The sequence below is a fragment of the Stutzerimonas sp. genome (assembly GCF_982611455.1).
The window spans coordinates 197,302-253,850 of record NZ_CEXBBO010000001.1; the positions used below are offsets into that span (position 1 = coordinate 197,302).

At 58.3% G+C, this 56,549-nt stretch carries 52 protein-coding genes and 1 tRNA gene (1 of these 53 running past the window's edge); 18 read left to right on the top strand and 35 right to left on the bottom strand.

The features are described 5' to 3' along the window. The 12 genes from AC2LD7_RS00945 to trxC form a co-directional block, all read right to left on the bottom strand. Positions 1–387 carry the 5' portion of an outer membrane lipoprotein carrier protein LolA gene (locus tag AC2LD7_RS00945; protein WP_484595981.1) on the bottom strand. The gene continues 228 nt to the left of window position 1, outside the view, so the window shows 387 of its 615 coding nt (coding positions 1–387); the start codon lies at positions 385–387; its stop codon lies beyond the left edge, outside the window. Next, positions 387–812, bottom strand: coding sequence for an acyl-CoA thioesterase (locus tag AC2LD7_RS00950; protein WP_484595982.1), 426 nt, complete (start codon positions 810–812; stop codon positions 387–389). The genes AC2LD7_RS00945 and AC2LD7_RS00950 overlap by 1 nt, the downstream gene beginning before the upstream one ends. Further along, entirely contained in the window at positions 805–2,349 is a 1,545-nt protein-coding gene (locus AC2LD7_RS00955; RefSeq protein ID WP_484595983.1) for an HAL/PAL/TAL family ammonia-lyase, read from the bottom strand. The genes AC2LD7_RS00950 and AC2LD7_RS00955 overlap by 8 nt, the downstream gene beginning before the upstream one ends. Continuing rightward, on the bottom strand, positions 2,342–3,277 hold the full coding sequence (locus AC2LD7_RS00960) for an LpxL/LpxP family acyltransferase (protein ID WP_484595984.1): 936 nt from the start codon (positions 3,275–3,277) through the stop codon (positions 2,342–2,344). Before AC2LD7_RS00960 ends, AC2LD7_RS00955 begins: the two co-directional genes overlap by 8 nt. Beyond that, positions 3,274–4,098 (bottom strand): glycosyltransferase family 2 protein, encoded by an 825-nt coding sequence (locus tag AC2LD7_RS00965; protein ID WP_484595985.1) that lies wholly within the window; start codon positions 4,096–4,098, stop codon positions 3,274–3,276. The genes AC2LD7_RS00960 and AC2LD7_RS00965 overlap by 4 nt, the downstream gene beginning before the upstream one ends. After that, positions 4,095–5,774 carry an ApeI family dehydratase gene (locus AC2LD7_RS00970; protein WP_484595986.1) on the bottom strand — a complete coding sequence of 560 codons (1,680 nt, stop codon included), beginning with the start codon at positions 5,772–5,774 and terminating at the stop codon, positions 4,095–4,097. Before AC2LD7_RS00970 ends, AC2LD7_RS00965 begins: the two co-directional genes overlap by 4 nt. Beyond that, complete coding sequence (locus AC2LD7_RS00975) at positions 5,771–6,349, bottom strand: COG4648 family protein (protein WP_484595987.1); 579 nt, start codon at positions 6,347–6,349, stop codon at positions 5,771–5,773. Before AC2LD7_RS00975 ends, AC2LD7_RS00970 begins: the two co-directional genes overlap by 4 nt. Before the next feature lie 99 nt (positions 6,350–6,448). Beyond that, positions 6,449–6,706, bottom strand: coding sequence for an acyl carrier protein (locus tag AC2LD7_RS00980; RefSeq protein ID WP_484595988.1), 258 nt, complete (start codon positions 6,704–6,706; stop codon positions 6,449–6,451). 13 nt (positions 6,707–6,719) lie between these two features. Then, positions 6,720–6,983, bottom strand: a complete 264-nt coding sequence (locus tag AC2LD7_RS00985) for a phosphopantetheine-binding protein (RefSeq protein WP_255980120.1) — start codon at positions 6,981–6,983, stop codon at positions 6,720–6,722. Next, complete coding sequence (locus tag AC2LD7_RS00990) at positions 6,964–7,773, bottom strand: lysophospholipid acyltransferase family protein (protein WP_484595989.1); 810 nt, start codon at positions 7,771–7,773, stop codon at positions 6,964–6,966. Before AC2LD7_RS00990 ends, AC2LD7_RS00985 begins: the two co-directional genes overlap by 20 nt. Then, positions 7,749–8,468, bottom strand: coding sequence for a beta-ketoacyl synthase chain length factor (locus AC2LD7_RS00995; protein ID WP_484595990.1), 720 nt, complete (start codon positions 8,466–8,468; stop codon positions 7,749–7,751). Before AC2LD7_RS00995 ends, AC2LD7_RS00990 begins: the two co-directional genes overlap by 25 nt. A 440-nt stretch (positions 8,469–8,908) precedes the next feature. Then, complete coding sequence (trxC, locus tag AC2LD7_RS01000; RefSeq protein WP_484595991.1) at positions 8,909–9,340, bottom strand: thioredoxin TrxC; 432 nt, start codon at positions 9,338–9,340, stop codon at positions 8,909–8,911. A 1,115-nt stretch (positions 9,341–10,455) separates the two neighbouring features. Here trxC and AC2LD7_RS01005 point away from each other — a divergent pair. The 3 genes from AC2LD7_RS01005 (at position 10,456) to AC2LD7_RS01015 (ending at position 17,160) form a co-directional block, all read left to right on the top strand. Then, positions 10,456–14,133: an ORC-CDC6 family AAA ATPase gene (locus AC2LD7_RS01005; protein ID WP_484595992.1), complete on the top strand. Its 3,678-nt coding sequence runs from the start codon at positions 10,456–10,458 to the stop codon at positions 14,131–14,133. Between the two features lie 164 nt (positions 14,134–14,297). Beyond that, positions 14,298–16,064 carry an AAA family ATPase gene (locus AC2LD7_RS01010; protein ID WP_484595993.1) on the top strand — a complete coding sequence of 589 codons (1,767 nt, stop codon included), beginning with the start codon at positions 14,298–14,300 and terminating at the stop codon, positions 16,062–16,064. Between the two features lie 49 nt (positions 16,065–16,113). Further along, positions 16,114–17,160, top strand: coding sequence for a DNA cytosine methyltransferase (locus AC2LD7_RS01015; protein ID WP_484595994.1), 1,047 nt, complete (start codon positions 16,114–16,116; stop codon positions 17,158–17,160). A 542-nt stretch (positions 17,161–17,702) separates the two neighbouring features. Here the strand turns inward: AC2LD7_RS01015 and AC2LD7_RS01020 are convergent. The 7 genes from AC2LD7_RS01020 to rpsU all read right to left on the bottom strand — a co-directional run bounded on the left by AC2LD7_RS01020 (position 17,703) and on the right by rpsU (position 24,855). Continuing rightward, positions 17,703–19,037, bottom strand: a complete 1,335-nt coding sequence (locus tag AC2LD7_RS01020; RefSeq protein WP_484595995.1) for a type II toxin-antitoxin system HipA family toxin — start codon at positions 19,035–19,037, stop codon at positions 17,703–17,705. Between the two features lie 2 nt (positions 19,038–19,039). Further along, a complete protein-coding gene (locus tag AC2LD7_RS01025; RefSeq protein ID WP_484595996.1) occupies positions 19,040–19,300 on the bottom strand; it encodes a helix-turn-helix transcriptional regulator in 261 nt (86 codons plus the stop codon). Positions 19,301–19,901: 601 nt separating this feature from the next. Then, positions 19,902–20,327: a site-specific integrase gene (locus AC2LD7_RS01030; RefSeq protein ID WP_484595997.1), complete on the bottom strand. Its 426-nt coding sequence runs from the start codon at positions 20,325–20,327 to the stop codon at positions 19,902–19,904. Between the two features lie 128 nt (positions 20,328–20,455). Further along, positions 20,456–20,532: transfer RNA gene (locus AC2LD7_RS01035), tRNA-Ile, on the bottom strand. A gap of 116 nt (positions 20,533–20,648) precedes the next feature. Continuing rightward, a complete protein-coding gene (gene rpoD / locus AC2LD7_RS01040; RefSeq protein ID WP_484595998.1) occupies positions 20,649–22,502 on the bottom strand; it encodes an RNA polymerase sigma factor RpoD in 1,854 nt (617 codons plus the stop codon). Positions 22,503–22,569: 67 nt separating this feature from the next. Beyond that, positions 22,570–24,501 (bottom strand): DNA primase, encoded by a 1,932-nt coding sequence (dnaG, locus tag AC2LD7_RS01045; protein ID WP_484595999.1) that lies wholly within the window; start codon positions 24,499–24,501, stop codon positions 22,570–22,572. 138 nt (positions 24,502–24,639) lie between these two features. Further along, a complete protein-coding gene (rpsU, locus tag AC2LD7_RS01050; protein ID WP_003283508.1) occupies positions 24,640–24,855 on the bottom strand; it encodes a 30S ribosomal protein S21 in 216 nt (71 codons plus the stop codon). 197 nt (positions 24,856–25,052) lie between these two features. Here rpsU and tsaD point away from each other — a divergent pair, with 197 nt between their 5' ends. Next, positions 25,053–26,078 carry a tRNA (adenosine(37)-N6)-threonylcarbamoyltransferase complex transferase subunit TsaD gene (tsaD, locus tag AC2LD7_RS01055; protein ID WP_484596043.1) on the top strand — a complete coding sequence of 342 codons (1,026 nt, stop codon included), beginning with the start codon at positions 25,053–25,055 and terminating at the stop codon, positions 26,076–26,078. Positions 26,079–26,156: 78 nt separating this feature from the next. Here tsaD and plsY read toward each other — a convergent pair whose 3' ends face one another. Then, on the bottom strand, positions 26,157–26,726 hold the full coding sequence (gene plsY / locus AC2LD7_RS01060; RefSeq protein WP_484596000.1) for a glycerol-3-phosphate 1-O-acyltransferase PlsY: 570 nt from the start codon (positions 26,724–26,726) through the stop codon (positions 26,157–26,159). A 75-nt stretch (positions 26,727–26,801) separates the two neighbouring features. Here plsY and folB point away from each other — a divergent pair, with 75 nt between their 5' ends. Together folB and folK are read left to right on the top strand one after the other, a co-directional pair. Next, positions 26,802–27,155: a dihydroneopterin aldolase gene (gene folB / locus AC2LD7_RS01065; RefSeq protein ID WP_484596001.1), complete on the top strand. Its 354-nt coding sequence runs from the start codon at positions 26,802–26,804 to the stop codon at positions 27,153–27,155. Continuing rightward, a complete protein-coding gene (gene folK, locus AC2LD7_RS01070) occupies positions 27,146–27,682 on the top strand; it encodes a 2-amino-4-hydroxy-6-hydroxymethyldihydropteridine diphosphokinase (RefSeq protein WP_484596002.1) in 537 nt (178 codons plus the stop codon). The genes folB and folK overlap by 10 nt, the downstream gene beginning before the upstream one ends. 144 nt (positions 27,683–27,826) lie before the next feature. On the opposite strand, the gene AC2LD7_RS01075 is transcribed toward folK, so the two are convergent. The 11 genes from AC2LD7_RS01075 to AC2LD7_RS01125 form a co-directional block, all read right to left on the bottom strand. Next, positions 27,827–29,068 carry a multifunctional CCA addition/repair protein gene (locus AC2LD7_RS01075; protein WP_484596003.1) on the bottom strand — a complete coding sequence of 414 codons (1,242 nt, stop codon included), beginning with the start codon at positions 29,066–29,068 and terminating at the stop codon, positions 27,827–27,829. Between the two features lie 89 nt (positions 29,069–29,157). Further along, positions 29,158–30,708, bottom strand: a complete 1,551-nt coding sequence (locus tag AC2LD7_RS01080; protein WP_484596004.1) for a SpoVR family protein — start codon at positions 30,706–30,708, stop codon at positions 29,158–29,160. Between the two features lie 10 nt (positions 30,709–30,718). Next, positions 30,719–31,990, bottom strand: a complete 1,272-nt coding sequence (locus tag AC2LD7_RS01085; RefSeq protein WP_484596005.1) for a YeaH/YhbH family protein — start codon at positions 31,988–31,990, stop codon at positions 30,719–30,721. 94 nt (positions 31,991–32,084) lie between these two features. After that, complete coding sequence (locus AC2LD7_RS01090; protein WP_484596006.1) at positions 32,085–34,007, bottom strand: PrkA family serine protein kinase; 1,923 nt, start codon at positions 34,005–34,007, stop codon at positions 32,085–32,087. Between the two features lie 269 nt (positions 34,008–34,276). Further along, complete coding sequence (glpE, locus tag AC2LD7_RS01095) at positions 34,277–34,606, bottom strand: thiosulfate sulfurtransferase GlpE (protein ID WP_484596007.1); 330 nt, start codon at positions 34,604–34,606, stop codon at positions 34,277–34,279. Continuing rightward, positions 34,599–35,423: a symmetrical bis(5'-nucleosyl)-tetraphosphatase gene (locus AC2LD7_RS01100; RefSeq protein ID WP_484596008.1), complete on the bottom strand. Its 825-nt coding sequence runs from the start codon at positions 35,421–35,423 to the stop codon at positions 34,599–34,601. Before AC2LD7_RS01100 ends, glpE begins: the two co-directional genes overlap by 8 nt. Beyond that, entirely contained in the window at positions 35,420–35,803 is a 384-nt protein-coding gene (apaG, locus tag AC2LD7_RS01105; RefSeq protein WP_484596009.1) for a Co2+/Mg2+ efflux protein ApaG, read from the bottom strand. Before apaG ends, AC2LD7_RS01100 begins: the two co-directional genes overlap by 4 nt. 27 nt (positions 35,804–35,830) lie before the next feature. After that, a complete protein-coding gene (gene rsmA, locus AC2LD7_RS01110; protein ID WP_484596010.1) occupies positions 35,831–36,637 on the bottom strand; it encodes a 16S rRNA (adenine(1518)-N(6)/adenine(1519)-N(6))-dimethyltransferase RsmA in 807 nt (268 codons plus the stop codon). Positions 36,638–36,928: 291 nt separating this feature from the next. Further along, the gene (gene pdxA, locus AC2LD7_RS01115; RefSeq protein WP_484596011.1) at positions 36,929–37,921 is read right to left on the bottom strand and encodes a 4-hydroxythreonine-4-phosphate dehydrogenase PdxA; all 993 of its coding nucleotides are present in this window, start codon (positions 37,919–37,921) and stop codon (positions 36,929–36,931) included. Between the two features lie 96 nt (positions 37,922–38,017). Then, a complete protein-coding gene (locus AC2LD7_RS01120; RefSeq protein ID WP_484596012.1) occupies positions 38,018–39,322 on the bottom strand; it encodes a peptidylprolyl isomerase in 1,305 nt (434 codons plus the stop codon). After that, positions 39,303–42,095, bottom strand: coding sequence for an LPS-assembly protein LptD (locus tag AC2LD7_RS01125; protein ID WP_484596013.1), 2,793 nt, complete (start codon positions 42,093–42,095; stop codon positions 39,303–39,305). Before AC2LD7_RS01125 ends, AC2LD7_RS01120 begins: the two co-directional genes overlap by 20 nt. A gap of 131 nt (positions 42,096–42,226) precedes the next feature. Here AC2LD7_RS01125 and AC2LD7_RS01130 point away from each other — a divergent pair, with 131 nt between their 5' ends. The 3 genes from AC2LD7_RS01130 to AC2LD7_RS01140 are packed head-to-tail and all read left to right on the top strand — an operon-like array spanning position 42,227 to position 44,688. Continuing rightward, the gene (locus tag AC2LD7_RS01130) at positions 42,227–43,249 is read left to right on the top strand and encodes an aminoglycoside phosphotransferase family protein (protein ID WP_484596014.1); all 1,023 of its coding nucleotides are present in this window, start codon (positions 42,227–42,229) and stop codon (positions 43,247–43,249) included. Continuing rightward, positions 43,246–43,917, top strand: coding sequence for an N-acetylmuramate alpha-1-phosphate uridylyltransferase MurU (gene murU / locus AC2LD7_RS01135; RefSeq protein ID WP_484596015.1), 672 nt, complete (start codon positions 43,246–43,248; stop codon positions 43,915–43,917). The genes AC2LD7_RS01130 and murU overlap by 4 nt, the downstream gene beginning before the upstream one ends. Then, on the top strand, positions 43,918–44,688 hold the full coding sequence (locus tag AC2LD7_RS01140) for a DnaJ domain-containing protein (protein ID WP_484596016.1): 771 nt from the start codon (positions 43,918–43,920) through the stop codon (positions 44,686–44,688). A gap of 26 nt (positions 44,689–44,714) precedes the next feature. Here the strand turns inward: AC2LD7_RS01140 and AC2LD7_RS01145 are convergent, their stop codons facing one another. Next, positions 44,715–45,734, bottom strand: coding sequence for an alpha/beta hydrolase family protein (locus AC2LD7_RS01145; RefSeq protein WP_484596017.1), 1,020 nt, complete (start codon positions 45,732–45,734; stop codon positions 44,715–44,717). A gap of 361 nt (positions 45,735–46,095) precedes the next feature. Between AC2LD7_RS01145 and gabT the strand changes: the two genes are divergently transcribed. From gabT to trpC, 7 genes are all read left to right on the top strand, one after another. Then, positions 46,096–47,376 (top strand): 4-aminobutyrate--2-oxoglutarate transaminase, encoded by a 1,281-nt coding sequence (gabT, locus tag AC2LD7_RS01150; protein ID WP_484596018.1) that lies wholly within the window; start codon positions 46,096–46,098, stop codon positions 47,374–47,376. Between the two features lie 60 nt (positions 47,377–47,436). Further along, on the top strand, positions 47,437–48,111 hold the full coding sequence (gene rpe / locus AC2LD7_RS01155) for a ribulose-phosphate 3-epimerase (protein ID WP_484596019.1): 675 nt from the start codon (positions 47,437–47,439) through the stop codon (positions 48,109–48,111). Continuing rightward, positions 48,108–48,809 (top strand): phosphoglycolate phosphatase, encoded by a 702-nt coding sequence (locus tag AC2LD7_RS01160; protein WP_484596020.1) that lies wholly within the window; start codon positions 48,108–48,110, stop codon positions 48,807–48,809. Before rpe ends, AC2LD7_RS01160 begins: the two co-directional genes overlap by 4 nt. A gap of 191 nt (positions 48,810–49,000) precedes the next feature. Then, entirely contained in the window at positions 49,001–50,485 is a 1,485-nt protein-coding gene (trpE, locus tag AC2LD7_RS01165; RefSeq protein ID WP_484596021.1) for an anthranilate synthase component I, read from the top strand. 2 nt (positions 50,486–50,487) lie between these two features. Then, positions 50,488–51,081, top strand: a complete 594-nt coding sequence (locus AC2LD7_RS01170; protein ID WP_484596022.1) for an aminodeoxychorismate/anthranilate synthase component II — start codon at positions 50,488–50,490, stop codon at positions 51,079–51,081. Next, positions 51,081–52,127: an anthranilate phosphoribosyltransferase gene (gene trpD / locus AC2LD7_RS01175; RefSeq protein WP_484596023.1), complete on the top strand. Its 1,047-nt coding sequence runs from the start codon at positions 51,081–51,083 to the stop codon at positions 52,125–52,127. Before AC2LD7_RS01170 ends, trpD begins: the two co-directional genes overlap by 1 nt. Then, entirely contained in the window at positions 52,124–52,957 is an 834-nt protein-coding gene (trpC, locus tag AC2LD7_RS01180; protein ID WP_484596024.1) for an indole-3-glycerol phosphate synthase TrpC, read from the top strand. The genes trpD and trpC overlap by 4 nt, the downstream gene beginning before the upstream one ends. Positions 52,958–53,022: 65 nt before the next feature. Here the strand turns inward: trpC and crp are convergent, their stop codons facing one another. Beyond that, the gene (crp, locus tag AC2LD7_RS01185) at positions 53,023–53,667 is read right to left on the bottom strand and encodes a cAMP-activated global transcriptional regulator CRP (RefSeq protein WP_255980181.1); all 645 of its coding nucleotides are present in this window, start codon (positions 53,665–53,667) and stop codon (positions 53,023–53,025) included. 217 nt (positions 53,668–53,884) lie between these two features. Here crp and AC2LD7_RS01190 point away from each other — a divergent pair, with 217 nt between their 5' ends. Next, positions 53,885–54,307, top strand: coding sequence for an OsmC family protein (locus tag AC2LD7_RS01190; protein WP_484596025.1), 423 nt, complete (start codon positions 53,885–53,887; stop codon positions 54,305–54,307). Positions 54,308–54,574: 267 nt separating this feature from the next. After that, a complete protein-coding gene (speD, locus tag AC2LD7_RS01195; RefSeq protein WP_484596044.1) occupies positions 54,575–55,369 on the top strand; it encodes an adenosylmethionine decarboxylase in 795 nt (264 codons plus the stop codon). A 56-nt stretch (positions 55,370–55,425) separates the two neighbouring features. Here speD and coq7 read toward each other — a convergent pair whose 3' ends face one another. Both coq7 and AC2LD7_RS01205 read right to left on the bottom strand, forming a co-directional pair. Further along, positions 55,426–56,073 (bottom strand): 2-polyprenyl-3-methyl-6-methoxy-1,4-benzoquinone monooxygenase, encoded by a 648-nt coding sequence (gene coq7, locus AC2LD7_RS01200; protein ID WP_484596026.1) that lies wholly within the window; start codon positions 56,071–56,073, stop codon positions 55,426–55,428. A gap of 60 nt (positions 56,074–56,133) precedes the next feature. Continuing rightward, entirely contained in the window at positions 56,134–56,475 is a 342-nt protein-coding gene (locus AC2LD7_RS01205) for a histidine triad nucleotide-binding protein (RefSeq protein ID WP_484596027.1), read from the bottom strand. Positions 56,476–56,549: the final 74 nt, after the last annotated feature.

Below are 56,549 nucleotides of genomic sequence, written 5' to 3' on the forward strand. Positions count from 1 at the left end.
GTGCTGCAAGGCCGTTGTGTCGCCTTGCAGCACAGCGAGGAAGAGGTCGTTCTGGCGCTGGGCGGGGCCCTGCTGGTCGGTCTGGTGCCACCCGCTGGGTCCGCGCCGGGCGATGCCCGAGTCGCTAATCCGATAATCCTGCTGTAACGGCTCTTGCAGGAGCCAAAGTAGACCGCGATCACGAGCAAGCACGAAGGTGCCGCGGCTGGTAAGCGGCAGGGGCAGTGCCCGGAGATATTTTTCTTGGGTAAAAGCGCCGCGGATCACGGCAGGTTCACTCAGCTGGCGGCTGAGTTGCGCCAGATCAAAAGCGTGGGCGCTTGCAGCCATCAGTAGGAGGTTGAGCGTCAGCAGGATGCGCCTGACGGGGTGCCTGGACAAACGCATCACAACAGCGCCCGCTCAACGGCTTGGACGAACACCTTGGGCGATGCCAGCAACATTTCACGGCTGGCGATATCCACCGCCACCTGCACGGTGCTGCCGCGGGTCATGCGCTCGCCCGTGTCGGCGGCGCTGATCAGGTAATTGATCTTCAGGCGGTTTTCCCACTCAAGCAGATCGGCGCGCACGACGATACGTTGATTGAAACGCGCACCCCGTATGTAGCGCAGCTGAACGTCGATGATTGGCCAGGCGTAACCGGCGTCGCGCATCTGTGTGTAGTTGTGGCCGATGCGGTCGAGCAGGGCGCAGCGGGCGACTTCGAAATACTTGACGTAATGCCCGTGCCAGACCACATCCATGGAGTCGACGTCGAAGAACGGCACCAGCACCTCGACTTCCGCCTGGAGAACGCCGCCCTTACGCATACAGCCCCCAGTGTTGCGCGCGAATACGCTCCAGACACAGGCGCAGCTCGCCTTCCAGCGCGCGGTCTTCGATCAGTGGTGGGAAATCCTCGCCCAGTTCAAGGTGCATCGTCTGAAGCGGCGTCGGTAGCGGACGCGCATCCTGGCTCCGCTGGCGCAGCCAGACGCCTTGATTGGCCGCAATCAGCGTAGCGGCGGCGACCTGTTCGGTCAGTTCCAGGCTGCGCAGTGCGTCGCGCGCAGCGATGGTGCCCATGCTCACCTTGTCCTGGTTGTGACATTCGGTGGAGCGGGAGAAAACGCTGGCCGGCATGCTGTTCTTCAGCGCCTCGGCGGTCCAGGCGCTGGTGCCGATCTGCACGGCCTTGAAGCCGTGGTTGATCATCGCCGTGGCAGCCGGCGCACCGGACAGGTTACTCGGCAAGCCATGGTTGTAACGGGTATCGACCAGTAGCGCGAGTTGGCGGTCGAGCAGGTCGGCGACGTTGGCGACAAGGTTCTTCAGGCTGTCCATGGCGAAGGCGATGTGGCCGCCGTAGAAATGCCCGCCGTGCAGCACGCGCTCGTTGTCCGCATCGATGATCGGGTTGTCGTTGGCGCTGTTGAGTTCGGTCTCGATGAACTGGCGCAGCAGGCCCAGGCTATCAGCCAGCACGCCGAGCACGTGCGGTGCGCAGCGTAACGAGTAACGGTCCTGCAGGCGATGCAGCGGCGCGGTGGGCGCCTCGATGGCGAGATCCTGGCGAATCCAGGCGGCGATCTGCATCTGTCCGGGATGTGGCTTGGCGGCGAACAGGCGCTCGTCGAAATGCTCGGGGTTGCCTTCCAGCGCAACCACGTTGAGTGCAGTAATGCGGGTTGCCAGCTTCAGCAGGTAGTCGGCGCGGGCATAGGCCAGGCAGGCCAGTCCGGTCATTACCGCGGTGCCATTCATCAGTGCCAAGGCTTCCTTGGGCCGTAGCGTCAGCGGCGTCCAGCCGAGTTGGCGATGCACTTCGGCGGCGCTGCGACGCTCACCACGGAACATGACTTCACGCTCACCCGCCAGCGCCGCGGCGACATAAGACAGTGGGGTCAAATCGCCGCTGGCGCCCACCGAACCTTCTTCGGGGATCAGCGGCAGAATGTCCTGTTCGAGAAAGGCCTGCATGCGATCGAGCAATTCGATGCGCACGCCCGACATGCCGTGGGTCAGCGAACGCAAGCGGGCCGCCAATACCGCTCGGGTCGCTTCGGCATCGAGCAGCTTGCCGAGGCCGCAACCATGAAAGGTGAACAGGTGCTGCGGCAGCGCTTCGACTTGATGCAGCGGCACCGCCACCACGCAGGAATCGCCATAGCCGGTGGTCACGCCATAAATCACGCCTTCGCGATCGAGCAGCGTGTCGAGGAACTGCGCGCCGCGGGCGATACGCTCGCGGAAGGCGCTGTCTTCTTGCAGTTGAGCGGCCGCACGAGACTGGGCGACGGCCAGCACATCCTCAATGCGAAGGTGGTGTTCGCCAAAGATTACGGGCTCAGTTGCGGCGTTATTCATGGGTATTCCAGAAAGGATAGAAATTGAACCATTGCATCGGTGCGTCCAGGCAGCGCGCCGCCAAGCGATCGGCGTAACGTTGTACCCACTGCTGTATCACTACGTCGCGCTCGCTGCGCCGCCACTGGATGCGCTCGGCGAACGGCTCCAGATAGACGTGAAAGCGTTCGTCCTGTTTCAGGCAGAACAGCAGGTTGGCCGGGCACTGCAGCAGGCCGGCCAGCAACCATGGGCCTTGCGGAAAGGCTGCCGGCTGGCCGAGAAAGTCAGCGTTGGCGATTCGCCCGCCGTGCAGCGGTACGCGATCACCGGCGATGGCCAGCCATTCGCCGGCATCCAGGCGTTGGGACAGTTTCAGCATGGTTGCGGGGTCGAGTTCACTGACCTGGATCAGGCGCAGATTGCTCGCCCCGGATTCGTCCAGCAGACGATTGAAACGCTCGGCGTGGCGGGTGTGGACCAGCACATTCATTGTCACCCGGCGCCCCATCTCCGCCAGTGCCCGGCAGATTTCCAGATTGCCCAGGTGAGAGCCGACCAGCAGCTGGCCACGCGGCGCATTTAACGCAGCATGCAAATTGTCATTGTCGTGCAATACCAGCCGATCGATATCGAGGCGGCCACCCCAGGCGTCGAGCTTATCCAGCAGGGCGTCGGCGAAGGCCATGAATTGGCGATAGACCGAGCGCGAGCTGGGCGCCAGCTCGCGCCGACCGCTCCAGCTGGCGAGGTTGCGTTGATAGGTCCAGGCGCTCTGTCTGGCGCTGCGGCCGAATAAATAGAAGTACAGAACGATCACATACAACAGCGGCGCCATCGCACGCCGGCCAAGCACACGCACGGCCTGCGCGGTAAGTTTCATCAGCGCAAAGCTGCCGCGCTCGCGATGCACGGCCCAATGCGAGCTGGGTGCGGCTTTTTCCCTCATCCGAGCCACCGGCGCGACAGCAGCCTGGGGGCGCGCAACAGCATTCCGCCAAACAGCCGTGCATGCATCGAGGAAATCAGCACGTTGTCGCGCCATAGGCGGAAGTGAGATACGCCGTCGGCCGGATAGTGGACGCGGGTCGGCAGCCATACCATCGGTTGCTCGCGCCAATGCAGGCGCACCAGTATCTCGGTATCGAAATCCATCCGCTTGCCCAGCTCGGTCGAATTCAGCAGCGCGAGCGTCGGCTCTAGCGGGTAGACGCGAAAGCCGCACATCGAATCGCGAATCGACAGCGAGAGCGTGTTGATCCAGACCCATATGTGGGTCAGATAACGCGCGTAGAGGCGGGCTTTGGGTACGCTCGAATCATATTGCGGATAACCGCAGATCAGCGCATCGGGGGCTTGGCTGGCGCGGTCGAGAAACAGCGGCAGACAGCCAAGGTCGTGCTGGCCATCGGCATCGATCTGCAGCGCATGGCTGAAGCCCAGCCGAGAGGCCTCGCGCAGACCATTGGCAACCGCCGCGCCTTTGCCTTGGTTATTGCGGTGGCGCAGCAGATGCACCGATGGATGCTGTGCCAGTTCATCGATCACAGCGGCAGCGGCGGGGCTGGATGCGTCATCGACCACTACACAATGCAGATCTTCGGCGAGCAGTGCCTGGACCACCGAGGGAAGGCTGCGCTCGTGGTTGTAAACCGGCACGACCACGCAGGGTCTGAACCAGTCGTCATCGATGGCCAGCGCCAACTGCGCGTTTAGAAGCGCCTCGCGCGGCTCGTTGATGACCGGCGCGGTCGGGGTGAGGCTGGTCATGCGCGATCTCCTAATAGAATGCGCCCGGATGAGCAGGGCGCCTCACCGTTGCGATAGGCGAAGTGCAGTTTGCCGCGCTCGCGATCGAAGCGAAGGGTCAGTTGCAGCTGGTCGCCCGGGCGGGCCAGTTGCTGGAACTTGAGCACTTCCATGCCTTGGAAGCGCGGCGGCAAATCCACGATCAGCTCGCGGGCCAATGCGATGGCCCAGTCGATCTGCACGACCCCAGGCAGGACTGGCGTCTGCGGAAAATGCCCGGTGAAATGCGCCAGATCTGGCGGGATGCCCAGTTCCAGCTGCCAATGATCATCGCTCTGGCTGGCGCTTAGGCGTTCCGGCTGCACGGTCCGGGGCGCCTGCAATAGGGCATCCAGTTGCGCCTGTGGCAGTTTGCCCTGGGCGTTGTACGGCAGCTGCCGAACCAGGCGCCAGCGCCGCGGCAATGCCAGTGCGTCGCAATGCGCCGTCAGATGCTTGCGCAGCGCCTCGGTCAGTGCACGCCGGCCGCCATTGCGTAACGCATGCAGGCCTGCGCCGCTCAGCGCAACCAGCGCCCCGAGGTAGGCACGGTTGTCTTTGATCACGCCGAGTCGCGCTTCGCTGACGTAGGGATGGTCGGCCAGCGCGCGTTCCAGCATCGGCAGAGAGATGCGTTTTTCTTCCAGCTTGACGATGCGATCCAGCCGGCCGAGCAGTTCGAAGCGGCCATCGGCCTCGATGCGGACGGCATCGGCGGTCTGCTCGACATGCCCCTCCGGCAGGCAGGGTGAGGCGACCCGCAGCGCACCCTGCTCGTCCTGGCTTAGCTGGACGGCAGCGAAGGGTTGCCACAACTTGTCGCCTTGACGCCAAGCGATACCGCCAGTTTCCGAGCTGCCGTAGATTTCCGTCGGGGCCTGACCAAGACGCTGCTGCAACCGCACCGCGGCGTCGGTGTCGAGCGGCCCGCCGGAAGAAAACACCTGTCGCACACTGCGCAACGCCGCCCAGTCGAGATTGTCGCCCATGCGCTTGAGCAGCGCCGGGCTGGCCACCCAGCAGAAGCTGGCATGCTCACGGCTGGCCAACTGAATGTCTTCCGGAAAGGGTAAAGCCCTGCGTAGAAAAGTGCGCCCGGCACAGAGCGGCCAGAGTACGCGGAACAACAGTCCATAAATGTGCTGCGCTGCAACGCTGCCGATGATGCAGGCGTCACCGAGATCGGCGCCCCAGCGTTCTTCGAGTATTTCGACTTCATTGGCAAGTTGGCGCAGGCGCTTGTCGATCAGTTTGGGCTCGCCACTGGAGCCAGATGTGCAGAGCCGCAGGTGGCAGTGATCCAGATCCAGCGGCGCGCCGCCGAGCGGTTCGGCGAACAGATCGGCCAGCCCGACATCGCCGTTCTGGTCGGTCAACCAGAGGTCTACTTGATTCTGCAAACGTGCTCGGTTGGCCGGCTGCAGGTCTGCCGGTAGCAGCACGGTGACTCCGGCGCGCCAAGAACCCAGCACGGCGATGGCCAGTTCGGCGGCATCCTCCAGATGAATCGCAATCCGGCGGACGCCGCGGTCGCGTAAACCACCAGCCAGACGCAATGCCTGCTCGCGCAGTTCGGCATGCTGAAGCGTGGGCTGCAGCGCTACCGTTCGGTTTTTTAGGGCCTGATCGAGCAACTGCTCCAGGGCAATCCAGTTCATTTAGCGTTCCTGACTCGCTGGCGCACCAGCCATTCTCCGGCGAACAGCAGACCCATCAGCAAATACGCGATCAGCCCGGTGTACAAGGTCCACCAGCTCAGCGGTGCCCAGAGCGCAAGGCCTGTGGCAATGCCTGCGTTGAATATAAAGAAAGCCACCCACAGCCAGGTCACCTGACGGGTGTAACGCACGGCGGCGGGCGGCAGCTCGGGTTCGCTCAGGCGTGCGAGACGCTCGATGATTGGCATGCCGGAACAAAGGCTGCCGACGAAAAGACCGAGCAGCGCCAAATTGATCAGCACCGGATACCACAGCAGCAGCGCATTGCTGTCAGCCAATCCCAGCAGCAGGCAGAACAGCAGCGCCGCAGCCCCCACTGCACGGGTCAGCGGGGTCTGTTTGCCGCTCAGTATCCGTGCTAGCCAAAACGCGCCGAGCAACAGCGCGAATGATCGCGGCGACAGATGCTCCATGCCCAAGTACACCGCGAAGGGGTAGGCGAGGCCGACCAGTACCAAGCCGAGGCCAATCAGCCGGCCGGCAGTTGCCTTGCCTGTTTGAGCGGGAGCTTGCATGGCGTACGTTCCGGTGGCCCGATTGGTTGCGCAGCGTCAGCCGTCACCCGGTTGGCTGTTCGAACCGGGCGAAGCTTGGCACTGTCGTTTAGGTCCGGCTCAGGCCGTTTCCGGATTCACCAGGCGGTGAACGGCCTCGACCACATCACCCACGGTGCGCACGGATTTGAATTCTTCAGCGGCAATTTTCTTGCCGGTCTGGCGTTTGATGTGATCGATCAGGTCGACCGCGTCGATGCTGTCGATTTCCAGGTCCTGGTACAGATTGGATTCCAGGCTGATGCGCTCGGGTTCGAGCTCGAACAGTTCAACCAGCGCATCGCGCAGGGTTAGGAAGATCTCGTTACGGCTGTTCACGTTGGGCTCCTCCTCAGGCGACGGCGCGATTGGCGCGGACATAAGCGGCCAGGCTGTCGACACTGGCGAAATGCTTGCGGGTGTCTTTGGCGTCGGCATCGATCTTAATGCCGAAGCGCTTCTGGATTGCCAGGCCCAGCTCCAAGGCGTCGACCGAGTCGAGCCCGAGCCCTTCACCGAAGAGTGGCTGATCAACCGCGATATCGTCCGGTCCGAGGTCTTCCAGACCCAGGGCGTCGATGATCAGTTGCTTGATTTCAAGCTGTAGTTGGCTCATCGAATGCGAGCTCCTTTATAAAGTGTCGATGCAGATGGTCGTTGAGTCGCCGTGAGGCGATGGGCGCCGCTCCCCGTGCGGCGAACACCCTCGGATCGATATCCTCGCCGACCCGCAGATTAAAATGAAAACGTCGTGCTGGAATGCGGTACCAGGGCTCGGCCTTGGTCAGGGTAGTTGGCGTCACGCTAATAACCACCGGTGTGACCAGGCGCGCTCCGCGCAGGGCGATGGCGGCGGCACCGCGGTGAAACTGCGGCGCCTGGCCGGGTATGGTGCGAGTACCTTCGGGGAAGATGATCAGCGTCTGGCCTTGCTGCAGTACGTCGGCGGCTTCGTCGAGCATCTCGGCGCTGCCATTGTTACTGATGTACTGCGCGGCGCGGATCGGCCCGCGAGTGAACGGATTGTCCCACAGGCCTTGCTTGACCACGCAGTTGGCGTCGCGGATCAGCGCGATCAGCACGACTACATCGATCAGCGAAGGATGGTTGGCGATCACCAGTTGTCCGGGCCGACCCAGGCGCTCGGCACCCTCGACTTCATAGGTCAACACGCCGCTGCGATACATGAACTGAACGAATAGCCAGAACAGCCGGCTCACGGTCTGGCGCGCGCGGCGGCGGTGCGTGGCGGCATCGCCTGGGAGCAGGGCGAGCAGGGGAAACACGATCAGCCGCAAGCAAAGCCCGCCGAGCCCGAACAGCGCGAACGACAGCCCGGTCGCGATCAGGCGCCACAACCAGGGTGCGTTGGGACGATTGTTCAGTGAGTCCGCTGCCAGTTCCATCGGCGCCTCTTCCATTGATGTTGGCAGCGGGACTGGCCGTTGAGCAACGCGCGGATGAGTTCCAGCGCGTGGGGCCATTGTGTCGAGATGGCTGCTTCGCCAGCCGCTTCGAGGCTCAGCTGCCAGCCGCTACCAGGCTTGAGCAACAGCGCCACGGCATAGGGAAAACTGACGTCGCTGATCCATCGCGTGAAGGCGGCGGGTGGTTGATCTTCGGCCACGACGACCAGTACGGCGGGCGCGCCTTCGGCGATCAACAGGGCGGCTTCCAGCACGGCGTGCTCCAGCCCGTCTCCTTCTGCCGCGAGTGCGGTCATTTCACTGGTGTCGTTCTGCAGGATCGACCAAAGACCGATGACCGCGTTGTGCACCGAGAGGCTGAACTGTGTCGGCGAAAGCGCCTCGTCACGCGCAAGGTCGTTAAGGATGGCGAAGGTGCGCGATGTTTCGCCATGACGCGAGGCATAGACCAACGGCATCGGCGGCTGCCCTGCAGCCAGCGGTGTGGCCACCGCGAATGCCATGCGTGCCAGGCGGCTCAGACGACGACGCTGCATGGCCGGCAAAAAAGCAACGTCCGGCTGTGCCTCGCTGTTGTCGAGGCTGCGCGGATGCCGGGCCCAAATCGCCCAGTCATCAGCATTCGCCAGACCTGGTGCCCAGGCCTGCCATTGATTGATATCGAATTGAATCACGCTAGAACTCACCGGCTCGTCTGCGAGCCTTGTTATTGGCGTGTCGACGTCCCTGTACAGCGACTATCGGTAAATTTCCGCCGTGAAAGTGGCGGCATTATCCAATCGTGATCGGACTGAGGCAAACGTTGCTTGAAATATCCGGATAAAAGGCAAGCCTGTTCCGAGGAACCAGAAGCGAAACGCGCGGTCTGCTACAGGTTTTTCTGTGCGCGGCCCGGTTCGACGAAGGTTCGTTGAAGCCTGCCATTAGCAGATTCCGCTTACCCAAGCGATAACGGTTCGGGAGCGTTCGACTTTCTCAATCTTCGCAAGCGAGTTCACGCACTCGGTAGGCAGCGATCGCTTTTTGTGGGAGGCCCGCCGTCGCGGCGAAGCTTTTCGCTTGGTCAGTCGAGCCTTGCTTCGTTACGGGACCGGCCCGGATCTCAAGTAGCTCTTCAAACCCCCTGTTGCTTTAGCCATGCCAGCAGCTGCGGCAGTGGAAGGGCGCCGCTCTGGCGCGCCATCTCACGTCCGTCCTTGAACAGAATCAGGCTCGGAATCGAACGAATGCCAAGCTGGGTCGACAGCTGCGGATTGGCCTCGCTGTCGAGCTTCGCCAGGCGGCAGCGACTTTGCAGTTGTGCCGCGGCCTGTTCAAAGATCGGCGCGAAGCTCCTGCACGGCCCGCACCAACTCGCCCATACGTCCACGAGCAACGGTAGATCGCCCTTGATCTGATTGGCAAAGCTCGCCTGGTTCACATCGAAGGGTGTATCGACCAACACCTTGGATTTGCAGCGGCCGCACCGTGGCTCCTCGGCCAATCGGTCGACGGGAATACGGTTGAGGCCGGCGCAGTGCGCACAGGGGACGACGAGGGCAGTCATGAAAATCTCCACGGTAGCGGTGCTGGATAAGTGGAGGCGGGTAGTTGGATATCAAGGTTGCGATCGAGAGCGTATGGAGTCGGTTTCTCAAGCGCAGCCAAAATTATTCGACAACTCGATACGAAGAAGCCGCGCAGTGCGCGGCTTTCGAGTTGGTGGGCCCACACGGACTCGAACCGTGGACCAAAGGATTATGAGTTGGCTAGAAACGCTGCAAGCCCAGTAAAATCGGGCGTAGCCTAGCGTAGGTACAGTTAGCTGAAGGCAATGTGGCAACCTGCTTTGAGCGTAATCTGGCGAAAACCTCATAAGCTGAGCGCTGTGCTACTAGCGTACCGCTTTTTGTGGCTCCAGGCGGTCGGCCCAGCACGAGCCCTTAGCTTGCTCGGGGGCACACTCACCATCAGTCAAGCAGTGCGGTCAGCACAAATTCGGCTCAGAACATCCGACTAGGATCGATGAAGGCAAACAGACAGCGTTTTAGCCCTTTATTAAATCTTGGCATTGTCGTTGCTCCTGCAACGCGGCAGTATTCGGATACCGGTAGACACGGCTTAGCTGAATAGTTAGCCCCGTGCCCTTCGTTAGGATCACCGAAACTGCACATGGATGTAGGGCGCTGATGATAAACATTAGGTCCACCGACGACGAGATCGCTCGAATTCTGCTGGAAATCAAACATGTTGCTTTTTCGGACATTGAGTCCGCAGCGCAACTAGCCAAAGCGCTATCCAATTCTGGGTTAACGTTCTGCTGTTGCTCCCAACAGACCGCTGATGCCGCGTCAGCCAGCGCCCCATTATCCCTCAGCGCCCTTTTAGGCCCCCTATACTTAGGAGCAGCAGGCCTTTTCGTCCCGAAAATAGTGGTGTCAGGGCGTCCAGCGGGAGGTGTCGACTGCTTAGCTCAGATAAATGGCTAGAAAATCCGCTCCCAGATCCCGCTGGCATAACTTTGATAAAAATACCCGGTAGGTGGGCTAAAAAGGATAAACGTTGGAATCAACCCGTATTTCTGGCAACAACATACGCAAGCCATAATCCAAGAGCTGAGATTAGGGATTTGCCAAACATCATCGATGCCATTTGGCATCAGCGGTGAGGGAGTAGCGCTGGATGAGTAAATACTGTTGTTTTTTTTGCCCCGAGAAAGATTATTCAGAAAAAAATCTGGAGGATCTATGTAAGCATTGTAAGCGCCCTTATGGATTTCCTTTGAGCTCTCATCCATCACATATTCGTGATTACATGGTGACTCGCGACCTTGGAAGAGGTTTCTATGGTGCAGCATTTGTCGCCGAAAGAGGTCCGTTTAAAAGAAAGTTTGTTCTTAAAATTGCGCCGGTAGAGTTTTATACGTTCTTCAGCAAAACTCCTTTTGATGAAGAAACACAGCTTCATGCGCGCCTCGCTGAAGCTGCCGAACACGTGGTGGGAATCGATGATCGGTTTGACGAGCAAATAATTTTTGCAGACGGCACAAAACTGCTATGTCATGTAACAGTATTAGACTTTGTAAATGGCGACCTGCTTCGAGATTACCTGGAGGGGAGCAAAATACCCACCGCCGCAACAATTTGTCAGATCGCGATAGACCTATTACGAATCAGGGCAGAGTTTGAGACCAATGAGCTAAACCATAACGATCTTCACGCAGAAAATCTAATTGTCGAAGAACTCGCTCCTACAGCACGTAGGCAGAACGCGATAGACGATTCCATCAGAGTAAAAGCGATAGATCTTGGGAGTATATCTGACGCGAGCAAGAGTGGTAATGGTCGTCAAGGTGACTTGCTCTTTATTGCAGAGCATGTTGATGGGCTATTAGATAAACTGCTGGTGAATCCCAGGGAGTTAGAAGATCGTGACTATCGAACTGCGTTGGCGCTTCAAGGGATTATTCACAGCTTACTGTCCGATGCTCAAAATTTACGTCAACCCAATCCGAATGATCTTATAAGCCAGATAGAAGACGCCTTTTCTCGCGCTGCACAGCCCTGGAAGCCGTGGAGCGCACCATTCAAACTGAAAGGATTTGGCGATCACTATAATGCGCAAACTCTTGTATCGTGGGATGTGCCTCAACTATTGGTTGATCCAGAAGGGCGATGGATATCGGAGGTAACCAAGCCGGGGCCCCAGATAATAACGGGAATGCGTGGTTGCGGTAAAACAATGCTTCTCAGGGCACTAGATATTCATGCCCGAGCATCCGTGGGGAAAAATGAAGACGCGACCAAAGCCGTAGAAAGAATCAAGGAAGACGGATTTGTAGGGCTTTTTGTATCTGCTCAGCGCCTATTAGATCTCAGACAGTCTACAGCCAAACTAGAGCACAGGCTCACAAGACTTTTCGTATACTACGCACTACAAGCTGCCAGGGCGTTGATGCACCTGCGTGACTTAAATGCAAAAATCGTCCTGCCTAATGCACATACCAAGCTGTCATCCGCTGTGGCTGACTTTCTTGAGGGGGCTGAATCATTAAAAGAGGCATCTTCGATTGATGATTTGGAACGCCGGCTTGAACGTATTGCAGTAATGACATCTAGAGGTAGTACCGACTTTTTGGTGAAACAATCACCGGCAGATGTGTTCCAACACTTAGCGGAGCAATTCAAGAGCTGTACTACTGTAACCGCTAACTCTTCTGTATTTTTCTTGTTAGACGACGTATCAACACGTTATCTTGAGCTGGAACGCATTGATGAGATATTGTCAGCACTGCTATTTCAAAGTCCGGCGTGCGCTTTTAAATTTACCTCAGAATGGCAAACTATTGAGCTAGGCCTTCGTTCTCCAGGTCGAATTCACCCTATCAGGGTAGATAGAGATTTAGCAGTATTCGATCTTGGCGCAGACGTTTACGACACGATCAACTCTAGCGGTAAAGGTCGCGGAGAAGATTTTGTTGAGAAAATATTGCAGCAGCGGGCTAACTTCCATATATCACATCCAAAATATAGCCCTAGGGACTTATTAGGTGACGTGCCACTCGAGCAAGTCGCCAAAGAGATCGCATCATCAAGCTCAACTTCAAAAGAGAAAAAACAAGCATATCGAGGCCTTTCGTGTTTGACGAGCGTGTGCGTGGGGGATATAGGCGACGTCATTAAGCTTTATGAAGAAATTATCAAACGAGCATCAACAAATAGAACGCGAATGACACTCCCTATTTCGGAGGCCTTACAAGCAGACTGCTTCCAAGCCATAAGCTCGCGGCGTCTGTACGACCTCAATAGGCGCGGCGGCTACTATAAAAATCATGCTCTAGCATTTGCGCAAGCGGCACATGATCTGTTGACTCGATCTTACAGAGAAGCAATTAAGAACAAGCAGGCAACTCCAAGGTTACGCCAATATTCATCATTATATGTTCGAGTCACAACAGATAATCAAGAAAGCCTGAGGCAGCAAATAGATCAACTTAGGGAGCTTATCGACGCTGGTGTATTCGTATACGCCGGTGGCGCCCCGCGCTCAAAAACGAAAGATTCAAATCCGATGCAGCAATTTAAGCTTAGCTATAGAAAAATCTACGGCCTGGCCGCCTTTATTGGCCTTGCTGATAGAGACCGGTTTGAACTTTCGGGAGAAGACCTGGGGGGCTGGCTCGAAAACCCTGATAAAGACATTCTATTGCGCAATCAAATTAAGAACGAAGTAGACCGAGGGCTAGACAGAACCACTACATTGCCTGTATCCATCCAGCCTGTTGTCGAGTCAGTCTCAACAGAATCGAATTTTCAAGCCAGCCTTTTCCAAGATGGCGTGGAACTGGGGCAGAGCGAACCAAACACGCCGCTATCAGGCGGCTCTGCGGCCAAGCCGATAGATGTGAATGTAGCCGAAATCGATGTATCTGCCCTTTCCGGCATGAAGATAGGCGGGACCCTGGTAGGTCTGGGCTTCGAAGAACGTACTCTCGCATCAAATGAGTTGTTAGCGGCTAATGTGAAAAGTGGAATCGTGCACACGATTCGATACGACCATGCAGGCCACGCGGCCGCGATTAAAAACGCTTGGGAGGCAGCCGGTCTAGAGGTTTCAGAAGTTAAACACCGAGCCGGTATGCTGGCCCTACCACGGTTTGCTGGTCTAGCGCTTATCGATATATCTGGGCTATCAAAACCCTTGATCTTTTCCGCCATAAGGCGAGAACTTCAAGAAAAGGGAAGAGTACTAGTCTGCCATATGTCCGCCGAGCAGCATTATCCGCTACAAGCTGATCTAGAAAGTATTTTTACTGCCGAAAAAGCGAAAGACCCAATCGCATTACTGGAGAGTCTCGGCCAAGTATTAAAAGGTGAAGAGGGCCCGTATCAAGACGTGAAATTACTAGACGAGGATGTTGATTTATCCAGAAGTAGAGCACTTTTGGCATTTGCTTCCGCCAAACACGAACGTCTCTCGTCCCTTCTCGATCAGCGCGAATTTGATTATGTCGAGGTTATAGCGCCGACGGGTGACGAACCGCGAGCAAGAGTTGCCAACTATGCGGCTGAGTTTGTTTGCCAAAACTTTCAAAACTCTAAAGTTACAAGAGTCCCAGGTCATGATCTGGAAGCGATGATGGAGTATCTTGATGCGCGCTATCTTGAGATATACGGCACAGCTGGGGCGAACATAGAAATAGGCCTAACAGGATCAAAAATCCAGGCTGTGGCAGCAGCTATCCTTAGCGCTCGTAGAAAGGTCGCACAGGCGTGGTATTTGAGCCCAACGAGATTCGATGAAGCACGTTTTTCTGTTGGGTTGGGGGAGGCTCGTATATACGACATCACAGTGTCTTAACTGAATGTTGTGAAAATCCTCTTAAGTTGGGCGTGTGCTATTTCTGCGAAACTTAGGAGGATGTTGGCTAGAGGGTTGAAAACGGCGTGACCAATGCAGACGGGAATGCTGACCACTAAAGATAACAGCAATTAAAAGCACACAGGTTCGAGAGCAGGCCTCCAATGACGGAAGATTCCATAAAGCAAATCGTAGCTGAACTTAAAAAATTTTCTCCAGGAGTGCCTCTTCTCAACTATATAACGCATGCAAGATTTCCAAACTTCAAGGGTCTAGAGCGAAATGCAAGAATCGACTTCTCTTTCCCGTTTACAGCACTAGTAGGTGCTAACGGTATTGGGAAAAGCTCGATATTACATGCTCTACACGGCATGCCAGATGGAGAGAGTACTGCAAAGTTTTGGTTCGCAACTGCGCTCGATCCTATTAAGACCATTGTTAAAGATCCACCAAGATATATATATGGGCATTGGAATACGTCTTTCAATGGATCGGTCGAAACACGTAAAGCAAGGGTGTATAAGCGCCTACGGGATTATGAGTATTGGGAACCTACAAAAGCGACCAAGGGCGACAGCATGCAGGCAATTCCTAAAGAGCCATATGTTCGAAAAGACAGAGATCGATGGAACGCTGTTGAGCGCGCAGTGGTTTACAAGAATATGAAAGTTGTAATTGGTGCCTTCGACAGAACGTTTAACTTTGGTAAAAATAGTGATCAGCTCGCGGCTAAACACGCGGAGATGCGAACCGGAGCAAAAAGACTGAAAAGCGTTGTGGATCGGCAAGCCACAAGTTGGTTGCTCGGGGGTGGGCCAGAGCGTGTATTTGAAAATCGCCAGCTTTTACCAGAGGAACTGAAACATGTCTCACAGATCCTCGGTCGCACGTACATTTCTGCTCAGTACATCAAGCACTCGCTGTATCCAGAGCAGAAAGGAGGGGATGTGAGTGTCATTTTTGATCGAGGATTTAAGTACTCTGAGGCATTTGCCGGTAGCGGAGAAGTCGCGATAGTAAGTTTAGTCGTAAGCATAATTAATGCGCCACAATATGCTTTAGTGTTGCTCGATGAGCCTGAGACATCTCTCCATCCCGGGGCTCAACGTGAATTGCTACTTTTCCTTTTAACTCAAATAAAGAAAAAGCATCTGCAGGTAGTAATCTCGACGCACTCAATCGAGTTTCTTCAGGGATTGCCTAATACTGCTATTAAAGTTTTCGAAGATAATGGAGAGGGTAAGTCTCGCATATTAAATGAGTGCTCACCCTTTGTGGCTCTCAATCGCTTAGGAAAGCCCGCGCCGAATAAAAAGCGTATATATGTAGAAGACCTCTTAGCTAAGGCGACAGTAGAGCGTGCCGTAGAAGGGTTCGATGCTGGAGAACGAAGTGCTCTCGAAATCGTTGTAGCACCAGGCGGGGCTCAAGGGATTCTTGCAAACCAGATTCCCACGCATATGACAGCAGAAACTGATTGTTACGTTTTACTCGATGGCGATCAGCAAAAGGTTGCCACTTTTACGGATCCAGACGCTCTCTCACCGAATGACTATGCGCAACTAGAGGACATAGTAAAAGAGGAAGTCGGCTCCAAGCCAAACTTTGCGCTCAATGGAGGGAACGATGTGGCAGGAAAGGCAGCGCATAAAATACAAAAACATCTAGATTATCTACGCTGGGTCCGTGAGCGTCTGGCGTTCTTGCCCCAATTATGCCCTGACGCGATAATACTTAATGACGAAGAACGACGAGGGCTCAGCAGCTCCGAAGAGTTCAAACGGGCACTTCGCCAAAAAATCGGCGTTAATCAGTCTCCTGAAGGCTCAATTGGCGTTGCAAGGTATCTATTAGGGCAGCTGCCGGATGATAATTCCGACCTAACGGCGATACGAGCCACCTTGAGACTTTGGCTAGACGCCGCTGCCTAGGCATCTGCCGTCCTTTCCTTGACCTTGATCCACGTAATGTTGTGAATTTATGACGTTAGCTATCACTGAAAATCGGAGACTCACGGCGCTCGACCTATTCAGCGGTTGCGGAGGCCTGAGCGTTGGCTTGCATCAAGCGGGCTTTCATGTGCTCGGAGCAGTGGAAATAGATCGTAAAGCTCAAGCAACGTACTCACTCAATCACCCACAGGTAAGGCTGTTCTCCGAAGATATACGCAAGCTTGACGCCTCAGAGGTCATGTCAGCCACAGGTCTTAAAAAAGGACAGCTCGATCTATTAGCTGGATGCCCGCCGTGCCAAGGATTTTCTCGATTACGTACAAGAAACAAAGGAGCTTCGGTTTTCGACGCTCGCAATGATTTGGTGAGTGATTTTCTGCGCTTCGCTAAAGAAATGCTTCCAAAAAGCATCATGATGGAGAACGTCCCAGCGCTTGCGGCAGACTCTCGCTTCAATGAGCTCTGCAATTCGATTGCAGAGCTTGGCTACTCTTACGTTGTCCAAATTCTGGACGCCGCCGACTATAGCGTTCCACAGCGCCGCAAGCGGCTGATTCTTCTCGCGTCACGAGTGCATAAGCCAGCTATTGCCGAAAAAAATTCGCAACGTGTGACGGTTCGACAAGCCATATCCGGCATCGGCCCCAGGTCGAGTACTAAAGATCTGCTGCATGCCATGCCAGAGCGCCGCTCGGAAAAGGTGATGGATGTTATCAAGCGGATTCCAAAGAATGGAGGAAGCCGTAAAGACTTGCCTATTGAGTTTCAATTAGAGTGTCATAAAAAGGCTAATGGCTTTTTTGATGTGTACGGTCGTATGTCTTGGGATGAGGTCTCACCAACTATCACAAGTGGTTGCTTTAACCCCTCTAAAGGTAGGTTTTTACACCCGTCTCTGAACCGCACTATCACTTTACGTGAGGCAGCAGTTCTCCAAGGCTTTCCGATTGACTATCGATTTGATGTTTCGCATGGTAAAGAGTCAATCGCTTTAATGATAGGAAATGCGCTCCCCCCACCTTTCATCGCCGCGCATGCTTCTAGCTTACGAGATGGAATTATGAAGTCTTCTTAACGTTAGCTGTCAATGATGCTAATGCTGCTCGGTAGGTTTTCTTGTATATCATGCGGGTAAATTACGAAAAAAAGATCTGCGACAGCCCGATTACCAATGCGTACCACTTTTCAACGGCCGTTGAGTCCCGAAGTCTGAGCGCTCAAAGGGCTATAAATGGCATTTCTTAAATACATATCCTCACCGTATAGGGCAGTTCAATCGAGATATCTTTCCGTGTAATACAATTTATTAAGTCAAGCTCGCGCCGCGGCTGCTTTTTTTTTAAGAGGCCTAGCAATTCGATTTCTGCGCCGGGCCTAGGCACGACGAGTTTTGTTGGCCATGCAATAGAAAAACAGAGCCGTTCCAAGCCAACGTCGCGCATGATATCCGGCCGTTGGCTCGGGCCTAGCCCGGAGACTGAAATGCTTAAAGAGCTAAGCATTCCGAGGCCGACACCTTCAATGGTGAGATACGTTTTTTTCCTTTTGCATTTTCGAAGTGATGCGTAACCACCTACTTGCGCTGTGTGGTTGCGCTTATAGGCCTGCTCTAGGGTTTCAGCGTTTCTTTGCCAGCAGTTCCGAGCGACCAATCACCTCTCGGCTGCGCTCCGGTTTGCGCGGCCCTGAGAAACCGGCTTCTTCGATGGCGGTATCCAGGCCACGAAAATGCGGGGCGGCTTTGGGGCTGCGCAATGTCTCCATGCCTTCGTTCCAGGCATGCACCATGTGTTTGGCCACATCGCGCCAGGCGGGCTCGTTTTTCGCGGCTTCGATCACTTCTCTGCCGACCGCTACGGCGGACTCGCAGAGTTGCTCGACCATGGCGGCATACTGGCGCGGTGGAATGCCTAAGACGGCTTTGAAAAAGGTTTCCAGTGATCGACCCGGTGTCCAGGTTTGTCTTCCGCCTACGGACAGGCCAGGTGGGTTGCTGGCGAAGCGCGGGTAGGCCTGGGTGGTCACCAAGTCATAGACCGGAGTAAAAGCCACGTCAGCACGCGAGGTGTAAAACAGCGCGATGTTCTTCGAGTGGCAGTCAGCATTACGCACCACGTAGTTGGTCAGCAGCTGCCAGCCTAGGTGTTCGCGTTGCGCTTGCAGGCGATCAGCGGGGATGTAGGGCCGCGTGGCATTCCACACCCGCTCGGTGGTGGGGACGTATTTTTCATGGGGCGGTAAACCCAGCAGTCCGCAGGCGTCTTCGACGCCGCAGCGGGGGATGCCTCGCTCGTCCACGTCGAAGCGATCCACTACCAGGACCTTGCCGTCGTCAGACATTCGACAGGCAGCGACTGGCACGACATTAAGGCGCGCCAGTACGCGCATGGTGTAGAACTCGTTGAAGCCTAGAAAAGGGGTCGTGTCGTCGGAGCCCTTGATGATGTGAAAACCGGTGCGTAGGGTCGGTTTGCCTAGCGGCTCCTGAGGTTCGGCTGCGTCGGCGGCAATGAACTTTGGGACGACCCCTGACACGGCCACCCGAGCGTATTGCCGCACCAGTGCGGCGAACCGTTCACTGGTGTTTTCCGCTTGGAGCAGGTGTTCTATCTCTAACGGTGCCATCTCGACGCCAGGCTGAACGCCTTCAGGCGTGACCGAGACTCTACCGATGCCGGTGCCTCCCACCACGCCCAGCAGCGAAAGGTCGGTACCATCGAGCAACGGACCAAACTCCTCACGGATAACACCTAGCAAATACCCCTCGGGAAGGTTCTGCCGAAAAAACGGGAACAGATCGCGGGGCCAGCGCCATGCTTCTTCACGCACGGGCATCGCCAGGCTGACAAAGTCTTCGGGTGCTGTGCCTGGAAGGTATTTCAGCACGTATTCATCGCGCTCCCGATAGAGCTTGGCCACCAGCCTCGAGCTGACGTGGACGTCGAGGATCATGCTCAAGCGCTCCCTGACCGCTGCTCGTTGAGGATGTCTTCAACCGTGCGTTCGTGTCCGGCTTTAACCAGCTTCAGGTCATAGCCGGCCGCTTCCAGCAGCCGAACCAGCACCGAAACGCTCATGTCGCCTTTGGCCAGTGTTTCCATGCGCGCCACCGTGGTGCGCGAGACGCCGGCACGGCTGGCCAACGCTTCTTGGCTCAGCTTCGCATCACCACGCGCCTGTTTCAGCATTTCCGAAACATCATAGAGAGAGGTCATTTGTAGCCCTTGGGCATCAAAAATAGATGTAATGCCGGGAAATGTAGCTCTTGGGCTACATTCATGCAAGGTTAACTGGGCCTGGTTTGTAGCTCATGGGCTACGGAAAGGGGGTTCTTGCCATTATTTGTGGCCTTAAGGCTACAAACAGCGGCACAACTAGGTTCATGACAGCTCCCTAGGGCTGGAACGGGATCAGGTGATAGCCGTCCTCAGCCCATTGACTTAGGACGGGTCTGCTGGTCGGGATCAATTAGGCTCGCTTCACAACCCTGGGCGTAAGGCCATACGCGAAGTTGTCCTTTCGGGCGATTTGCCAGGTTTAGTCCGTCCCAGTGAGCCGAATAGGTGTGCTATTCGGCTCACCAGATGAGCCAATTGTGCGCTAAAGGCTCTGATGCATGTGGGTGTGTCGCGCATCTAACTCAGCTTGCCAAGCGATAGCTGTTGCCCGCCTGCACCATACCCAGCTCTTCCAGGGCATCCAGCACGGCCTGTACCGCGACCTTGGGTGATCATTAGGCGATGAATCCCAGAATGGCGAGCTATGTGCCAAAAGCCTTGAGCGCTGCCAACTATATGGATCGGGGTAATCGGCAACTCATAGATGGCTGAGCAGGGCCAGCTCCAGGCGTACGGTGTTGTTGCTGGTGGGCTTGCCGCGATTGGTGATCGATGCCAGTCGGGTATCGCGGTAAGTGGCGATGATTTCAGCGGAGAGGGCGGCCATGGAGTATTTGCCCAGGTGGCTAATCAACTGCTGGGCTTTGGTGGCTTCGGCGCGCTGGGTGGTCGGCTTCTTGGTGGGGCTGATTTCGCTAAGGTAGCGCTTAAGCGCCATTTCCAATGTCATGCGCTCGGAGCCGCTTCGCTGGATGTACACGCACCGGACCATTTCGTCTTCCGTACGGCGCGCCCAATCTTCGGCGTCACGCTTGGTGCGGAAGGTTTTGGTATTAGTCGGCCAGCCCGTTTTGCGCACCAAAGCCTTCCAGGTGCCGGCAGGGGTTTTGACGATCGTGGCCATATTGAGCGAGCTCCAAGGAGTACAGGCGAACCGGCACTGTACTGAATTTGTACCTTGGGAACAGAGGACTAGCTGAGCGGCTTTTCTATCGCGCATGAAAAAGCCGCGCAGTGCGCGGCTTTGGAAGTTGGTGGGCCCACACGGACTCGAACCGTGGACCAAAGGATTATGAGTCCTCTGCTCTAACCAACTGAGCTATAGGCCCTCAGAGGCCGGCGGATTATACCGGTGGTGTTGCGGATGCGCCAAGCGAAGCTGCTTGCGGGAGGTTGTTTCCTTGCTCTGAATGCAAAACCCCCGGCCTGGGCCGGGGGTTCTGTTTTACTCGTCGAGGAAGGAGCGCAAATGCTCGCTTCTCGTCGGGTGGCGCAGCTTGCGTAGCGCCTTGGCTTCGATCTGACGGATCCGCTCGCGGGTGACGTCGAACTGCTTGCCGACTTCCTCGAGGGTGTGGTCGGTATTCATGTCGATGCCGAAGCGCATGCGCAGTACCTTGGCTTCCCGTGCGGTGAGGCCGGAGAGGACTTCGCGAGTGGCTTCCTTGAGGCTCTCCACAGTCGCCACGTCGATCGGCGATTGCATGGCGGAGTCTTCGATGAAGTCGCCCAGGTGCGAGTCTTCGTCGTCACCGATCGGAGTCTCCATGGAGATCGGCTCTTTGGCGATCTTCAGTACCTTGCGGATCTTGTCCTCGGGCATTTCCATGCGCTCGCCAAGCTCTTCAGGCGTAGGCTCGCGGCCCATTTCCTGCAGCATCTGACGGGAGATGCGGTTGAGCTTGTTGATCGTCTCGATCATGTGCACCGGGATACGGATGGTCCGCGCCTGGTCAGCGATGGAGCGAGTGATCGCCTGACGAATCCACCAAGTGGCGTAGGTCGAGAACTTATAGCCGCGGCGGTATTCGAACTTGTCCACCGCCTTCATCAGGCCGATGTTGCCTTCCTGAATCAGGTCGAGGAATTGCAGGCCGCGATTGGTGTACTTCTTGGCAATGGAGATGACCAGGCGCAGGTTGGCCTCGACCATCTCTTTCTTCGCGCGACGAGCCTTGGCTTCGCCGATCGACATGCGCCGATTGATGTCCTTGATGTCGGCAATTGCCAGCACGCATTCTTCTTCCAGGGCGAGCAGCTGTTGCTGGCAGCGCTGGATGTCGTCCTTGCGTGCAGCGATGGCTTCGGCATATTTGCTCTTGCCACCGGCCAGCTGGTCGGCCCAGTTCAGGTCGGTCTCGTTGCTTGGAAACTGGCGCAGGAAATCGGCGCGAGGCATGCGTGCGTCACGCACGCAGATCTGCATGATGGCGCGTTCCTGGGCGCGGACTTGGCTCAGTGCGCCGCGTACACGTTCGACCAGCGCATCGTACTGCTTGGGGATGAGCTTGATCGGCATGAACAGCGTTGCCAGCTCCTGAAGTGCGTCGGTCGCAGGCTGGCTGCCGCGTCCGTGTTTCTTCAGGGCCTTTTTGGCGACGTCCAGTTGCTCGGCAACGGCGCCGAAGCGAACGCGAGCGACTTCCGGATCCGGTCCGCCATCGCCTTCCTCTTCTTCGCTGTCGGAATCGTCCTCTTCCTCGTCATCCTTGCCGTCAGCGGTCGCCTTCGCGGCGGTCTGCGGCGCGACGGGTTCGACTTCCTGCGGGGCGGCGGCGCCGTCATCGTCAGGATCGATATAGCCGCTGAGGATATCGGACAGGCGACCGCCTTCGGTAGTGACGCGATCGTAGTCAGCGAGAATGCTGTCCACGGTGCCCGGGAAATGGGCGATGGCGCTCATTACCTCGCGAATGCCTTCCTCGATGCGTTTGGCGATTTCGATTTCGCCTTCGCGGGTCAGCAATTCGACGGTGCCCATTTCGCGCATATACATGCGCACAGGGTCTGTAGTACGGCCAATGTCGGTTTCGACAGCGGCTAGTGCCGCTGCGGCTTCTTCCGCTGCGGCTTCATCGGTATCGGCTTCGGCCAGCAACAGGGCATCTGCATCCGGGGCAACCTCGAATACATTGATACCCATGTCGTTGATCATGCGAATGATGTCTTCCACCTGCTCCGGATCGGAAATATCCTCCGGTAGGTGGTCATTGACCTCGGCGTAAGTCAGGTAACCCTGCTCACGGCCACGCTGGATCAATTCTTTGAGACGGGACTGCTGTTGCGCTTTTCCGGACATATAACCCTATCCACTGACGGTTCTGGCGGGTTGAAAACAAGCTGACCATTATAGCCGAGCAAGGACCTCACGCGCCAGTTGAGGTCGATATAGCGGGTGCTGAGTTGCGATTTAGTAGGTTGCGCAGCTGATCTTTCTCCTCTGCGCTGAGTTCGCCCTGGCGAGCTTTGCGTAGCAACGTTTCGAGGCTGCGCTCGCGTTGTCTGGTAGCCAGGCTTGTTATGGTGTCGAAAAACTGTTGTTCAAGGTTATCGGCCGAGATCAGCCATTCTTTCTCTGCCAAAGCACGTAAAAGACGCCCTTGGTCGGTTCCATGCCAGCGAGCGATCAGTTGCAGGCTGCGCAGCTTGGGATTTTTCTGAAGTGTGCCGAGCAGTGCGACGAGTAGCTGCGCATAGGTGTCGTCTTCCGCTGCAAAATGACTGGCATCTTCGACCTTCTGTGCAAGTTCTGGATAATGTAGCAGCGTTCGCAGGGTGGTCAGTGCTGGTGGCTCGACTGACGTCGGTGTTCTCGGTGCTCGTGGTTTAAAGTCTGGACGCTGGCCGGGCTTTTTCCAGTCCTTCTTCCATTCTTTCTTGCTGTTGCGCTTCGGTTGAGCGAATTCCTGCGGTGCGTAGTAGTCACCCTCGTCATGCCCGGAGCCCGTATCGTAGTAGATGTTGTCGTCGTATTCCGGACCTGCACTCGGCGCCGTGGCCGCCATATTCTGGAGTGCATCACTGTGCAGGCCGGTGATTTCACCGAGGCGTTGGCGCATCAGTGCGCGCAGATTGGTGCCGGGTATCTTTTCGATAAGCGGCGCGGCCAGCGTGGCCAGATGGGCCTTGCCTTCCAATGAGCGCGGGTCGGCTTCTTCGCTGAGTTGCTGGAAAAAGTAGTTGGCCAATGGCTGGGCCTGTTGCTGTATCCGTGCCATGAAGGCATCGGTGCCTTCGGCGCGCACCAGGCTATCCGGATCTTCGCCTTCGGGTAGGAACAGGAAGCGTGCCCGGCGGCCATCTTGCAAATTGGGCAGTGCTGCCTCCAGTGCGCGCCAGGCGGCCTTGCGCCCGGCTGCGTCGCCATCGAAACAGAACAGCACGCTGGGTACGATGCGGAACAGCCGCTTGAGGTGCTCGTCGCTGGTGGCGGTGCCGAGCGTGGCTACGGCATTGCGCAAGCCTTGCTGAGCCAGTGCGATCACGTCCATATAACCTTCGACGACCATGATTTCGTCCAGGTCGCGGTTGGCTTTGCGTGCCTCGTAAAGGCCGTACAGCTCCTGGCCCTTATGAAATACAGGTGTTTCCGGCGAGTTCAGATACTTCGGCTTGTCATCCCCAAGCACTCGGCCGCCAAAGGCAATGACGCGTCCACGGCTGTCGCGGATCGGAAACATCACGCGGTCACGAAAGCGGTCGTAGCTTCTTCCCGTTTCGGCGTTTTCGATCAGCAGTCCGGCGTCGATCATTGCCTTCTGCTGCAGGGTGTCGCCGCCCAGGTGTTTCATCAGGTTGTCCCAGCCGGGTGGCGCGAAGCCGAGGCCGAAATCCCTAGCGATCATTCCAGACAGGCCGCGGCCCTTGAGGTATTCGACCGCGGCCTTGCGAGCCGGATGTCCTTTAAGTGCCTGCCGGTAGTATTCAGCGGCAGCGTCGAGCAGCGGGTAAAGTGGTGAGTCCACCGGCTGGCGTGGCTTGCGTCCCGGGCCGCTTTCTTCGCGCGGGACTTCCATGCCGGCGCGCTTGGCCAGCTCCTCGACGGCTTGCGGAAACTCCAGGCTATCGTGATCCATGACGAAGCCGAGTGCGTTGCCGCCAGCGCCACAGCCGAAGCAGTAGTAGAACTGCTTATCCGGGCTGACGCTGAAAGATGGAGTCTTTTCCTTGTGGAACGGGCAGCAGGCGGTGTAATTCTTGCCGGCTTTTTTCAGCTGAATGCGCGAGCTCACCACTTCGACAATATCGGAGCGGTTCAGCAGGTCATCGATGAAGGATTGTGGAATCAGGCCGGCCATAGGGGTATGAGAATACGCTCGCAGTGTTCAGGCCGGAATGAAAAAAACTCCGACTATTCGCCAGCTGGCGAAGCGGAGTCCTCTTCAAATGCAAAGCCCGGCGTGCGCCGGGCTTGATGCAGCTTCAGCTGTACTGGATCAGTACAGGCGAACGCTGCGGCGCTGCTCGCGCTGCACTTTCTTGGCGTGACGCTTGACTGCGGCAGCAGCTTTACGCTTGCGCTCGGCAGTAGGCTTCTCATAGAACTCACGGCTGCGGACTTCAGCCAGAACACCGGCTTTTTCGCAAGAACGCTTGAAGCGACGCAGAGCTACGTCGAATGGTTCGTTCTCTTTAACTTTAACGTTGGGCATCCAGGACGTACCTTCACTTGTTTACCGGTTACAACGCGCTTCGGCAAATATCGCGAGCACGCTGGTTTTAAGGGTTGCGGATGTTAACGCCTTGCTGCAGGGAATGCAAAGCCCCCTGAGCGAAAAGCGCTGGTCGGTCGTTGGTCCCGGCGATTAACATGCACGGCTTCATTCGCTTCTTTGTAAGGGTCGTGGCCATGCTGGTGCTGGGGCTGGAAACTTCATGCGACGAGACCGGCGTCGCGCTGTACGACAGCGAGCACGGCCTCTTGGCCGACGCCCTGTTCAGTCAGATCGATCTGCATCGCGTCTATGGTGGCGTGGTGCCGGAGCTCGCCTCGCGTGACCACGTCAAACGGATGCTGCCACTGATCCGCCAGGTGCTGGCCGAAGCCGGTCGCGAGTCGACTCAGATCGATGCGGTTGCCTACACCGCCGGCCCCGGCCTCGTAGGAGCGTTGCTGGTCGGGGCCTCCTGCGCGCAAGCGATGGCCTTTGCCTGGGGCGTGCCGGCGATCGGTGTGCATCATATGGAAGGTCATCTGCTGGCGCCGATGCTCGAAGAGCAGCCGCCGGCGTTTCCGTTCGTCGCTCTACTGGTGTCCGGCGGACATACGCAGCTGGTGCGGGTCGATGGCATTGGCCGCTACGAACTGCTGGGCGAGTCGGTGGACGATGCCGCTGGTGAGGCATTCGACAAGACCGCAAAACTGATGGGCCTGCGCTATCCCGGCGGCCCGGAAATCGCCCTGCTCGCCGAACGCGGTACGCCAGGCCGCTTCGTATTCCCGCGACCCATGACCGATCGGCCGGGGCTGGATTTCAGTTTCAGCGGACTCAAGACGTCCACACTCACGACGTGGCAGCAATGCCGCGCCGTCGGCGATGATGGCGAGCAAACCCGCTGCGATATCGCGCTGGCCTTCCAGCAGGCGGTCGTCGAGACGCTGACCATCAAATGCCGACGCGCCTTGAAACAGACGGGCCTTAACAGTTTGGTCATTGCTGGCGGGGTGAGCGCCAATCTGTCGTTACGTCAGAGTCTGGAGGGAATGCTCGGTGAGCTTAAAGGACGGGTGTTCTACGCGCGGCCGCGTTTCTGTACCGACAATGGCGCGATGATCGCTTACGCCGGCTGCCAGCGACTATTGGCCGGTCAGCACGAGGGCCCGGAGATTTCCGTTCAGGCGCGCTGGCCGATGGAGACCTTGGCGGCGATATAAGTCAAAGAACCGAGCGGAATGGCGTAGAGCGTGTGCAGCCCGCCGAAAGCGGAGAGCCTGTCATACCGTTCTTGCCATTCAGAAATGCCGCTCTTTACCCGCAAACAGGTCGCGTAGATTACTGCGGTGGCGCCAGACGATCAGGCTGGCCAGCAACATCATCGGCCAAAGCGCGCCGGGCTGCTGCCAGGCCAGCAACGGTAGGCAGAGCGGCAACGCGGCGAGCGCGGCAAGTGAGCTGGTACGGGTCATTTTGAACACCAGCAGCCAAATGCTCAGAGCGAGCAGGGCGGCAGGCGGGTAGAGGCCGAACAGGGCGCCTGCGGCAGTGGCGACGCCTTTGCCGCCGCTAAAGCGGAAGTACAGCGGATACAAGTGACCGAGCACCGCTGCCAGGGCGATCCAGGCTTGCTGCTGAATCTCCAGCCCCAGCGCTCCGGCGAGCATAACCGGTAGCAGGCCTTTGAGCAGGTCGCCGAACAGGGTGCAGATCGCCAGACGTTTGCCGGCCAGTCGCAGCATGTTGGTGGCGCCGGGGTTGCCGGAGCCGCTGGCACGCGGATCGGGTACGCCGGCCAAGCGGCTGAGTAGAATGGCGAATGACAGTGAACCGATCAGATAAGCGAGCAGTGTCAATTGCCAGAACATGGCATCCATCCGGGGCAGGGAGCTCCTGAGTCTAACGGCGTGCATTGAACTTGTCGTGCCGTGGGAGAGAGTTGCGTGGATACAGTTTTCATCGAAGGTCTGGAAGTGGATACGCTGATTGGCGCCTATGATTGGGAGCGCGGCATTCGGCAGTGCCTGCGTCTGGATCTGACACTGGGCTGGGATATTCGTCCCGCCGCGGCGAACGACGAGCTGGACAAGGCCCTGGACTATGCCGAGGTGACCGCTGCCATCGATCGCTTCGCCCACTCATCACGCTTCGAGTTGGTCGAAACCTTCGCTGAACGCCTGGCCGCGGATTTGATGAGCCAGTTCGGCATCGTCTGGCTGCGGCTGCGGGTGACCAAGCCGGGCGTCAATACACGCGCTTCGGCACTGGGTGTGGAGATCGAACGCGGATGTCGCTGATTCCCGTACTGCTTGGGCTCGGCAGTAATGCCCGGCGTGAACAGAATCTGATTGCCGGTCTCGACGCGCTGGAGCAGTTGCTCGGTGACATGCAATGTTCGCCGGTCTTCGAAAGCCTGGCAGTGGGCTATAAGGGCGATAATTTCTACAACTTGGTGGTCGCGGGTTTCACGGAGTTGCCCTTGATGGAGCTGGACCGCCGTCTAAAATTCATCGAGGCAGATAACGGCCGTTACGCACCGGAGCGCAAGGGTTTGCCGCTGGATATCGATGTGCTGATGTACGACGATCTGGTCGGTAATTTCCACGGGTTGGAACTGCCTCGTCCTGAAACGCTGAAGAACGCATTCGTGCTTTGGCCGCTGGCGCTGCTGGCCCCCGAGGCGCGACATCCATGCACGGGTCGGAGCTTCGCCGATTTGTGGCAGGACTCGACGATCGATCAACAACTCTGGCCTGTGCCGTTTAGGTGGAATGGCGTGGAGTTGACGCCGGCTGCCCTGATGCATGCCTATCCTGCGCCGTAGCTCGCTAGCTTCGAATCTGCTTGTTCTTCGACGGCACTGATGGGACACGGGCAGATCGGCTGTGCACAGTTGGAGTTCGGTGTTTTTGCTGCTTCGCCATCCTGCTTGCTGTGAGCGACTTCGTTGCTATCGCGCACCTTCGGATCAGTCGACGGGGCGCTGGTGAGTTTGTTGGTAATGCTGGATTGCCTGCAAACGTTCGTGTTTGAGCGCGTCGCCCAAAGCCGCACCCTTGTAGCCTTGCTCTATCAGTGGTTTTACCGGCACGGAGCGTGCGGATTCCGCGGCGCCGCGCAGGTAGTTGGACTGGGGATAGTCGCGCTGTTCGAGATCAGGGAGGCCTTGGGCGACCATTTCGCAGGCGGCGATGAAATGTTCGAAGCGTTCGGGGCGGCGGTAAATATCGAAGTGCTGGAGCAGGTCGAAGAGCGTCGAGGCGCGTAGCTCAATCGCTCGATAACCCAGAGTGTGGAACTCGCCAACCAGCATGGCAAGTTCCTGACAGTCACGTGGCACCTTGTAACGCGCATTGGTGGCCTCGATCGGCTGCAGATCTTTTTTCTCCTGGGCAATATGCTGCGGCCATTGATCATCCGGCGTGTTGCCCTTACCCAGATCATGCAGCAGGCAAGCCCAGCGCACTGTCAGTGGCTGCTCGTGGATCGCGCATTGGCGCAGCACGCTGAGCAAATGCTCCCCCGGATCGGTTTTTTTCGATTGATGCGCGGCCGCTTGCGGTGCGCCGAACAAGGCATCGATCTCCGGGAATAGCTCTTTTAAGGCGCCGCAATCGCGTAGCACCTGCACGAACACGTCGGGACGAGGCTCCATCAGTGCACGCGAAATCTCCTTCCAGCTGCGTTCCGGTGTCAGCGCTTGCAACTCTCCCGACTCGGCGAGCTGGCGCATCAGTGCCTGAGTCTCTTCGGCTACGCTGAAGCCAAGCTCGGCATAGCGTGCTGCAAAACGGGCGACGCGCAGCACTCTTAACGGGTCCTCGGCGAAAGCGGGGGACACGTGTCTGAGTCGGCGCGCGGCGAGATCGGACTGGCCGTCATAGGGGTCGATCAGATGGCCGTGTTCATCCTCGGCCATGGCATTGATCGTCAGGTCGCGACGGATCAGGTCTTCTTCCAGGGTTACGTCAGGGCTGGCATAAAAGGTAAAACCGCCATAACCGCGACCGCTCTTACGCTCGGTGCGGGCAAGCGCATATTCCTCGCCGGAAGTCGGATGCAGAAAAACCGGAAAATCTGCGCCCACCGGGCGAAAACCTTTGGCCTGCATTTCCTCTGCACTGGAGCCGACCACGACCCAATCCACTTCGGTCACCGGTCGCCCCAGCAACCGGTCACGTACTGCCCCGCCGACTTTGTAGATCTGCATGTCTTCCTCCGTTCGGGCGGAGGATAAAGGATAACGGCGGTGAAGCCGATAAAAGCGCCGGAGGCTGGACGGAAAGCAGCCTCCAGCCTTCAATGCATTGCTGGCAGATTCATGCCGGGGAATTTGCTTTCGGCTTCTGGCTCGATTCGGGTCGGCATGTGGTGGGTAGTGACCAACTTGTCGTCCTGCATCGATTGTAGGTGCACGTCGAAACCCCAGAGCCGATGCAAGTGCTTGAGCACCTCTTCGGTCGACCCGCCCAACGGTTTGCGGTCATGTTGTTGGTGGCGCAGCGTGAGCGAGCGATCACCGCGGCGGTCGACGCTCCAAACCTGCACGTTGGGCTCACGATTGCCGAGGTTGTACTGCGCCGCCAGCAATTCGCGAATGGTGTGGTAGCCGCTCTCGTCGTGGATGGCTGGGACCAGCAATTCATCCTTGCGGTCGTCGTCCAGAATGCTGAACAGCTTGAGGTCACGAATCACCTTGGGCGAGAGAAACTGCAAAATGAAACTCTCGTCCTTGAAGTTATTCATGGCGAATTTGACGGTGGTCAGCCAATCACTGCCGGCAATGTCCGGGAACCAGCGCTTGTCTTCCTCTGTCGGGTGCTCGCAGATCCTGCGAATGTCCTGATACATGGCGAACCCCAGCGTGTAGGGGTTGATGCCGCTGTAATACGGACTGTCGAAGCCGGGCTGATAGATGACGCTGGTATGGGACTGAAGGAACTCGAACATGAATCCGTCGGTTACCAGTCCCTCGTCGTAGAGGTCGTTGATCAGCGTGTAGTGCCAGAAGGTGGCCCAACCTTCGTTCATCACCTGAGTCTGGCGCTGCGGATAGAAATACTGCGCGATCTTGCGCACGATGCGCACGACTTCGCGCTGCCAGGGCTCCAGCAGCGGGGCGTGCTTCTCGATGAAGTAGAGAATGTTCTCCTGTGGCTCGACCGGAAAGCGTTGATCCCGCTGGCGCTCATCTTCCTTCTCGCCAAACTTGGGTATGGTGCGCCAGAGGTCGTTGATCTGCTTTTGCAGGTGCTCTTCGCGATCCTTCTGCCGGCGTCGTTCCTCTTCGGCAGAGATGGGGTAGGGCCGCTTGTAGCGATCGACGCCGTAGTTCATCAACGCGTGGCAAGAGTCCAGCAAATCCTCCACCGCATCGATGCCGTGGCGCTCTTCACACTGCATGATGTACTGCTTGGCGAAAACCAAGTAGTCGATGATCGAACTGGCATCGGTCCAGGTGCGGAACAGATAGTTGCCCTTGAAGAAACTGTTGTGCCCGTAGCTGGCATGGGCGATCACCAGCGCCTGCATGGTGATGGTGTTCTCTTCCATCAGATAGGCAATGCAGGGATCTGAATTGATCACGATCTCGTAGGCCAGACCCATCTGACCGCGGGTGTAGGACTTTTCCGTGCTGAGAAAATGCTTGCCGTAGGACCAGTGGTGATAGCCGAGCGGCATGCCCACCGAGGCATAGGCATCCATCATCTGCTCGGCGGTGATCACCTCGATCTGATTGGGATAGGTATCCAGCGCGTAACGCTCGGCAATGCGGCCAATCTCGCGGTCGTAGGTTCGGATCAGCTCGAAGGTCCATTCCGAACCGGTGGAAATGGGCTGTCGTTTCATGCTGCGTACCTCAGCTAGCCATGCGGCGCTGGAAGAGTTCGCGGAACACCGGATAGATGTCTCCCGCCGTCACCAGTTGTTGCTGGGCGAACGATTCGCCAAAGGCTTCGGCCACCTGGTTGTATTCGTACCACAGCGCCTGGTGTTCGCGCGGCGTGATTTCGACATAGGTGAAATATTGGACGACCGGCATGATCTGGTTGATCAGAATGTCGCGGCAGATTGGAGAGTCATCGTTCCAGTTGTCGCCATCGGAAGCCTGCGCGGCATAGATGTTCCACTCGTTGGCCGGGTAACGCTCGGCCATGATTTCCTGCATCATTTTCAGCGCACTGGAGACAATGGTCCCGCCCGTTTCGCGTGAGTAGAAGAATTCTTCTTCATCAACTTCCTTAGCGCTGGTGTGATGACGGATGAACACCACGTCGATCTTTTCGTAGTTCCGCTTGAGGAACAGGTACAGCAGGATGAAGAAGCGCTTGGCGACGTCCTTGGTTGTCTGGGTCATGGAACCGGAGACATCCATCAGGCAGAACATCACCGCCTTGGAGCTGGGGTTGGGATGCTTGACCAGCAGGTTGTACTTGAGGTCGAAGGTGTCGAGAAAGGGGATGCGGTGAATGCGGGCGCTGAGCCGCTGGATTTCCTCCTCGGCCGCCTGGATGTCGCTGAAATTAGCCGGTTCCTCGAGCTTGAGGCGCGCGAGCTCCGCCTTCACCTCACGCAACTTCGCGCGGCTACTGCCTGAAAGAGCAATACGGCGCGCGTGAGCCGAACGCAGGGTACGAACGATGTTGATCCGGGATGGATTGCCCTCGCTGCTGATGCCGGCGCGGACAGTTTTAAAAGTATCGGTGCCCGCCAGGTGGCGTTTGACTAGATTGGGGAGTTCCAGGTCCTCGAACATGAAGTCCAGAAACTCCTCCTGAGTGATCTGGAAGACGAAATCGTCCATGCCTTCGCCACTGTTGCTGGCCTTGCCTGCCCCCTGGCCGCCACCGCCGCCCTGTGGACGGGGAATCCGTTCACCCGCGATAAACTCCTTATTGCCCGGGTGGACGATGGTCTGCCGACCGCCGCGCCCGTGGTGCAGGATCGGTTCATCGATATCGCGACCTGGAATGCTGATTTGCTCGCCGTGTTCCATGTCGGTAATGGAGCGACGTCCAACCGCTTCTTCCACGGCCTTCTTGATATGCCCACGGTATCGCTGCAAGAAGCGCTGGCGATTGACCGTGCTCTTGTTTTTGCCGTTCAAACGGCGGTCGATCACGTAACTCATAGATGCCCTCCGGGCGCTACAGGCTACGGGCCACAGGCGGCAGGTTACTGCTTCGCTTGCGCCTGTAGCCTGGGGCTTGCAGCCTAGGGCCGCATTACTGCGATTTACGTACCCGCAGATACCATTCCGACAGCAGGCGCACCTGCTTCTCGGTGTAGCCGCGTTCGACCATCCGCACGACGAAATCGTTGTGCTTCTTCTGATCTTCCTTGCTGGCCTTGGCGTTGAAGCTGATGACCGGCAGCAGGTCTTCGGTGTTGGAGAACATCTTTTTCTCGATCACCACGCGCAGCTTCTCGTAGCTGAGCCAAGACGGGTTCTTACCGTTGTTGTTGGCCCGGGCACGCAACACGAAATTGACGATTTCGTTGCGGAAATCCTTCGGATTGCTGATGCCGGCCGGCTTCTCGATTTTTTCGAGCTCCTCATTAAGCGCGGCGCGATTGAGGATTTCGCCGGTTTCAGGATCCCGGTATTCCTGGTCCTGAATCCAGAAATCGGCGTATAGCACGTAGCGGTCGAAGATGTTCTGCCCGTACTCGCTGTAAGACTCGAGGTAGGCGGTCTGGATTTCCTTGCCGATGAAGTCCACGTAACGCGGCGCCAGATATTCCTTGATGAAGCGCAGATAGCGTTCGCGTACCTCGGCGGGGAACTGTTCCTGCTCGATCTGCTGCTCCAGAACATAAAGCAGGTGCACCGGGTTTGCCGCGATCTCATGCGGATCGAAGTTGAATACCTTGGACAGGATCTTGAAGGCGAAACGCGTGGACAGACCATTCATGCCCTCGTCGACGCCAGCCGTGTCGCGGTACTCCTGAATCGACTTGGCCTTGGGGTCGGTGTCCTTGAGGTTCTCACCGTCGTAGACACGCATTTTCGAGTAGATGTTGGAGTTGTCCGGCTCCTTCAGTCGGCTGAGTACCGAGAACTGCGCGAGCATCTTCAGCGTATCGGGGGCGCAATGGGCTTTTGACAGCGAGCTGTTGAACAGGAGTTTGTCGTAAATCTTGATCTCGTCGGTGACGCGCAGGCAGTAAGGCACCTTGACGATGTAGATGCGGTCGATGAACGCCTCATTGTTCTTGTTGTTACGGAAGGTATGCCACTCCGATTCGTTGGAGTGGGCCAACAGAATGCCGCTGTACGGAATCGCGCCGAGGCCTTCGGTACTGTTGTAATTGCCTTCCTGGGTCGCGGTCAGCAAAGGATGGAGCACCTTGATCGGTGCCTTGAACATCTCGACGAATTCCATCAGGCCCTGGTTGGCCCGGCACAACGCACCCGAATAGCTATACGCGTCAGGGTCGTTCTGCGGAAATTCCTCTAGTTTTCGGATATCCACCTTGCCCACCAGCGCCGATATGTCCTGGTTGTTCTCGTCGCCGGGTTCGGTCTTGGCTACGGCGATCTGGTTGAGAATCGAGGGATACAGTTTGACTACGCGGAACTGGCTGATGTCGCCGCCGAACTCTTGCAGGCGTTTGGTTGCCCAGGGAGACATGATCGAATTGAGATAGCGGCGTGGGATGCCGTAATCCTCCTCGAGTATCTCCGCGTCTTCCGCCGGATTGAATAGGCCCAGTGGCGATTCGAATACCGGAGAGCCCTTGATGGCATAGAAGGGCACTTTCTCGATCAGTTGCTTGAGCTTCTCGGCCAGCGATGACTTGCCGCCGCCCACCGGGCCGAGGAGGTAGAGGATCTGCTTCTTTTCTTCCAGCCCCTGCGCGGCGTGGCGGAAGTAGGAAACGATCTGATCGATGCAATCTTCCATGCCGTGAAAATCTTCGAAGGCAGGGTAGCGACGGATGACCTTGTTGGAGAAGATTCGCGATAGCCGCGAGTCGGTTGAGGTGTCGACCAGCTGTGGTTCGCCGATGGCTATCAGCAAACGCTCAGCGGCAGTGGCGTAAGTGCCCCGGTCTTCCTTGCACAGGTCGAGGTATTCCTGAAGCGAATACTCTTCTTGGCGGGTTGCTTCGAATCGTTGCTGGAAATGGCTGAAAATGCTCATTGACTTCACCTCGGACGATGCTCGGAGCCGGTGTTGTCATCAGGCATTCAGGTACCGGCCGATAATCGGCCTGTGGAGTCCCCCCGAACACCTGATGGTCGAAACCTGAGGCCCGGTGGCCGAAAACGGCTTCACCTGTTTGGATGGCCTGAACTGAAGGATAGTTCGGATTCAACAAATTCAAGGGAGGAGAGGTGCATTTACCGCTGCGTTTCGTCGGATGAGGGGCGCAAGGCCGCGCAATGCGCGGCCTCTGAGAGAAATATTATTTATGCAGGATCGCCCTGCTCGATGTCCTGAGGGAAGCTGTGGCGCCACAGCTCGAAGCCGCCATCGAGACTATAGACATCCGAAAAGCCCTGATGGACCAGATACGCCGCCGCGCTCTGGCTGGAATGGCCGTGATAACAGGTGACGATAAGCGGATGGTCAAGGTCCGCCGCGGCGATGAAGTCGGGTAACGAATGATTGTCGAGATGTGTCGATCCCTTGATATGACCATTGGCGTAGCTGTGCGCGTCGCGAATATCGACGATAACGCCGCCTTCGCTGCGCAGCGCCTGTGCCTGCTCCGGAGAGATGCGTTTGAAATCAGTCATGGGTTGCCTCGCAGTTGCAGCGGTGCAGTTCGCCGCTGTCGAGATTCATCAGGGTCATGGCATTACCCCACACGCAGCCAGTATCCAGCGCATAGACATTGGGCGCGTCGCACTGACCTTCCAGTGCGGCCCAATGACCAAAGATGATCTTGCAGCCTCGGGTTTTGCGATTGGAATGGCTGAACCAGGGCGCGAATCCTGGGGGCGCAGAACCGAGCCCTTCCTTGGCCTCCAGATCGAGGGTGCCATCGGATTTGCAAAAGCGCATGCGGGTGAAATAGTTGGTAATCAGACGCAGCCGCGGTATGCCGTGGAGCTCCTTGTTCCATTTGGCCGGCTGGTTACCATACATCCCGTCGAGAAACAGCGGCAGCATGGCGTCATCGCGTAATGCTTGTTCGACTTCGGCGGCGCGTCGTAGCGCCTTGTCCATTGTCCACTGCGGCGGGATGCCGGCATGGACCATGGTGGCTTCGCGTTCGGCATCGTGATGGATGATCTTTTGCTGACGCAGCCAATCGATCAGATCGGCACGGTCGGGTGCATCAAGGATCGGCTTGAGGGTATCGGCTCTTTTCAGCCGCCCGACATCGTACGCAACGGCCAGCAGATGCAGGTCATGGTTGCCCAGTACGGTAACGCCCGAACTGCCCAGATTACGAACGAAGCGCAGCGCCTCAAGCGACGCTGGGCCACGATTGACCAGGTCCCCGGCGAGCCACAGGCAATCGCGCGAAGGGCTGAAATCGACCCGCTGCAACAGACGCTGGAGCGGTTCAAGGCAACCTTGCAGGTCGCCAACAGCATAGGTAGTCAATGCAAGGCTCCGGGTACGGCCAGCCGGAATGGCGCAATCACGGCGTCGAAGCGATGCCCGTCTTCGGCGAGCATTTGATAGCTGCCCTGCATGGTGCCGACGCGGGAAGCCATCAGCGTGCCGCTGGTATAGACATGTCGCTGGCCAGGAGCGAGCACTGGCTGCTCGCCGACCACGCCGGCGCCACGCACTTCCTGCACTTGGCCATCGCCGTCGGTGATGATCCAGTGGCGTGATAGCAATTGTGCAGTGAGCTGGCCTTTGTTTTCGATCGTTACCCTGTAGGCAAAGGCATAACGGTTTTGTTCCGGCTGCGATTGGTCGGCCAGGTATGCCGGGCTGATATCGACGTCGATCCTGTAGCGAAGGTCTTCAGGCATGAGGTGCTCCTGCTCGTGGGTTCGTCGTCAGACGCGGGCGCAGCTGCGGGCGGAAAGTTGGTCGGACAGTCTTACGAACGCTGCCAGATCCAGCTGTTCCGGACGCAGGCTGCCATCAACGTCGGCGGCGGCGATGGCGTCCGCATCCAGCAATCCCTTAAGCGTATTGCGCAGGGTCTTGCGACGCTGGTTAAACGCCTGGCGGACCACGTTTTCGAGCTGGCGGTGATCGTGTGCCGGATGTGGTAACACTTCATGGGGTACAAGGCGAACAATCGCTGACTCTACCTTTGGCGCCGGGTTGAAAGCGCCGGGCCCGACATTGAACAGGTGTTCGACGCGACAGTGGTACTGCACCATGATCGACAGTCGCCCCCAATCACCGCCACCGGGTTGCGCAGCGAGCCGCTCGACCACTTCCTTCTGCAGCATGAAATGCATGTCACGGATCAGTCCGGCATGGTCGAGCAAATGAAAGATCAGCGGTGTGGAAATGTTGTACGGCAGGTTGCCAACGATACGCAGACTGTCGGACTCCTGGCTCAGCTCGGCGAAATCGAATTTCAGCGCATCACCCTGATGCAGCGCGAAATTTTCGCGACCGGCAAATTTGTGCTTCAGGATCGGAATGAGGTCCAGGTCCAGTTCGACCACGTCCAGGTGTGCGCCGCTATCTAGCAAGCCTTCGGTGAGGGCGCCCTGGCCCGGCCCAATCTCGACGATTCGCTCGCCCTGTTTGGCGTGGATGGATCGCAGGATGCGGTGGATCACGCCGGCATCATGGAGAAAGTTCTGGCCGAAACGCTTGCGCGCGCGGTGTTGGTATTCAGACATCGGAAAGCGGCTCCAGGCTTCAGGCTGCAAGCGGCAGGCTCAAAGCACAAGGCAAAGGGGAAAAGACGCGCAGTTTAACAGCGAACATCAGTGCCAAGCTGCATGAGTCATGCACAAGTGCTATGTGAAGGTCGATGGGTTAGCAGCGCAGGCCAGATGCCGCAGGTGCACGAAAGACGGCAGCTGCGTAATCCATCGTCGATGTCAGGGCGGCTACACTGCCGCGGGTTACGCGACGCCGGATGTCCGTGCAGTCGCGGCTTCAACATTCCTGCGTCGCTTACCGTCTTATTAGGTGCGGCGGCTTTCGGCCATCTGATACGCCGTCTCCAGCGCCACTTGCAGGCTGCCGGTATCGACTCGGCCGCTGCCGGCGAGATCGAGTGCAGTGCCGTGGTCGACCGATGTACGCACGATGGGCAAACCCAGCGTGACATTGACCGCTGCGCCGAAGCCTTTGTACTTGAGGACCGGCAATCCTTGGTCGTGATACATCGCCAGCACAGCATCGCAGCGGTCGAGGTGCTTGGGCGTGAACAGGGTATCGGCGGGCAGCGGACCGATCAGATTCAGGCCTTCGCCGCGCAGGCGTTGTAGGGTCGGTTCGATGACCTCGATTTCTTCGCGGCCCAGATGACCGCCCTCGCCAGCATGAGGGTTCAAACCGCAGACCAAGATGCGCGGCTGTGCAATGCCGAATTTGCCGATCAGGTCGGCGTGCAGGATACGGGTGACACGCTCCAGTCGCTCGGCGGTAATCGCCGCAGCGACATCCTTGAGGGGGAGGTGGGTGGTGACCAGCGCCACGCGCAGGCCGCGGGTAGCGAGCATCATCACGACCTGCTTGGTATTGGTCAGCTCGGCAAGAAACTCGGTATGACCTGAGAACGGGATGCCCGCCTCGTTGATTACGCCTTTGTGCACCGGGGCGGTGATCATGCCGGCGAAGCTGCCATCGAGGCAGCCCCGGCCGGCACGGGTAAGCGTCTCCAGCACATAACCGGCATTGGACGCATCGAGCTGCCCAGCTACGGCTGGAGAGCCCAGTGGCGTGTCCCAAACGTAGAGACTGCCGGCCGGCGCGGGTTTATCGGGCCAGTGTTCCGGCGCTACGGTTGTTATATGAACGTCCAATCCCAGTTCATTGGCGCGGGCGCTCAATAAATCGGCACTGGCAATGGCGATCAATGGATGAGGATGACTGTCGCGAGCAAGCAGCAGGCAGAGGTCGGGACCGATACCGGCGGGTTCGCCGGGAGTCAGGGCGAAGCGTTTGACGGTCATGTCGATCAGTCTTCTGGCTGGGAAAAAAGAAACGGGCCGGCCGTATGGCCGGCCCGCAGAGGCGACGCATGATTCAATCCAGCTCGGCCGTCACTATCAGATCTTGATTTCGACGTAGGCCTCGTCGCGTATCTGGCGCAACCAGGCTTGCAGTTCTTCTTCGTACTTGCGGTTGCGCAGCAGGGTCAGCGCCTGCTGTTCACGGAACTCCTCGCTAGCGTCAGTAGCGCGGCGCCCCAGTACTTCGAGAATATGCCAGCCGTATGGAGTCTCGAACGCTTCGGACAGCTGGCCGCTGGGAGTGTTGGCCATGACCTCGCGGAACTCCGGTACCAGTGAGCTCGGGTCGATCCAGTCCAGGTCGCCGCCGTTGAGTGCCGAACCGGGATCTTCGGAGAAATTCTTCGCCAGTTCTGCAAAGCTTTCACCGGCCAGAATACGGTCACGCAGACGCTCGATCAGGCGCCGACTTTCCTCTTTGCTGCGGATCTGGCTAGGCTTGATCAGAATGTGGCGGACATGAATTTCGTCGCGCACCTGAGTGTCGCCGCCGCGCTTGTCCAATACTTTGAGAAGAATGAAACCTGGAGGTGTGCGCACCGGCCGAGTGACTTCGCCCACGGCCATGCCTCGAACTTCGCTGTCGAACGGTGGCGGTAATTGTGCGGCCTTGCGCCAACCCATATCGCCACCTTCCAGTGCGTTTTCACTGGCTGAGCGTGACACTGCAAGCCTGGCGAAATCTGCACCGTCCTGGATCTGTTTATAGGTGTCCATGGCGGTCTGTTCTGCGGCCTGAATGGCCGCCGAGTCGGCCGATTCCGCTACCGGAATCAGAATATTGGCCAGTCGATACTCTTCGGACAGCTGCAACTTGCCGAGATCGGAGGCAAGGAAGTTTTCGACTTCCTGGTTCGAAACCTGAATGCGTTCGGCGATACGGCGTTGGCGCACACGGCTGATGACCATTTCGCGGCGTATCTGCTCGCGTGCGGTCTCAAGGCTCAAACCATCGCGCTCCAGTGCGCCGCGAAACTGATCCAGAGTCATGTTGTTGCGCTGGGCAATGGTGCCCATGGCCTGATTGAGTTCTTCGTCAGAGATGCGAATGCCGGAACGTTCACCGATCTGCAATTGCAGGTTCTCGGTAATCAATCGCTCCAGCACCTGTTGCTGCATCACTTCGGTTGGCGGCATTTCTGCGCCGCGCTTCTCGATGGTTTGCTGAACCTCGCGCGTACGCTGGTCCAGCTGGCTCTGCATGATCACGTCGTTATCAACGATGGCGACGATGCGGTTGAGTTGACGGACTTCGGCCGAAACCGGTGTCGCCAGTGTTGCGCTGCTCACTAGCAGGGCGCCCAACAGCGGGCGTAGGTAATCAGAAAGCTTGGTCTTCACGTTCACGGTAACCTTGTATGCCTTCGTCGAGGAATGTCTCGGTGGAGCTGCCGAACACACCGCCGAGTCCCTTGAGGACGATTTGCAGGAAGATGCCATTGTCTGGCTCGTCATTCTGCGATGGGTTGAGACTGGTTTCGTGGTAGTCGATCCAGTAACGGTTGATCAGGCGCAGCTTCCAGCAGCAGCTGTCGTACTCGAAGCCGCCGAAGGCTTCCAGCGTGCGGCCGCGGCTGTAGTCATGCTGCCAGCGCGCAATCAGGCTCCACTGCGGCAGGATCGGCCAGATAGTGGAAATGTCGTGCTGGTTGATTTTGTAGTAATCCTTGATGTATTCGGGCGAGCCCGGCGTGCCGTAGTCGCCGCCATAGGACCACTGGCCGGTCGCTTGGTCGAAACGCACGGTATCGTTGCGATAGCGGTAGCCGAAGTTGACGATTTTTCTCGGATTGTCCGCCGGCTGGTAATGGAAGATCGCACTACCGGAGCGGGTCTTGCCCTCATCCGGATCCCAATTGAAAGTCGAATTGAAGCGCCAATCGCGGTTGTAACGGTACAGATACTCGAGCGCATACGGCGATACATTCGATGTGGAGCCTGGTCGATTCTCGAGATTCGGCAGCTGTACTACGCGATCGCGGAAGTAGAAAGTCTGGCCGATGCTGAAGCGCTGACGCTCCAGACCGTTCGGCTCGATCCAGCGGTTGGTCACGCCCAGTGAAACCTGATTGGCATCGCCAATTCTATCTGTGCCGGAGAAGCGGTTATCGCGCCACAGCGACGAGTAGTTGAAGGTGTATTCACCGGTATCGAATATCGGTATGTCGTTCTGATCTTCTTCTGGCACGTAGAGATAGAACAGCCTCGGCTCGAGAGTCTGACGGTAATCGTTGCCGAACCACTGGGTGTCGCGGTCGAAATACAGGCCGCTATCGATGCTGAAGATTGGCACGCTGCGGTCCGGGGAATTGTTGAACTGGCGGCCATCGTTGTTCAGATCGGCAATACCTTCTGCATCCAGGTCCAGATCGTAGCGAGTATAGGCGTACTTTATCGATGGCTTGACGAAGCCCCAGCTCCCGTTGAGCGGTAGGCTCACGCCCGGTTCCAGGTGCAGTCGCTCCCCCTCAGCGCGTGAGAGATCCTGTAGTCGGGTGTCGTACCAGGGCGCCCCGACCGGTTCTCCGCTCGCGTTGAAAGGACCTCCGTTTTTATCGAAGAAATTACCGTCACGCAGGCTGCGCTGAAAGCTGACGAACTCGGTGTTATACGCAAACCGCAAGCCGCCCGGCTGAAAGGGCAGCGCGCCGTTGAGCGTCAGCTGTGGCAGGCGCTCGTAGGGTGTGATATCGGCGATGGTGGCGCGCTCGTAAGCCTGTACGTTCAACCGCGCGGTGTAACTATCGCCGCGATAGCTAAGCGTACCCCGTTGGTCGAGATGAGCTGGCCGATCAATGCCCAGATTGGTATTCAGGTCCTGGAAATAATAAGGGTCGCTGATATCGGTGTAATCGACCTCGGCCAGCCAGCGGGTATCGAGCCCAGTCCTGTTCTGCCAGCTGTACAGCCAGCGCTGGTCTTTGTATTCCGATTGCAGCTTGCGGTTGTCCTTGCTGTCGTCAAGGTAGGCCGCGCTGAACTGGCCTTCGCTGCGTCGGGTCAGGTAACGGAAGTCGCCCTCGAGCAGCAAGCCGCGATCGGCCATGTAATTAGGGTAGAGCGTGGCGTCGAAATTCGGCGCCAGGTTGAAATAGTATGGCGTGACCAGCGATGGCCCTGTATCGCTCGACGAGCTGATGCTGGGCGCGAGGAAGCCGGACTGGCGACGGTCATCGATCGGGAAATGAATATAGGGGGTGTAGAACACCGGAACATCCTTGACCCGCAGCGTCACATTGGTCGCCGAACCGAAGCCGGTGGCGGGGTCCAGGGTGACGTTGTTGCCCTGCAGATGCCAGCTGTTCTCGCCCGGCTCGCAGCTGGTGTAGGTTCCGTCTTTAAGGCGGATGATGGCGTTTTCCGTGCGCTTGGCATACAGCGCGCTGCCGCGGATCTTACCTTCGTGAATCACGTACTCGGCATTGTCGACCTGGGCTTCACCGGTATCGAGGAAGAGTTCGGCGCGATCGCCGACCATCAGCGCGCCGCGATCACGCAGGCGGACGTTGCCCTTCAGCTCGCCGCGGTTTTCCAGCTGATACAGGCTCGCCTCGTCGGATTCGGCCTGGATACTGCCCTGGCGCAGCACCACATCGCCTGCCAGCGTGGCGATTTCCTGCTGTTGTTCGTAGCGGGTGGCTTTTGCCGAGACATAGGTCGGTGCTTCGCTCATCGGCGTATTGTCGAACTGACCTGGGCGGTTCGGTTCAACATAGGTGCCGGTACACGAGGGGCCGGCCTCGGCCAGTTGTGCATTGGTGAGCTGGTCGCGCGGCACCCAATCGAGATGGCTATAGTCGGCACTGCGCGAGGCGAGGGCGCGGCCTTTGCTCTCGGTAACCAGGGTCGTCGCGGCGGCCTGGCGTTCGGCCTTGCTCGCGGGCGGTTTCGCCGAGGCGCCGCTGCCGTCGGCGGCACTGCCGCGATGCACCGGGCGGGGCAGCGCGGAACTATCGATGTCGGAGGCGCAGTTCCAACTGCCACCGGTGCCAGGCTGGCAGGCGAATTGTTCGGCTGCGATAACAAGAGGAGTCGCTACAGGTTGCAATGCGAGCATGCCGCCGGTAACCAGTAGCGGGAATTTTTTACGAAAAGCGGGATATTTGACTGCCATCTTGTTTTTGGGTCCGTGCTTGCGGCGAGCCATCGGCCGGGCTGGGCCGCACGCCTCTCGATGGTCTGAAAAAGATGCTGGATAATAAAGCATGACCCGCCTATCGGCTAGCGCCGTGGAGAGCCCCTGATATGCCGCAACACGATCAACGCCTGCTGGACCTTAGCGCCTGGCTAAAGCCTAATCTGAGCGAGCTTTTTGCCCGTCGAGGTTGGGGCGACGTCCCTGATGCCCCCCTGGTTGCGGCCAGCAGCGATGCGAGTTTTCGCCGCTATTTTCGCTGGGAGGCGCAGGGGCGTAGTTTTATTCTCATGGATGCACCGCCACCGCAGGAAAACTGCCGGCCATTCGTTGCGGTCGCCGCGCTGCTGGCGGAGGCGGGCGTTCAGGTGCCCGAGGTCCTGGCTGAAGATCTCGAGCGTGGCTTTCTATTGCTGAGCGACCTGGGCCGGCAGACCTACCTGGACGTAATCGACCAAGCCAGTGCCGATGAGCTGTTCGCCGACGCGATTCGGTCGCTGCTGGCGTTCCAGGCGTTTCCGGTATCGATACCACTGCCGTCCTATGACGAGGCGCTGCTGCGCCGGGAGCTCCAACTGTTCCCGGAATGGTACGTGCAGCGCCATCTGGGACACAGTTTCAGCTCGGCCGAGCAACAGACCTGGGAGCGAATCTGCCGGCTGCTGATCGACTCGGCGCTCGATCAGCCCACGGTGCTGGTGCATCGCGACTATATGCCGCGCAACCTGATGCTCAGCCAGCCAAATCCGGGTGTGCTGGACTTTCAGGACGCGGTGATCGGGCCGGTGACCTACGACATCACCTCGCTGTTCAAGGACGCCTTTCTCAGCTGGCCTGAAGCGCGTGTCCAAGCTTGGCTTCAGAGCTATTGGGAATCCGCGCGCGTCGCCGGCATCCCGGTGCAGGGCAGCTTCGCCGAGTTTCATCGCGCCAGCGATCTGATGGGGTTGCAGCGGCATCTGAAGGTCATCGGCATCTTCGCCAGGATCTGCCATCGCGACGGCAAGCCCCGTTATCTGGCCGATGTGCCCCGCTTTTTCGCCTATATCGAGACGGTGCTGGCGCGCCGCCCCGAGCTGGCGGAACTGCACGAATTGTTGCAAGGCCTGCCGCAAGCGCAGGTAACACCATGAAGGCGATGATTCTTGCCGCAGGCAAGGGCGAGCGCCTTCGCCCCTTGACGCTGCATACGCCCAAACCTCTGGTGCAGGCGGGCGGCACGCCGTTGATCGAGTATCACATTCGAGCCCTGGCTGAGGCTGGCTTCAATGAACTGGTGATCAATCACGCCTGGCTTGGCGAGCAGATCGAAGCGCACCTGGGCGAGGGCGATCGCTTCGGCGTGCGCGTTCGTTATTCGGCAGAAGGCGAGCCGTTGGAAACCGGCGGCGGGATCCATCGGGCAATGCCCTTGCTCGGCGACCAACCATTTTTGGTGGTCAATGGCGATATCTGGACCGATTACGACTTCAGCTTGTTGGACAAGCCATTGTCCGGCTTGGCGCATCTTGTGCTGGTGGACAACCCGGCGCATCACCCGGCCGGGGATTTCGCCCTGGCCAATGGCTCGGTCAGGGAAGTATCCACGTCGGCCGCCACACTCACCTATAGCGGTATCGCCGTATTGAGTCCCCGTCTGTTTGATGGCTGCAGCGCGGGTGCATTCAAGCTTGCGCCATTGCTGCGGCAGGCAATGGCGGAGGGGCTCGTGAGCGGCGAGCACTACCGTGGGCGCTGGATCGACGTCGGCACCCATGAGCGGCTGGCTGAGGTCGAACGAATCCTGAAGGCGCGGTGCTGAATGTTCTGGCCCATTACGCTGTTGGGGACGCTGGCTGGTTGGTTGCTGGCGAGCATTCCGGGTGCGCTGCTCGGTGCCTTGATCGGGCAGATGCTCGATCGCCGGCTCGGACTCGATTCTTGGGCGAGCCTGCGTCATCGCCTCGGTGGCGGCAAGCCGGCAAGGCACGGCGACGAATTATTGTTCTTTCTCCTCGGGCGCTTGGCCAAAAGCAGCGGCCGGATCAGCGAAGCGCATATCCAGGCCGCTCGCAGCGAGATGCGCCGATTACAGTTGGCGCCAACGGCCCAGCGTGCGGCTATTGATGCGTTCTACCGTGGCAAATCCAGCGGTGACGGATTGCGCGAGCCGCTGCAGCGCCTACGCGGGCGACGCGACGAAGCGAAGGGCGTGCTTCAGGCCTGTTGGCGAATGGCGCGGGCGCAGGGTCAGATCGATGCGCGCGAGCACGAGCTGATCATGCTTTGGGGAAGGTGGATGGGCTGGGATTCGGCGGCTATCGCGGCGTTGGATCAGAATAACGGCCAACGCCAAGGCGCGCCGAGCAATCTCGGGGGCGCTTATGAACAGGCGTTGCGCTTGCTTGGCGTGCGCGCAGACAGCGAGCCACAGGTGATCAAACGCGCTTATCGGCGCTTGCTTAGCAAGCATCACCCCGACAAACAGGCCGGCGCCGGGGCCACGCCGTTGCAGGTTCGCGAAGCCACGGAGCGCACCCGTGAATTGCACAACGCCTACACGCTGATCCGCGAGCGTAAAGGCTTTCGCTAGTGCCTTAGGTCGGTGATAGCGATACGTTACGATTGCCGGTCCAGCCAGCCGCGCACCCGTCGCACCAGTTGTTCCTGTTCGGCCTTGCGATCGCCCGACAGTGGTTGCAGTCCCACCTGCTGGTAAGCCGGGTGTTGGATGCGGCGACTCGCATTCAGCCGCTCGTGGGCAGCCGACGAGGTTCCGGTGTTGCCCTTGTAATAGAAGTCGCCGGTGGCCAGCTTGAGTGCCGGAACCAATTCTGCGAGCGCCTCGTCCTGCCCCTCTGGCTGATGCGGCTGGATTAGCAGTAAATGAGCCACATCGTCTGGCTTCATCTGCTGCAAATAGCGCGCAGCCCAATAGCCACCTGTGCCTTGACCGAGAAAGACGATTTTCCTCGGCTGCTTGGTGCGGGCGAAGGCCAGGGCAGCATTGAGGCGCTCGGCTATCTGGTCGGCATGGCTGAGCTCGGTTTCTTCTGGCTCGGGTAAATCCTGTGCCACGGCTTCATCAAGTGGTTGTTCATTCGGCGTGGCTGCGGTCTCTTCCGGCAGATAGCCCGCTTCGTTGGGTGCGTTTTCTTTGTCGGTTACGTCCGCCTGTTCGGGTTGTTCGGGCTTTTCTTTCGATGGTTCAACCGGGGAGTTTGAGTTGCCTACGGGTGTGGCCTGCGGCGCGTCCGGCAGGCTGAGACTCAGGGTATGCCAGCCGTGATCGGGCAGACCTTTGCGCAGCGGGCCGATACCGCGTGGCCAATCCGCACTCTCGCCGTCCCCCGGCAGCAAAATCACCATTCCTTTGGGCGCGCCCACATTCGCTGGCCGCCAGAGCGCAATGAATTCGTTCTCACCCGCCTGCAACCTGACAATTTCGCTGGCTGGCAGCTGTCGCTTCAGGTCGGCCGCCATGGCTTCGCTGCGCGATGGCAGCTCGGGGCGTTCGGTTGGTGCTGTGGGCGGCGCGGTTATCGGCGTCACAGGTTCTTCGACGGCATTGCTATCTGATGCCATCACGATCGCGGAAACGAAAACCAGCAACCGCAGTGATTCGAGAAAACGAGGCATCGGGGCTCCCTGGATATCGGCATATAAACTGTAATGGCTGCGCTGTCGCATATTCAAAATGCTTCGGCATCTTCTGCTGGCTGCGTGGGGCTTATGTTGGCATCTAACCGCTTGGTTGCTGTCTGTTAGTTTGGTTTATTTCCATAACTGGGACGCCTTGGCCTTACCAAGAATGCCGGCCAGCTTGCCGTGCGCCGGCACGGTTCGATGGGGCCGAAATTCAGCGTGCAAAATAATGCACAGCGTTCTACTGTTATCCGAACGCCCGGATGGTGCGGCAGTCGATCATCGTATGCTGTCGTGCTTGCTCCCTGACGTCCATTCCGACCCGAGCCGACGATGAGCGGCTACTGAGGAGTTTATGAGCAAGACCAACGAATCCCTGATGCAACGCCGTGTCGCCGCCGTTCCCCGTGGCGTCGGTCAGATCCATCCGATCTTTGCCGACCATGCAAAGAACAGCAGCGTGGTCGACGTCGAAGGCCGCGAGTTCATCGATTTCGCCGGCGGTATCGCTGTGCTGAATACTGGCCACCTGCACCCGAAGATCATCAAAGCGGTCGAGGCGCAGTTGCATAAACTGACCCACACCTGCTTTCAGGTGCTGGCCTACGAGCCCTATGTTGAGTTGTGCGAGAAGATCAACGCGCGAGTGACGGGCGATTTCGCCAAGAAGACATTGTTGGTCACTACCGGCTCCGAAGCGGTCGAGAATGCGGTGAAGATCGCCCGTGCCGCCACCGGCCGCGCCGGCGTGATCGCCTTCACCGGTGCCTATCACGGGCGCACCATGATGACGCTCGGCCTGACCGGCAAGGTCGCGCCTTACTCGACGGGCATGGGCCTGATGCCGGGCGGTATCTTCCGCGCGCTTTATCCGTGTTCGATCCATGGTGTCGGCGTCGACGAGTCGATTGAAAGTATCGAGCGCATCTTCAAGAATGACGCCGAGCCGCGCGACATCGCGGCGATCATCATCGAGCCGGTGCAGGGCGAAGGCGGTTTCAACGTCGCGCCGAAGGAATTCATGGTCCGCCTGCGCGCGCTCTGCGACCAGCACGGCATCCTGCTGATCGCCGACGAAGTGCAAACCGGCGCGGGCCGTACCGGTACCTTTTTCGCCATGGAGCAGATGGGCGTGGTTGCCGATCTCACCACCTTCGCCAAATCCATCGGTGGTGGCTTCCCGATTGCCGGAGTATGCGGCAAGGCCGAACTGATGGACGCCATCGCTCCGGGCGGTCTGGGCGGTACTTATGCTGGTAATCCGCTGTCCTGCGCGGCAGCCCTGGCGGTGCTTGAAATCTTTGAGGAAGAAAGGCTGCTAGATCGCTGTAGGTCCGTGGCGGCTAAGCTCACAGCTGGCCTCGAAACTATCCAGGCGCGGCACAAGGAAATTGGCGAAGTGCGCGGGCTGGGCGCGATGATTGCCATCGAACTGTTCGAGGCGGGCGATCATGCGCGCCCGGCTGCGGCCTTGACCTCGCAGATTGTTGTGCGGGCGCGTGAAAAGGGGCTGATCCTGTTGTCCTGCGGTACCTATTCAAACGTGCTGCGCGTGCTGGTGCCGTTAACTGCTGAAGACGAGCTGCTCGACCGCGGCTTGGCGATCATCGGCGAATGCTTCGATGAGCTGACCTAAGCCGCAACGCCAGCCCTCGGGTACAATGCGCGGCATTCCGCCGTGCTACCCGAGGTCGTCATGCAGCCGTTCGCCATCGCCCCCTCCATCCTTTCCGCCAATTTCGCCCGCCTGGGAGAGGAGGTGGACAACGTGCTCGCCGCCGGTGCGGACATCGTCCATTTCGATGTAATGGACAACCACTACGTGCCCAACCTGACCATCGGCCCGATGGTCTGCTCGGCGCTGCGCAAGCACGGCGTCACCGCACCCATCGACGTGCACTTGATGGTCCGCCCGGTGGACCGCATGATCGGCGACTTCCTCGAGGCTGGCGCCAGCTACATCACCTTCCACCCGGAAGCCTCCGAGCACATCGACCGCTCGCTGCAGCTGATCAAGGACGGCGGCGCCAAGGCTGGGTTGGTATTCAACCCCGCGACGCCACTGGACGTGCTCAAGTACGTCCTGGACAAGGTCGACATGATCCTGCTGATGAGCGTCAACCCTGGCTTCGGCGGGCAGAAGTTCATCCCCGGCACGCTGGACAAGTTGCGTGAAGCGCGGGCGCTGATCGATGCCAGCGGCCGTGAGATTCGTCTGGAGATCGATGGCGGCGTCAATCCAAAGAACATTCGCGAAATCGCCGCAGCGGGCGCCGATACCTTCGTGGCTGGCTCGGCGATTTTCAATCAGCCGGACTACAAGGCGGTGATCGACCAGATGCGCGCCGAACTGGCGCTGGCCCGCCCATGACCCGTCTGGAGCAGCTCTTCGACGGCACGCTGCCGCGCCTGGTGATGTTCGACCTGGACGGCACCCTGATGGACTCGGTGCCGGATCTCGCCGCCGCGGTGGACAAGATGCTGATGCTGCTGGGTCGCGAGCCGGCTGGCATTGCACGCGTACGCGATTGGGTCGGTAATGGTTCGCGCATACTGGTGCGCCGCGCGCTGGCCGGTCAGCTGCAGCATGACGGTGTTGCCGATGAGCTGGCTGACGAGGCGCTGGTATTGTTTATGCAGGCTTACGCCGGTGGGCATGAGCTGACCACTGTTTATCCTGGCGTCCGTGAATGCCTGGACTGGCTGCGCGAGCGCGGTGTAAAGCTGGCGATCATTACCAACAAGCCGGCGCAATTCATCGAACCGCTGTTAGAAGAGAAAGGTCTCGCTGGCTATTTTCAATGGCTGATCGGCGGCGACACGCTGCCGCAGCAGAAACCCGACCCGGCGGCGCTGTTGTGGATCATGGACAGGGCAGAAGTGACGGCCGAGCGATCGCTGTTCGTGGGCGACTCTCGCAACGATGTCAGGGCTGCCAGGGCCGCGCAGGTTGCGTGCGTCGCGCTCAGCTATGGCTACAACCACGGCGAACCCATCGCCAACGAAGAGCCCGCTCTGGTACTCGATGACCTGCGTGAGCTGGTTGCTTCGGCTTCGGGGCTGCGCTAGTGTGGGCTCTGTTCCGCAGATCCCGAAAATCCCGCAGACGAGATCAGATCGTGGTGGTCACCCGCAAACAATGGATGAATGTCATCAAGGCCCTGGCCCGTTGGCGCTGGCGCGCCTGACATTTCCTGCCGGCTCGACCGGTGCGTTTGCTGTACCTGACCCAAGTAGCTCCCTCCGACCACGAGGCTGACATGACCCGCGAAGAATTCCTGCGTTTGGCCGCCGAAGGCCACAACCGCATCCCTCTGTCGTTCGAAACGCTCGCTGACTTCGATACACCGCTGACGCTGTATCTCAAGCTCGCCGACGCGCCCAACTCCTACCTGCTCGAATCCGTGCAGGGCGGGGAGAAGTGGGGGCGTTACTCGATCATCGGTCTGCCGTGTCGCACCGTTTTGCGCGTGCATGACCATCACATCAGCGTGACCACTGACGGCATCGAAACCGAAAACTGCGAAGTAGAGGACCCGCTGGCCTTTGTCGAATCCTTCCAGCAGCGCTATCGCGTCGCGCCCGTCGAGGGCTTGCCGCGCTTCAACGGCGGCCTGGTGGGTTACTTCGGTTACGACAGCGTGCGCTATGTCGAGCGCAAGTTGGCCAAGGGACCGAATCCCGACCCGCTCGGGACGCCAGACATTCTGTTGATGGTTTCCGATGCGGTGGTGGTATTCGACAACCTGGCCGGCAAGCTGCATTGCATCGTGCTGGTCGATCCGGCGCAGCCAGACGCCTACGAGGCGGGGCAGGCGAAGCTGCAAGCGCTACGCGAAAAGCTTCGTCAGTCGATCACACCGCGTCTGGGCCTGGATTTCGAAAAGAGCGACGGCGCCGAACCGACGTTCCGTTCCAGCTTCACCCATGAGGACTACGAGCAGGCCGTCAACCGCATCAAGGACTACATCCTTGCCGGCGATTGCATGCAGGTGGTGATTTCCCAGCGCATGTCGATCCCGTTCAAGGCCGCGCCCATCGATCTCTATCGTGCGCTGCGCTGCTTCAATCCGACGCCTTATATGTATTTCTTCAACTTCGGCGACTTCCACGTGGTGGGTTCGTCGCCAGAAGTGCTGGTGCGCGTCGAAGAAGGGCTGGTCACGGTTCGGCCGATCGCCGGCACTCGCCCGCGCGGCGCTAACGAAGAGGCCGATCTAGCGTTGGAAAAGGATCTGCTCAGCGACGCCAAGGAGCTGGCCGAACACCTGATGCTGATCGACCTGGGCCGCAACGACGTGGGCCGCGTGGCCGAAAATGGCTCAGTGCGGCTGACCGAGAAAATGGTTATCGAACGCTATTCCAATGTCATGCACATCGTGTCCAACGTCACCGGCCAGCTCAAGGCACCGCTGACGGCAATGGATGCACTGCGCGCGATCCTGCCGGCTGGCACCTTGTCCGGTGCGCCGAAAATCCGTGCGATGGAAATCATCGACGAGCTGGAGCCGGTCAAGCGCGGCGTCTACGGCGGTGCAGTCGGCTATCTTGCTTGGAACGGCAACATGGACACCGCCATTGCGATCCGTACCGCGGTGATCAAGGACGGCGAACTGCATGTACAGGCCGGCGCCGGCATCGTCGCCGATTCGCAGCCGGCGCTGGAGTGGGAAGAAACGCTCAACAAGCGCCGCGCCATGTTCCGCGCGGTGGCCTTGGCCGAACGCGACCAGCAGGAGAACTGATCATGCTGTTGATGCTCGATAACTACGATTCCTTTACTTATAACGTTGTGCAGTACCTCGGCGAGCTCGGCGCCGAGGTCAAAGTGGTGCGCAACGATGAATTGAGCGTGGCGGAAATCGAAGCCCTGAGCCCCGAGCGCATAGTCGTCTCGCCCGGCCCCTGCACACCGAACGAAGCGGGCGTTTCGCTGGAATTGATTCGCCATTTCGCCGGTAAGTTGCCGATTCTTGGCGTGTGTCTCGGCCATCAGAGCATCGGTCAGGCATTTGGCGGTGACGTCGTGCGCGCACGGCAGGTGATGCATGGCAAGACCAGTCCGGTTATGCATGAAAATGGCGGGGTGTTCGCCGGGCTGAACAACCCGCTCACGGTTACTCGCTATCACTCGCTGGTGGTCAAGCGCGAGACCTTGCCGGATTGCCTTGAGGTCACGGCCTGGACGCGGCAAGACGACGGCAGCGTCGACGAAATCATGGGGCTGCGGCACAAGACGTTGAATATCGAAGGCGTGCAGTTCCATCCTGAATCCATCCTGACCGAGCAGGGCCACGAACTGTTCGCCAATTTTTTGAAGCAGACCGGAGGCGTGCGCTGATGGATATCAAGGACGCCCTGAATCGGATCGTCGGCCAGCTGGATCTGAGTACCGAGGAAATGAAAGCCGTCATGCGGCAGATAATGACCGGCCAGTGTACCGACGCTCAGATTGGCGCTTTCCTCATGGGCATGCGCATGAAGAGCGAAACCATCGACGAGATCGTCGGGGCCGTGCAGGTAATGCGCGAGCTGGCCGCGCCGGTGCACTTCGACACCCATCGTCTGGTGGATACCTGTGGCACCGGTGGCGACGGGATGAATATCTTCAACGTCTCTACCGCCGCGGCGTTCGTTGTTGCGGCGGCTGGTGGAAAGGTCGCCAAGCATGGCAACCGGGCGGTGTCAGGTAAGAGCGGCAGTGCCGACCTGCTCGAAGCCGCGGGGGTCTACCTTGATCTCACACCCGAGCAAGTGGCGCGCAGTGTGGATGCCGTAGGCGTTGGCTTCATGTTCGCACCGGCGCATCACGGGGCGATGAAATTTGCCGCCGGACCGCGCCGCGAGTTGGGGCTGCGCACCCTGTTCAATATCCTCGGGCCGATGTCCAATCCCGCGGGCGTCCAGCATCAAGTGCTTGGTGTCTTCAGTAAAGAGCTCTGCCGGCCAATGGCGGAAGTACTGTCGCGTCTCGGCAGCCAGCATGTGCTGGTCGTGCACGCGCAGGATGGGCTGGACGAGATAAGCCTGGCGGCACCGACCTATATTGCAGAGCTGAACAACGGCGAAATCACCGAGTACCGCGTTCAGCCTGAGGACTTCGGCATCAAAAGCCAAAGCCTGATCGGGCTGAACGTCGATGATGCTCAGGGCTCGCTGGCACTGATTCGTGATGCGCTGGGGCGACGCAAGACCGAGAACGGGCAGAAGGCGGCGGACATGATCGTGCTCAACGCGGGTGCTGCGCTCTACGCCGCCGATGTTGCCAGCAGCCTGAAACAGGGCGTCGAAATGGCACACGATGCGTTGCACACCGGCCTCGCGAGAGACAAGCTCGAGGAATTGGTTTCATTTACCGTTGTGTTCAAGCAGGAGAGTTCACAATGAGCGTGCCGACGGTTCTGGAAAAAATCATTACGCGCAAACACGAGGAGGTGGCCGAGCGTCGTAGTCGTGTCAGTCTGGCCGAACTGGAACGGCTGGCAGTCGCGGCAGATCCGGTCCGCGGTTTCGCCCGCAGTCTGCAAGAGCAGGTTCGCAACAAACAGCCGGCTGTGATTGCCGAGATCAAGAAAGCCTCGCCGAGCAAGGGTGTGCTGCGCGAAGACTTCGTGCCTGCGGACATTGCCAAAAGCTACGAGGCCGGCGGCGCGACCTGTCTTTCGGTACTGACTGACATCGATTTTTTCCAGGGCGCCGATGAGTATCTGCGGCAGGCGCGTGCTGCCTGCAAGCTGCCGGTGATCCGCAAGGATTTCATGGTCGATCCCTATCAGGTGATCGAGGCTCGAGCGCTGGGTGCCGACTGCATTCTGCTGATCGTCGCTGCGCTGGAGAATGCGCAGATGGTCGAGCTGGCCGATGTGGCAAAAGCTCAGGGGCTCGACGTATTGGTGGAAGTGCATGACGGGGCCGAGCTGGAGCGCGCGTTGCGCCTCGAAACGCCTTTGGTCGGAGTCAACAACCGTAATCTGCACACGTTCGAACTCAGTTTGGAAACCACGCTCGATTTGCTGCCGCGCATTCCTCGTGACCGCGTCGTGGTCACCGAGAGCGGCATTCTGCATCGCGCAGATGTCGAGTTGATGGAGATAAACGAGGTATATGCGTTTCTGGTTGGCGAAGCCTTCATGCGGGCAGAAGAGCCCGGCGTAGAACTGCAACGCTTGTTCTTCCCGAGCCGAGCCCGCCAGCGGGTGGGTGGCGATCCGGATTGATCTGAGCGGAGAATTGGAAAGCCGGCCTGTGGTAGCCGGCTTTTTCAATGGTGCTGGTTAAGCGTTCAGCGAGTACCGAATACCACCATGGTCTTGCCTTTCACGTGCACCAAGCCTTGGGATTCCAAGCTCTTGAGTACACGTCCGACCATCTCCCGTGAACAACCGACGATGCGGCCAATTTCCTGGCGAGTGATCTTGATCTGCATGCCATCCGGATGGGTCATGGCATCGGGTTGTTTGCACAAATCGAGCAGCGTGCGGGCCACGCGGCCGGTCACGTCGAGGAACGCTAGATCACCGACCTTGCGCGTCGTGTTGCGTAAACGTTCGGCCATCTGACTGCCGAGCGCGTAAAGGATATCGGGATCCTGCTGCGTCAGTTCGCGGAACTTGGCGTAGCTCAATTCGGCGACTTCGCATTCGGTCTTTGCGCGGACCCAGGCGCTACGTTCCTTTTCGGTGCCTTCCTTTTCGAACAGGCCCATCTCTCCGAAGAAGTCTCCGGAGTTGAGATAAGCGATGATCATCTCCCGCCCATCATCGTCCTCGATCAGAATGGTGACCGAGCCTTTAACAATGAAGAAGAGAGTTTCACAACGATCGCCTGCATAAATGATGGTGCTCTTGGCGGTATAGCGCCGGCGATGGCAATGCGCGAGTAGTTTGTCGATGTTTTTGATCTTGGGCGTAAGTGTAATAGCGACCATGCTGTAGTCCCGGAAGATGTGTCCAATAGAGGCAGGTTCTTATTATTTATGACTGAGTTCTGTTATCAGGCCAAGGGAGCTTAACAGACCGGTCCGCATCGACAACAAAACTGCGACACGAATATCAACTTCGGAGCATTCGTTTCGTCGGATTGCTGCCTCCAGCTGCCGTCGATGGTCATGCTAAGCTTCGCTCCTTTTGTACCGGAGTCTATCGATGAAAGCGCGCATTCAGTGGGCCGGAGAAGCGATGTTTCTCGGCGAATCGGGCAGCGGTCATGTCGTGGTCATGGACGGTCCGCCAGAAAACGGTGGGCGTAATCTCGGTGTTCGTCCGATGGAGATGCTGTTGCTCGGGCTTGGTGGCTGCAGCAACTTCGATGTGGTGAGCATCTTGAGGAAGTCGCGTCAGCCGGTCGAGAGCTGCGAGGCATTCCTGGAGGCTGAGCGCGCCAATGAGGATCCGAAGGTGTTCACCAAGATTCATCTGCACTTCGTCGTCAAGGGGCGAGGCCTGAAGGAGGCCCAGGTCAAGCGTGCGGTCGAACTATCCGCCGAGAAATACTGCTCCGCGTCGATCATGCTCGGGCGTGCCGGCGTTGAAATTACACATGACTATGAGATTGTCGAGCTAGGGTGACCGCTGGAACACAAGCAATCACACCGCCTCCCTCGGTGTGCGCCGAGAACGTTGCAGGCTTCGACTCATCAGATTGACGTTTGCGGGCACTGGCACCCGCCGCCTTCAATCTGCATAATGCGCGCCCCGTTTTTCAACGGGGCCGTTTCGTTAAAACAGCAGCCACAGTCGCTAATGCGAAGAGGTGTATACCGTCCTACGCAGATATCCGTATCTGACGGGCATGCTCAATCACGCGGTGAGCCGCATAAAAGAGAGTTTCCAATGGTGAAAAGCAAACTCAAGCTCCACGGGTTCAACAACCTGACGAAGACCTTGAGCTTCAATATTTACGACATCTGCTATGCCGAAACGCAGGAAGACCAGCAGGCGTACGTACAGTACATCGATGAAGAATACGACGCCGAGCGGCTGACGCAGATTCTGACCGATGTTGTCGACATCATTGGCGCGAACATTCTCAACATTGCGCGGCAGGATTACGAGCCGCAGGGCGCCAGCGTGACCATTCTCATTTCCGAGCAGCCGGTCACCCCGACTGACAGTCAGATCGAGGAATCACCCGGTCCGCTGCCCGAAACTATTCTGGCGCATCTGGATAAGAGCCATATCACGGTTCACACCTACCCCGAAATTCATCCGGTCGAGGGCATTGCGACCTTTCGTGTGGATATCGATGTTTCGACCTGCGGTGTTATTTCTCCGCTCAAGGCGCTCAATTATCTGATCCATCAATTCGAGTCGGATATCGTGACGGTCGATTATCGCGTTCGTGGCTTTACTCGTGATGTGGAAGGCAAGAAGCACTTCATCGACCACGAAATCAATTCGATTCAGAACTACCTTTCCGAAGACACCCGCTCGGCCTATCAGATGACCGACGTTAATGTTTATCAGGAGAATCTGTTCCACACCAAGATGTTGTTGAAGAATTTCGAGCTGGAGAACTATCTGTTCGGCGACGCGACCAATAATCTGTCCGCCGAACAGCGACAGCAGGTTGAGGATCGCCTGCGTCACGAGATGCTGGAGATCTTCTACGCGCGCAACATGCCGGGCTAGTAGCCGCACAAATGAGAAGGGCGCCTGTATCGGCGCCCTTCTCATTTATTGGCTAATCAAATTCGGTACGTGGTTTTCGTCATCACTTTGGCCATCAGGCTCATGCCGAACTTGACTGGTGCTGGGAAGCGCAAGCCGCCCGCATCGAGAGCGGCGGTCGAATGCTGCGCCTCGTCCGTACGCATCTGCTCCAGAATGGCTCGGGATTTCTCGTCGCTTGCCGGGATCTGTTCCAGATGTTCGTCGAGATGCTTGCAGACCTGATCCTCGGTTGCAGCAACGAAGCCCAGACTGATCCGGTCGCTGATCAGCCCGGCAGAAGCACCGATGCCGAACGACAATCCATAGAAAAGCGGGTTAAGAACGCTGGTGTGGCTGCCCAACTGATGGATGCGTTGCTCGCACCAAGCCAAGTGGTCGACTTCCTCATCGGCTGCATGCTCCATCGCCTGGCGCACTCTCGGTAATCGCGCTGTCAATGCCTGCCCTTGATACAGGGCCTGAGCGCAAACCTCACCCGTATGATTGATCCGCATCAGTCCGGCAACGTGACGTGCTTCGCTGTCGCTCAGCTCGGTCTCGTTCTTCAATGCCGCTGGCGTTGGTCGATTGGGCTGGCCGCTGAACGGCAGCAGTGTTCTTAACGCGGCATCGGCTTGCAACAGCAGGCGGTCGGCGGGTGAATATTCGCGTTGGTTAGGCATGTCGTCTCCAGGTGGCTCGGAGCAGTCGTTGGCAGTGGCGCTTTCTCGGGTAACGTTCGATCAGCCCGGCGGCCAGTGCATCTGACGCTGGCCAAGCACATGCATGTGTATGTGATAGACCGTCTGGCCACCGAGGTCGTTGCAGTTCATAACGACGCGGAAGCCTTCTTGGCAGCCCTGTTCTTCAGCTAGACGCTGTGCCGTAAAGAGGATGTGGCCGGCGAGTGCCTTGTCATCCTTTTCGCTCAGATCGTGGAGGGTGGCTATGTGTTTCTTCGGTATCACTAGAAAATGCACGGGCGCCTGGGGTGCGATGTCATTGAAGGCGATGACCTGATCGTCTTCATAAAGCTTGTGCGCGGGGATATCCCCAGCCACGATCTTGCAGAACAGACAATCCATGGCGCTTCTCCGAATGGGACGATTTGACAGTGTAACAGGCCGTTTTGAACCTGGTCAGCCTACACAGGAAGGTA

Bases quoted from the DNA above. Each gene is read 5' to 3' on its own strand.
- AC2LD7_RS00950 (WP_484595982.1), bottom strand. From the start codon at position 812: ATGCGTAAGGGCGGCGTTCTCCAGGCGGAAGTCGAGGTGCTGGTGCCG.
- AC2LD7_RS00955 (WP_484595983.1), bottom strand. From the start codon at position 2,349: ATGAATAACGCCGCAACTGAGCCCGTAATCTTTGGCGAACACCACCTT.
- AC2LD7_RS00960 (WP_484595984.1), bottom strand. From the start codon at position 3,277: ATGAGGGAAAAAGCCGCACCCAGCTCGCATTGGGCCGTGCATCGCGAG.
- AC2LD7_RS00965 (WP_484595985.1), bottom strand. From the start codon at position 4,098: ATGACCAGCCTCACCCCGACCGCGCCGGTCATCAACGAGCCGCGCGAG.
- AC2LD7_RS00970 (WP_484595986.1), bottom strand. From the start codon at position 5,774: ATGAACTGGATTGCCCTGGAGCAGTTGCTCGATCAGGCCCTAAAAAAC.
- AC2LD7_RS00975 (WP_484595987.1), bottom strand. From the start codon at position 6,349: ATGCAAGCTCCCGCTCAAACAGGCAAGGCAACTGCCGGCCGGCTGATT.
- AC2LD7_RS00985 (WP_255980120.1), bottom strand. From the start codon at position 6,983: ATGAGCCAACTACAGCTTGAAATCAAGCAACTGATCATCGACGCCCTG.
- AC2LD7_RS00990 (WP_484595989.1), bottom strand. From the start codon at position 7,773: ATGGAACTGGCAGCGGACTCACTGAACAATCGTCCCAACGCACCCTGG.
- trxC (WP_484595991.1), bottom strand. From the start codon at position 9,340: ATGACTGCCCTCGTCGTCCCCTGTGCGCACTGCGCCGGCCTCAACCGT.
- AC2LD7_RS01005 (WP_484595992.1), top strand. From the start codon at position 10,456: ATGAGTAAATACTGTTGTTTTTTTTGCCCCGAGAAAGATTATTCAGAA.
- AC2LD7_RS01010 (WP_484595993.1), top strand. From the start codon at position 14,298: ATGACGGAAGATTCCATAAAGCAAATCGTAGCTGAACTTAAAAAATTT.
- AC2LD7_RS01015 (WP_484595994.1), top strand. From the start codon at position 16,114: ATGACGTTAGCTATCACTGAAAATCGGAGACTCACGGCGCTCGACCTA.
- AC2LD7_RS01020 (WP_484595995.1), bottom strand. From the start codon at position 19,037: ATGATCCTCGACGTCCACGTCAGCTCGAGGCTGGTGGCCAAGCTCTAT.
- AC2LD7_RS01025 (WP_484595996.1), bottom strand. From the start codon at position 19,300: ATGACCTCTCTCTATGATGTTTCGGAAATGCTGAAACAGGCGCGTGGT.
- AC2LD7_RS01030 (WP_484595997.1), bottom strand. From the start codon at position 20,327: ATGGCCACGATCGTCAAAACCCCTGCCGGCACCTGGAAGGCTTTGGTG.
- rpoD (WP_484595998.1), bottom strand. From the start codon at position 22,502: ATGTCCGGAAAAGCGCAACAGCAGTCCCGTCTCAAAGAATTGATCCAG.
- dnaG (WP_484595999.1), bottom strand. From the start codon at position 24,501: ATGGCCGGCCTGATTCCACAATCCTTCATCGATGACCTGCTGAACCGC.
- rpsU (WP_003283508.1), bottom strand. From the start codon at position 24,855: ATGCCCAACGTTAAAGTTAAAGAGAACGAACCATTCGACGTAGCTCTG.
- tsaD (WP_484596043.1), top strand. From the start codon at position 25,053: ATGCTGGTGCTGGGGCTGGAAACTTCATGCGACGAGACCGGCGTCGCG.
- plsY (WP_484596000.1), bottom strand. From the start codon at position 26,726: ATGTTCTGGCAATTGACACTGCTCGCTTATCTGATCGGTTCACTGTCA.
- folK (WP_484596002.1), top strand. From the start codon at position 27,146: ATGTCGCTGATTCCCGTACTGCTTGGGCTCGGCAGTAATGCCCGGCGT.
- AC2LD7_RS01075 (WP_484596003.1), bottom strand. From the start codon at position 29,068: ATGCAGATCTACAAAGTCGGCGGGGCAGTACGTGACCGGTTGCTGGGG.
- AC2LD7_RS01080 (WP_484596004.1), bottom strand. From the start codon at position 30,708: ATGAAACGACAGCCCATTTCCACCGGTTCGGAATGGACCTTCGAGCTG.
- AC2LD7_RS01085 (WP_484596005.1), bottom strand. From the start codon at position 31,990: ATGAGTTACGTGATCGACCGCCGTTTGAACGGCAAAAACAAGAGCACG.
- AC2LD7_RS01090 (WP_484596006.1), bottom strand. From the start codon at position 34,007: ATGAGCATTTTCAGCCATTTCCAGCAACGATTCGAAGCAACCCGCCAA.
- glpE (WP_484596007.1), bottom strand. From the start codon at position 34,606: ATGACTGATTTCAAACGCATCTCTCCGGAGCAGGCACAGGCGCTGCGC.
- apaG (WP_484596009.1), bottom strand. From the start codon at position 35,803: ATGCCTGAAGACCTTCGCTACAGGATCGACGTCGATATCAGCCCGGCA.
- rsmA (WP_484596010.1), bottom strand. From the start codon at position 36,637: ATGTCTGAATACCAACACCGCGCGCGCAAGCGTTTCGGCCAGAACTTT.
- pdxA (WP_484596011.1), bottom strand. From the start codon at position 37,921: ATGACCGTCAAACGCTTCGCCCTGACTCCCGGCGAACCCGCCGGTATC.
- AC2LD7_RS01125 (WP_484596013.1), bottom strand. From the start codon at position 42,095: ATGGCAGTCAAATATCCCGCTTTTCGTAAAAAATTCCCGCTACTGGTT.
- AC2LD7_RS01130 (WP_484596014.1), top strand. From the start codon at position 42,227: ATGCCGCAACACGATCAACGCCTGCTGGACCTTAGCGCCTGGCTAAAG.
- murU (WP_484596015.1), top strand. From the start codon at position 43,246: ATGAAGGCGATGATTCTTGCCGCAGGCAAGGGCGAGCGCCTTCGCCCC.
- AC2LD7_RS01140 (WP_484596016.1), top strand. From the start codon at position 43,918: ATGTTCTGGCCCATTACGCTGTTGGGGACGCTGGCTGGTTGGTTGCTG.
- AC2LD7_RS01145 (WP_484596017.1), bottom strand. From the start codon at position 45,734: ATGCCTCGTTTTCTCGAATCACTGCGGTTGCTGGTTTTCGTTTCCGCG.
- gabT (WP_484596018.1), top strand. From the start codon at position 46,096: ATGAGCAAGACCAACGAATCCCTGATGCAACGCCGTGTCGCCGCCGTT.
- rpe (WP_484596019.1), top strand. From the start codon at position 47,437: ATGCAGCCGTTCGCCATCGCCCCCTCCATCCTTTCCGCCAATTTCGCC.
- AC2LD7_RS01160 (WP_484596020.1), top strand. From the start codon at position 48,108: ATGACCCGTCTGGAGCAGCTCTTCGACGGCACGCTGCCGCGCCTGGTG.
- trpE (WP_484596021.1), top strand. From the start codon at position 49,001: ATGACCCGCGAAGAATTCCTGCGTTTGGCCGCCGAAGGCCACAACCGC.
- AC2LD7_RS01170 (WP_484596022.1), top strand. From the start codon at position 50,488: ATGCTGTTGATGCTCGATAACTACGATTCCTTTACTTATAACGTTGTG.
- trpD (WP_484596023.1), top strand. From the start codon at position 51,081: ATGGATATCAAGGACGCCCTGAATCGGATCGTCGGCCAGCTGGATCTG.
- trpC (WP_484596024.1), top strand. From the start codon at position 52,124: ATGAGCGTGCCGACGGTTCTGGAAAAAATCATTACGCGCAAACACGAG.
- crp (WP_255980181.1), bottom strand. From the start codon at position 53,667: ATGGTCGCTATTACACTTACGCCCAAGATCAAAAACATCGACAAACTA.
- AC2LD7_RS01190 (WP_484596025.1), top strand. From the start codon at position 53,885: ATGAAAGCGCGCATTCAGTGGGCCGGAGAAGCGATGTTTCTCGGCGAA.
- coq7 (WP_484596026.1), bottom strand. From the start codon at position 56,073: ATGCCTAACCAACGCGAATATTCACCCGCCGACCGCCTGCTGTTGCAA.
- AC2LD7_RS01205 (WP_484596027.1), bottom strand. From the start codon at position 56,475: ATGGATTGTCTGTTCTGCAAGATCGTGGCTGGGGATATCCCCGCGCAC.